48 protein-coding genes, 1 tRNA gene and 1 pseudogene (2 of these 50 cut by a window edge) are annotated in these 57,443 nt (G+C 72.8%); 20 read left to right on the top strand and 30 right to left on the bottom strand.

Features of this window, described 5'->3' with window-relative positions:
• Positions 1-985 carry the 5' portion of a type VII secretion integral membrane protein EccD gene (gene eccD / locus ACTMSW_RS28665; protein ID WP_441183840.1) on the bottom strand. The gene continues 416 nt to the left of window position 1, outside the view, so only the first 985 of its 1,401 coding nucleotides appear in the window; its start codon is at positions 983-985; its stop codon lies off the left edge, out of view.
• 101 nt (positions 986-1,086) lie between these two features.
• Here eccD and eccCa point away from each other — a divergent pair, with 101 nt between their 5' ends.
• The 4 genes from eccCa to ACTMSW_RS28645 all read left to right on the top strand — a co-directional run bounded on the left by eccCa (position 1,087) and on the right by ACTMSW_RS28645 (position 8,112).
• Positions 1,087-5,028: a type VII secretion protein EccCa gene (eccCa, locus tag ACTMSW_RS28660; RefSeq protein WP_441183839.1), complete on the top strand. Its 3,942-nt coding sequence runs from the start codon at positions 1,087-1,089 to the stop codon at positions 5,026-5,028.
• Positions 5,029-5,102: 74 nt separating this feature from the next.
• The gene (mycP, locus tag ACTMSW_RS28655) at positions 5,103-6,485 is read left to right on the top strand and encodes a type VII secretion-associated serine protease mycosin (protein ID WP_441183838.1); all 1,383 of its coding nucleotides are present in this window, start codon (positions 5,103-5,105) and stop codon (positions 6,483-6,485) included.
• A gap of 54 nt (positions 6,486-6,539) precedes the next feature.
• Positions 6,540-7,334, top strand: a complete 795-nt coding sequence (locus ACTMSW_RS28650) for a phosphatase PAP2 family protein (RefSeq protein WP_441183837.1) — start codon at positions 6,540-6,542, stop codon at positions 7,332-7,334.
• Between the two features lie 52 nt (positions 7,335-7,386).
• Complete coding sequence (locus ACTMSW_RS28645) at positions 7,387-8,112, top strand: phosphatase PAP2 family protein (protein WP_441183836.1); 726 nt, start codon at positions 7,387-7,389, stop codon at positions 8,110-8,112.
• A 10-nt stretch (positions 8,113-8,122) separates the two neighbouring features.
• On the opposite strand, the gene ACTMSW_RS28640 is transcribed toward ACTMSW_RS28645, so the two are convergent.
• The 6 genes from ACTMSW_RS28640 to ACTMSW_RS28615 all read right to left on the bottom strand — a co-directional run bounded on the left by ACTMSW_RS28640 (position 8,123) and on the right by ACTMSW_RS28615 (position 13,499).
• Complete coding sequence (locus ACTMSW_RS28640) at positions 8,123-9,301, bottom strand: MarP family serine protease (RefSeq protein ID WP_441183835.1); 1,179 nt, start codon at positions 9,299-9,301, stop codon at positions 8,123-8,125.
• 107 nt (positions 9,302-9,408) lie between these two features.
• Positions 9,409-10,101, bottom strand: coding sequence for an NUDIX hydrolase (locus tag ACTMSW_RS28635; protein ID WP_441183834.1), 693 nt, complete (start codon positions 10,099-10,101; stop codon positions 9,409-9,411).
• Positions 10,098-10,745 (bottom strand): TlpA family protein disulfide reductase, encoded by a 648-nt coding sequence (locus ACTMSW_RS28630; RefSeq protein WP_441183833.1) that lies wholly within the window; start codon positions 10,743-10,745, stop codon positions 10,098-10,100. Before ACTMSW_RS28630 ends, ACTMSW_RS28635 begins: the two co-directional genes overlap by 4 nt.
• A complete protein-coding gene (nth, locus tag ACTMSW_RS28625; protein ID WP_441183832.1) occupies positions 10,742-11,530 on the bottom strand; it encodes an endonuclease III in 789 nt (262 codons plus the stop codon). The genes ACTMSW_RS28630 and nth overlap by 4 nt, the downstream gene beginning before the upstream one ends.
• Before the next feature lie 82 nt (positions 11,531-11,612).
• Positions 11,613-12,779, bottom strand: a complete 1,167-nt coding sequence (locus ACTMSW_RS28620) for a CapA family protein (RefSeq protein WP_441183831.1) — start codon at positions 12,777-12,779, stop codon at positions 11,613-11,615.
• 57 nt (positions 12,780-12,836) lie between these two features.
• Positions 12,837-13,499, bottom strand: a complete 663-nt coding sequence (locus ACTMSW_RS28615) for an adenosylcobinamide amidohydrolase (RefSeq protein WP_441183830.1) — start codon at positions 13,497-13,499, stop codon at positions 12,837-12,839.
• Positions 13,500-13,717: 218 nt separating this feature from the next.
• Between ACTMSW_RS28615 and ACTMSW_RS28610 the strand changes: the two genes are divergently transcribed.
• Positions 13,718-14,395: a Crp/Fnr family transcriptional regulator gene (locus ACTMSW_RS28610; protein WP_007466162.1), complete on the top strand. Its 678-nt coding sequence runs from the start codon at positions 13,718-13,720 to the stop codon at positions 14,393-14,395.
• 65 nt (positions 14,396-14,460) lie between these two features.
• Here ACTMSW_RS28610 and ACTMSW_RS28605 read toward each other — a convergent pair whose 3' ends face one another.
• From ACTMSW_RS28605 to ACTMSW_RS28570, 8 genes are all read right to left on the bottom strand, one after another.
• Entirely contained in the window at positions 14,461-15,315 is an 855-nt protein-coding gene (locus ACTMSW_RS28605) for a M15 family metallopeptidase (protein ID WP_441183829.1), read from the bottom strand.
• A gap of 12 nt (positions 15,316-15,327) precedes the next feature.
• Positions 15,328-16,077 (bottom strand): hypothetical protein, encoded by a 750-nt coding sequence (locus ACTMSW_RS28600; protein WP_441183828.1) that lies wholly within the window; start codon positions 16,075-16,077, stop codon positions 15,328-15,330.
• The gene (locus ACTMSW_RS28595; RefSeq protein WP_441183827.1) at positions 16,077-16,667 is read right to left on the bottom strand and encodes a DUF6114 domain-containing protein; all 591 of its coding nucleotides are present in this window, start codon (positions 16,665-16,667) and stop codon (positions 16,077-16,079) included. Before ACTMSW_RS28595 ends, ACTMSW_RS28600 begins: the two co-directional genes overlap by 1 nt.
• A gap of 18 nt (positions 16,668-16,685) precedes the next feature.
• A complete protein-coding gene (locus ACTMSW_RS28590) occupies positions 16,686-17,297 on the bottom strand; it encodes a DUF6230 family protein (RefSeq protein WP_441183826.1) in 612 nt (203 codons plus the stop codon).
• 466 nt (positions 17,298-17,763) lie between these two features.
• Positions 17,764-18,249, bottom strand: coding sequence for a poly-gamma-glutamate biosynthesis protein PgsC/CapC (locus ACTMSW_RS28585; RefSeq protein ID WP_441183825.1), 486 nt, complete (start codon positions 18,247-18,249; stop codon positions 17,764-17,766).
• On the bottom strand, positions 18,246-19,487 hold the full coding sequence (gene pgsB / locus ACTMSW_RS28580) for a poly-gamma-glutamate synthase PgsB (protein ID WP_441183824.1): 1,242 nt from the start codon (positions 19,485-19,487) through the stop codon (positions 18,246-18,248). The genes ACTMSW_RS28585 and pgsB overlap by 4 nt, the downstream gene beginning before the upstream one ends.
• A gap of 1 nt (position 19,488) precedes the next feature.
• Positions 19,489-21,750 carry a HAMP domain-containing protein gene (locus tag ACTMSW_RS28575; protein WP_441183823.1) on the bottom strand — a complete coding sequence of 754 codons (2,262 nt, stop codon included), beginning with the start codon at positions 21,748-21,750 and terminating at the stop codon, positions 19,489-19,491.
• A gap of 127 nt (positions 21,751-21,877) precedes the next feature.
• A complete protein-coding gene (locus tag ACTMSW_RS28570; RefSeq protein WP_441183822.1) occupies positions 21,878-23,755 on the bottom strand; it encodes a gamma-glutamyltransferase family protein in 1,878 nt (625 codons plus the stop codon).
• 371 nt (positions 23,756-24,126) lie between these two features.
• On the opposite strand from ACTMSW_RS28570, the gene ACTMSW_RS28565 reads away from it, so the two are divergent.
• The 7 genes from ACTMSW_RS28565 to ACTMSW_RS28535 are packed head-to-tail and all read left to right on the top strand — an operon-like array spanning position 24,127 to position 33,194.
• Positions 24,127-24,771, top strand: coding sequence for a TetR/AcrR family transcriptional regulator (locus ACTMSW_RS28565; protein ID WP_441183821.1), 645 nt, complete (start codon positions 24,127-24,129; stop codon positions 24,769-24,771).
• Positions 24,772-24,799: 28 nt separating this feature from the next.
• Positions 24,800-25,594, top strand: coding sequence for a TIGR03084 family metal-binding protein (locus ACTMSW_RS28560; protein ID WP_441183820.1), 795 nt, complete (start codon positions 24,800-24,802; stop codon positions 25,592-25,594).
• Complete coding sequence (locus tag ACTMSW_RS28555) at positions 25,591-27,270, top strand: acyclic terpene utilization AtuA family protein (RefSeq protein WP_441183818.1); 1,680 nt, start codon at positions 25,591-25,593, stop codon at positions 27,268-27,270. Before ACTMSW_RS28560 ends, ACTMSW_RS28555 begins: the two co-directional genes overlap by 4 nt.
• Complete coding sequence (locus tag ACTMSW_RS28550) at positions 27,267-28,394, top strand: acyl-CoA dehydrogenase family protein (protein WP_441183817.1); 1,128 nt, start codon at positions 27,267-27,269, stop codon at positions 28,392-28,394. Before ACTMSW_RS28555 ends, ACTMSW_RS28550 begins: the two co-directional genes overlap by 4 nt.
• Positions 28,391-29,992 carry an acyl-CoA carboxylase subunit beta gene (locus ACTMSW_RS28545; RefSeq protein ID WP_441183816.1) on the top strand — a complete coding sequence of 534 codons (1,602 nt, stop codon included), beginning with the start codon at positions 28,391-28,393 and terminating at the stop codon, positions 29,990-29,992. The genes ACTMSW_RS28550 and ACTMSW_RS28545 overlap by 4 nt, the downstream gene beginning before the upstream one ends.
• An 11-nt stretch (positions 29,993-30,003) precedes the next feature.
• Positions 30,004-32,007 carry an ATP-binding protein gene (locus ACTMSW_RS28540; RefSeq protein ID WP_441183815.1) on the top strand — a complete coding sequence of 668 codons (2,004 nt, stop codon included), beginning with the start codon at positions 30,004-30,006 and terminating at the stop codon, positions 32,005-32,007.
• A complete protein-coding gene (locus tag ACTMSW_RS28535; protein ID WP_441183814.1) occupies positions 32,004-33,194 on the top strand; it encodes an acyl-CoA dehydrogenase family protein in 1,191 nt (396 codons plus the stop codon). The genes ACTMSW_RS28540 and ACTMSW_RS28535 overlap by 4 nt, the downstream gene beginning before the upstream one ends.
• 21 nt (positions 33,195-33,215) lie before the next feature.
• Here the strand turns inward: ACTMSW_RS28535 and ACTMSW_RS28530 are convergent, their stop codons facing one another.
• Both ACTMSW_RS28530 and ACTMSW_RS28525 read right to left on the bottom strand, forming a co-directional pair.
• Entirely contained in the window at positions 33,216-33,734 is a 519-nt protein-coding gene (locus ACTMSW_RS28530; RefSeq protein WP_441183812.1) for a hypothetical protein, read from the bottom strand.
• Between the two features lie 115 nt (positions 33,735-33,849).
• Positions 33,850-35,646, bottom strand: coding sequence for an alpha/beta hydrolase (locus ACTMSW_RS28525; protein ID WP_441183811.1), 1,797 nt, complete (start codon positions 35,644-35,646; stop codon positions 33,850-33,852).
• 231 nt (positions 35,647-35,877) lie between these two features.
• On the opposite strand from ACTMSW_RS28525, the gene ACTMSW_RS28520 reads away from it, so the two are divergent.
• Positions 35,878-36,192, top strand: a complete 315-nt coding sequence (locus ACTMSW_RS28520; protein WP_441183810.1) for a hypothetical protein — start codon at positions 35,878-35,880, stop codon at positions 36,190-36,192.
• A 22-nt stretch (positions 36,193-36,214) separates the two neighbouring features.
• On the opposite strand, the gene ACTMSW_RS28515 is transcribed toward ACTMSW_RS28520, so the two are convergent.
• The 7 genes and pseudogenes from ACTMSW_RS28515 to ACTMSW_RS28485 form a co-directional block, all read right to left on the bottom strand.
• Positions 36,215-37,678, bottom strand: a complete 1,464-nt coding sequence (locus tag ACTMSW_RS28515; protein WP_441183889.1) for a serine/threonine-protein kinase — start codon at positions 37,676-37,678, stop codon at positions 36,215-36,217.
• Positions 37,679-37,871: 193 nt separating this feature from the next.
• A pseudogene (locus ACTMSW_RS28510) lies at positions 37,872-38,306 on the bottom strand (hypothetical protein); the annotation flags it as partial.
• A 257-nt stretch (positions 38,307-38,563) separates the two neighbouring features.
• Positions 38,564-42,130 carry an adenylate/guanylate cyclase domain-containing protein gene (locus ACTMSW_RS28505; protein WP_441183809.1) on the bottom strand — a complete coding sequence of 1,189 codons (3,567 nt, stop codon included), beginning with the start codon at positions 42,128-42,130 and terminating at the stop codon, positions 38,564-38,566.
• Positions 42,127-42,951 carry an MBL fold metallo-hydrolase gene (locus ACTMSW_RS28500; protein WP_441183808.1) on the bottom strand — a complete coding sequence of 275 codons (825 nt, stop codon included), beginning with the start codon at positions 42,949-42,951 and terminating at the stop codon, positions 42,127-42,129. The genes ACTMSW_RS28505 and ACTMSW_RS28500 overlap by 4 nt, the downstream gene beginning before the upstream one ends.
• A gap of 140 nt (positions 42,952-43,091) precedes the next feature.
• On the bottom strand, positions 43,092-43,553 hold the full coding sequence (locus ACTMSW_RS28495) for a RidA family protein (RefSeq protein WP_441183807.1): 462 nt from the start codon (positions 43,551-43,553) through the stop codon (positions 43,092-43,094).
• A 5-nt stretch (positions 43,554-43,558) separates the two neighbouring features.
• On the bottom strand, positions 43,559-43,714 hold the full coding sequence (locus ACTMSW_RS28490; RefSeq protein ID WP_013289021.1) for a DUF4177 domain-containing protein: 156 nt from the start codon (positions 43,712-43,714) through the stop codon (positions 43,559-43,561).
• Positions 43,715-43,760: 46 nt separating this feature from the next.
• On the bottom strand, positions 43,761-44,243 hold the full coding sequence (locus ACTMSW_RS28485; RefSeq protein WP_441183805.1) for a hypothetical protein: 483 nt from the start codon (positions 44,241-44,243) through the stop codon (positions 43,761-43,763).
• Between the two features lie 318 nt (positions 44,244-44,561).
• On the opposite strand from ACTMSW_RS28485, the gene ACTMSW_RS28480 reads away from it, so the two are divergent.
• Genes ACTMSW_RS28480 through ACTMSW_RS28470 form a run of 3 tightly spaced genes read left to right on the top strand, consistent with a single transcriptional unit; the run spans position 44,562 to position 47,386 of the window.
• On the top strand, positions 44,562-45,173 hold the full coding sequence (locus ACTMSW_RS28480; protein WP_441183804.1) for an Rv0361 family membrane protein: 612 nt from the start codon (positions 44,562-44,564) through the stop codon (positions 45,171-45,173).
• A 26-nt stretch (positions 45,174-45,199) separates the two neighbouring features.
• On the top strand, positions 45,200-46,177 hold the full coding sequence (locus ACTMSW_RS28475) for an ArsA-related P-loop ATPase (protein WP_441183803.1): 978 nt from the start codon (positions 45,200-45,202) through the stop codon (positions 46,175-46,177).
• A gap of 54 nt (positions 46,178-46,231) precedes the next feature.
• Complete coding sequence (locus tag ACTMSW_RS28470; protein WP_441183802.1) at positions 46,232-47,386, top strand: ArsA family ATPase; 1,155 nt, start codon at positions 46,232-46,234, stop codon at positions 47,384-47,386.
• 6 nt (positions 47,387-47,392) lie between these two features.
• Here the strand turns inward: ACTMSW_RS28470 and ACTMSW_RS28465 are convergent, their stop codons facing one another.
• Positions 47,393-47,716, bottom strand: a complete 324-nt coding sequence (locus ACTMSW_RS28465) for a WhiB family transcriptional regulator (RefSeq protein ID WP_357028670.1) — start codon at positions 47,714-47,716, stop codon at positions 47,393-47,395.
• Between the two features lie 403 nt (positions 47,717-48,119).
• Between ACTMSW_RS28465 and ACTMSW_RS28460 the strand changes: the two genes are divergently transcribed.
• On the top strand, positions 48,120-50,564 hold the full coding sequence (locus ACTMSW_RS28460) for a penicillin-binding protein (protein WP_441183801.1): 2,445 nt from the start codon (positions 48,120-48,122) through the stop codon (positions 50,562-50,564).
• A gap of 87 nt (positions 50,565-50,651) precedes the next feature.
• Here the strand turns inward: ACTMSW_RS28460 and ACTMSW_RS28455 are convergent, their stop codons facing one another.
• Positions 50,652-51,107, bottom strand: coding sequence for a GatB/YqeY domain-containing protein (locus tag ACTMSW_RS28455; RefSeq protein ID WP_441183800.1), 456 nt, complete (start codon positions 51,105-51,107; stop codon positions 50,652-50,654).
• A 25-nt stretch (positions 51,108-51,132) separates the two neighbouring features.
• On the opposite strand from ACTMSW_RS28455, the gene ACTMSW_RS28450 reads away from it, so the two are divergent.
• From ACTMSW_RS28450 to ACTMSW_RS28440, 3 genes are all read left to right on the top strand, one after another.
• On the top strand, positions 51,133-52,026 hold the full coding sequence (locus tag ACTMSW_RS28450) for a metallophosphoesterase (protein WP_441183799.1): 894 nt from the start codon (positions 51,133-51,135) through the stop codon (positions 52,024-52,026).
• A 70-nt stretch (positions 52,027-52,096) separates the two neighbouring features.
• Positions 52,097-52,173 (top strand) — tRNA-Pro (locus ACTMSW_RS28445).
• Between the two features lie 188 nt (positions 52,174-52,361).
• The gene (locus ACTMSW_RS28440; RefSeq protein WP_441183798.1) at positions 52,362-53,207 is read left to right on the top strand and encodes an META domain-containing protein; all 846 of its coding nucleotides are present in this window, start codon (positions 52,362-52,364) and stop codon (positions 53,205-53,207) included.
• Between the two features lie 26 nt (positions 53,208-53,233).
• On the opposite strand, the gene ACTMSW_RS28435 is transcribed toward ACTMSW_RS28440, so the two are convergent.
• The 4 genes from ACTMSW_RS28435 to ACTMSW_RS28420 all read right to left on the bottom strand — a co-directional run.
• Positions 53,234-54,130: an alpha/beta hydrolase family esterase gene (locus ACTMSW_RS28435; protein ID WP_441183797.1), complete on the bottom strand. Its 897-nt coding sequence runs from the start codon at positions 54,128-54,130 to the stop codon at positions 53,234-53,236.
• Positions 54,131-54,224: 94 nt separating this feature from the next.
• Entirely contained in the window at positions 54,225-54,698 is a 474-nt protein-coding gene (locus ACTMSW_RS28430) for a hypothetical protein (RefSeq protein ID WP_441183796.1), read from the bottom strand.
• An 88-nt stretch (positions 54,699-54,786) separates the two neighbouring features.
• A complete protein-coding gene (locus tag ACTMSW_RS28425; protein WP_441183795.1) occupies positions 54,787-56,493 on the bottom strand; it encodes a bifunctional metallophosphatase/5'-nucleotidase in 1,707 nt (568 codons plus the stop codon).
• A gap of 276 nt (positions 56,494-56,769) precedes the next feature.
• A protein-coding gene (locus tag ACTMSW_RS28420; RefSeq protein WP_441183794.1) for a phosphodiesterase crosses the window boundary here: on the bottom strand, positions 56,770-57,443 show its 3' portion. 106 nt of this gene lie beyond the right edge of the window; 674 of the gene's 780 nt are visible here — the last part of the coding sequence; its start codon lies beyond the right edge, outside the window; the stop codon is at positions 56,770-56,772.

The raw sequence follows: 57,443 nt of genomic DNA, 5'->3' as shown, positions 1-57,443 counted from the left end.
GCATCCCGGTGAGCATCTCCTCGGTCCGGGCGACCGCCGCGTAGACCCGGTCGGAGTCCGGCAGGTCACTGGCGCGGTCCGGGCCGGCGGGCGCACCGCTGGGCAGCGTGATCGGCGGCAGCGGCACCTTGCCCAGCCGGATGGCCAGCAGCGGGATCACCCCCACCGCGAAGACCAGCACGCAGAGCAGGACCGCCGCCGTACCGGCCGGGTCGAGCAGCATCCCGCCGAGCGCCGTCGCCGCGCCGAACAGCCCGGCCACCACGCCGGCCACGAAGACCCGCAGCCGGGTGGCGACACCGACCAGGGTGAGGACCGAGAGCAGCAGCAGCGCCACCGCGCCGGCCAGTAGTTCGGGGGCGCCGAGCCAGCGCAGCCCGGGCAGCGGGCCGACCGGGTCGCCGGAGCTGACCACCAGGGCACCGGCCGCCGCCGCGTACGGCAGGGCGTATCCGCCGAGGGTCGCGGCGGCCGGGCCGTCGCCGTACCCACGGGAGGCCGCCACCGCGGCGAGGGCGAGCAGCAGGGCGACCACGGCGGCGGCCGACGCGCCGGTCGCGTGCGCGGGCCCACCGGCCAGGACGGCGAGCAGCCCGACGCCGAGCGGGACGGAGGCGCCGGCCAGGGCGGCGGTCCGGGTGGCCGTCGGTGACCAGGCCCCGCCACGGCGGCGGGCACCGTCGGCGATGGCCTCGACCACGTCGTCGTACTCCAGCTCCGGCCACTGCGCGCGGGCCGGGACGAGGTGGAGCACCTCGCCGTCGCGGACGCCCTGCGGCAGCAGCGCCTGGGCGGTCGCCAGCACCGCGCCGTCGGTGCGGCGCAGCACCCAGCCGCCGTGCCGCTCACCGTCGTCGGCGAGGCCCTCGCCGGCGTGCCGGAGCACCTCGGGCAGCAGCTCGGCCAGGGGTACCTGCTCCGGCAGGGCGACGTCCACCCGCCGCTGGGGGCCGCTGATGGTGACCCGGGCCAGCCCGATCGTCATCGACTGATCTCCATATCGAGCACGGTGGGTGGGTGTGCGGACGACAGGACTTTACCTACCATGAGCCAGGCTCGAGTTACCGAGCGCTGTCGGGAGGTCGAGTGTCCACTGTCGTCATCAAGCGACCGCCGCGCCGGCCGGCGCCGGAGATTCCGGTCGGTGAGCTGCCCGTGCAGGCACCGCCGGAGATCCCGGCGGTCACCGGTGGGCGCTGGCAGCAGATGCTCATGGTGCTGCCGATGCTCGGCGGCACGGTGGCGATGGCGATGATGTTCGGCCGGGGCGGCGGTGCCTACTCGTACGTCGTCGGCGGAATGTTCGGGTTGTCCTCGCTCGCCATGCTTGTCACCTCGTGGGGCAGCGCCTCCGGCACCCCGAAGAAGTCCGAGATGATGGCGGCCCGCCGGGAGTACCTGCGGCACCTCACCGGGCTGCGCCGACGGGTCCGGCAGACCGCCGGGCAGCAGCGCGCCGGCTTGTACTACCGGCACCCGGACCCGGGCCGGCTCTGGTCGACCGTGGACAGCCACCGCGTCTGGGAACGGCGCCCCGGGGATCCCGACTTCGCGGTGGTCCGTGTCGGCGTCGGCCCGCAGACCCTCGCCACCCCGCTGGTCCCCCCGGTCACCCGCCCGCTCGAGGAGCTGGAGCCGATGACCGCCGGCGCGCTGCGCCGGTTCCTGGACGCGTACTCGGTGGTGCCCGACCTGCCGGTGGCCCTGTCGCTGCGCAGCTTCGCCCGGGTCTTCGTACGGGACGCCACCCCCGGGTCCGGCTCGACCGCCGCCCAGGCGCTCGCCCGGGCGATGCTCACCCAGCTCGCCGTCTTCCACGCACCGGACGAGCTGCTGCTGGCGGTCTGCGCCGGGCCGGAACGGCGGGACGCCTGGGAGTGGGTCAAGTGGCTGCCGCACGCCCACCACCCCGTCCGCACCGACGCCCTCGGCCCGGTACGGCTGGTCACCAGCTCCGCCAGCGAACTGGAGAGGCTGCTGGACGAGGTGCTGGCCAGCCGGTCCCGGTTCAGTCCCGCCGGTCCGGCCACCGACGGCCCGCACGTGGTGGTGGTCCTCGACGGGGGTGACCTCACCGGCGCCGCCGACCTGACCGGGGAGAGCGGCATCGACGCCGTCACGGTCATCGACCTGGACACCCCACCACCACGCCTGCTCGACCGCTTCGCGCTGCTGCTGGAGTTGCGGCACGGCCGGCTGCACTCGTACTCGGCGGAGGGTCACGCCGAGGTCGGTACGCCGGACCGGCTCGACGTGGCCGACACCGAGGCCGTGGCCCGGCGGCTCGCGCCGCTCCGGCTGGCCACCACCGTGCACGGGTCCGACGCGGCCTCGGCGGTCGACCTCGGTCTGCCCGAGCTGCTGGGCATCGGCGACCCGGAGAACTTCACCGCCGAGCAGGGCTGGGCGCCCCGGTCGGCCCGGGAGCGGCTCCGGGTGCCGATCGGGGTGGGCGCCGACGGTGGCGCCATCGAGCTGGACCTCAAGGAGTCCGCGCAGGACGGGATGGGGCCGCACGGCCTGCTGATCGGCGCGACCGGCTCCGGCAAGTCGGAGCTGCTCCGGACGCTGGTGCTCGGGTTGGCCGCCACGCACAGCTCCGAGCAGCTCAACTTCGTGCTGGTCGACTTCAAGGGCGGCGCCACCTTCGCCTCCTTCGACCGGCTGCCGCACACCGCCGCGGTGATCACCAACCTGGCCGACGCGCTCCCACTGGTCGACCGGATGGTGGACGCGATCAACGGGGAGCTGGTGCGCCGCCAGGAACTCCTCCGTCGGGCCGGCAACTTCGCCAGCCTCCGGGACTACGAACGGGCCCGGGCCGCCGGCACTCCGCTCGCACCGCTGCCGTCGCTGCTGCTCGTCTGCGACGAATTCTCCGAGCTGCTGTCCGCCAAGCCGGACTTCATCGACCTGTTCGTCCAGATCGGTCGGCTCGGCCGCTCGCTCGGCGTGCACCTGCTGCTGGCCAGCCAGCGCCTGGAGGAGGGGCGCCTACGGGGACTGGACACCCACCTGTCGTACCGGATCGGATTGCGGACCTTCTCGGCCCTGGAGTCCCGGACGGTGCTCGGGGTGCCCGACGCGCACGACCTGCCCCGCTCCCCGGGGCACGGCTACCTGCGCTTCGGCACGGAGCCGCTGGTGCGGTTCCGGGCGGCGTACGTCTCTCAGACGGTGCGCCGACGCGGCGACGCGGCGGGCCCGGGCGACGCCGGCGCGCCGCGCCTGCTCACCTTCACCACGCACCACGTGCCGGTGCCCGAGCCGGTCGGGCCGCCCGCCCTGCCCCCGGCGGAGGAGGACGGCGGCACGAACCTGCTGGAGCTGATGGTCGGCCGGCTCGCCGGGCAGGGCCCGCCCGCGCACCAGGTGTGGCTCCCGCCGCTCGGCCGGGCTCCGGCGCTGGACGAGATGCTCGGGCCCGTCGGGATCGACCCGGCACGGGGTCTCTGCTTCGGCAACCCGGAGCTGCACGGTGCGCTCGGCGTGCCGGTGGCCGTGGTGGACAAGCCCTTCGAGCAGCGGCGTGACCTGTTCTGGCTGGCCCTCGACGGTGCGGCCGGGCACGTGGCCGTGGTGGGCGGGCCGCAGAGCGGCAAGTCGACCGCGCTGCGGACCCTGGTCTGCGCGCTGGCGCTCACCCACACGCCCGCCGAGGTGCAGGTCTACTGCCTGGACTTCGGCGGCGGTGGTCTCGCCGTACTGCGCGACCTGCCGCACGTCGGCGGAGTGACCGGACGCACCGACCCGACGGCGGTCCGGCGTACGGTCGGAGAGATCGCGACCCTGCTCGCCGAGCGGGAGCAGCGCTTCGCCGACCTGGGTGTGGAGTCGATGGCCGCCTGGCGGCAGCGACGTGCCGCCGGTGCCGGGCAACCGGCCGCCGACCCGTTCGGGGACGTGTTCCTCGTGGTGGACGGCTGGGCCACGCTGCGCGGCGAGTACGACGACCTGGAACCCTTGATCACCGACCTCGCCACCCGGGGCCTGTCGTACGGGGTGCACGTGGTGGCGACGGCGGTGCGCTGGCTGGACTTCCGGCCGGCGATCCGCGACCTGTTCGGCTCCCGGCTGGAGCTACGCCTGGGTGACCCGTCCGACTCGCTGGTCGCCCGCCGGGCCGCGGCGAACGTGCCGGAGAAGACGCCCGGCCGGGGCGTCACGGCCGAGAGCCTGCACTTCCTCACCGCGCTGCCGCAGCTCGCCGGCGCGGACACCGCCGACCTGGTCAAGCAGGTCGCCGGCGCGTGGCAGGGGCCGACCGCGCCCCCGGTGCGCCTGCTCCCACCGGTCCTGCCGTACGCCGACCTGGACCTGACGGCGACCACCGGCCTGCGCTTCCCCGTCGGCATCGCCGAGGCCGACCTGCGCCCGGTCGTGCTGGACTTCGCGGCCGAGCCGCACTTCGTGGTGTTCGGGGACGCGGAGTGCGGCAAGTCGTCGTTCCTGCGCGCGTTGGCGACCTCGATCGTCACGCGATTCGCCCCGGAGCAGGCCCGGGTGATCCTGGTCGACTACCGGCGCAGCCTGATGGACACCATCACCACCGACCACCTCATCGGGTACGGCACGGCGGCCAGCCACACCACGGACCTGATCGAGTCCGCCTCCGGCTACCTCCAGGGCCGGCTGCCCGGTCCGGAGGTCACCCCGGCGCAGTTGCGGGAACGGTCCTGGTGGAGCGGTCCGGAGCTGTTCGTCCTGGTCGACGACTACGACCTGGTCGCCAGCGGCCCGGCCAACCCGTTGCGCGCGCTGGAGGAGCACCTGCCGCACGCCCGGGACGTCGGGCTGCACCTGGTGCTCGCGCGGCGGTCCGGTGGCGCGGGCCGGTCCCAGTACGAGCCGATCGTGCAACGGCTGCGGGAGCTGTCCACCGCGGGGCTCGTGATGGCGGGCAACCCCGACGAGGGCGCGCTGGTCGGTCCGGTCCGGCCCGGTCCGTTGCCTCCGGGGCGTGGTCGACTGGTCACGCGGCGCGAGGGCGTACGGCTCGTGCAGTTGGCTCATCTGCCCCCGATGTGACCCGCGTTCCCGGAACGACCCGCTGGGCGCTCCGGAACCGGTAATCTCCCATCGTCATGTTTGCGTCGCGATGAATGGCTGATGATGTGACCAGGGTGCGGCACAGCGCTCCGCCGGCCGCTCGACGGTTCGCCGTCCGGGCCTTCCTGGGCGTGGCGGCCACCGTCGCGTCCGTCGCCGGCCCGGTCGCTCCGGTGGAGGCCGTACCCCGCCCGGATCGCGCCGAACGGGCCGCCGAGGTCCGTGCGGTTCCCGCCCAGCGGGCCGCGAAGGCCCCAAAGGCCCCGAAGGTCCGTCGGGCACCGGACGGCAAGGAGCGCCCCGACCAGGTCCGCGACGAGCAGTGGCAGCTCGACGAACTGCGGGCGGAGACCGCCTGGCGTACGTCCACCGGGCGTGGCGTCGTCGTCGCGGTCATCGACTCCGGTGTGGACGTCAACCACCCGGACCTGGCCGGCCAGGTGCTGCCCGGGGTCGACCTGGTCACGCCCGACGGCACGGCGGCTCCCGACCCGGTCGGGCACGGCACCACGGTGGCCGGCCTGATCGCCGGGCGCAACGACGACAAACGCGGAGTCGTCGGGCTGGCGCCCGACGCCCGGATCCTGCCGGTCCGGGTCCTCGACGCGGAGAACCGCTACGACGACGCGTTGATCGTCGCCAAGGGGGTGCGCTGGGCCGTCGACCACGGTGCCCGCGTGATCAACCTGTCCCTCGGCGGCAGCAGCGACAGTCCCGCACTGGCCGCCGCGCTGGACTACGCCTTCGCCCGGGACGTCGTGGTGGTGGCCTGCACCGGAAACCTGGCGACCTCGTCGGACAGCAAGGTCTGGTACCCGGCCCGGGAGCCGGGCGTGGTCGCGGTGTCCGGCCTGGAACGCAACAGCGAGAACCTGTGGTCGGGTGCGATCACCGGCCGCGCGACGGTGCTCACCGCGCCCGCGACGGGCCTGGTCGGCGCGCGCCCGGACCGGGGGTACTGGCGGGTGCAGGGCACCAGCTTCGCGGCACCGCTGGTGGCCGCCACCGCCGCGCTGATCCGGGCCCGCTACCCGCAGATGTCCGCCGGGGACGTGGTCAACCGGCTGCTCACCACCGCCCGGGACATCGGTCCCACCGGCCGGGACGACCGCTTCGGGTACGGGATGGTCGACCCGGTCGCCGCACTGGACGCCGAGGTGCCGGCGGTCGGCCGGAACCCGCTCGACGACCAGTCCTCGCCGGGCGTGGTCGGGTTCGGCCCGGCTCCGGGGTCGGCACAGGCAGAGGGGGCCGGAGCCGACCGGGACGGGCTCGGCCTCTCCGCGCCCCGTCAGCAGACCCGGTGGTCGGCGCAGCCGGCCGGCGCGGAGGACGACAGCACCCCGGAACGCTTCTGGACCGGGATCGCCGTACTGGTCGCCCTGCTCACCGGGGCCGCGCTGGTGGTACGCCGGCTCCGCCTGTGGGGTCGCTGAGGGTTTCCGCCGTTCCGGGTCTGACGGAGCCGCGTCCAGGGTAGAACGGCTCCCATGAGCACGTCCGGTCCGCGTACCCTGCCGCCCGACACCCGGCCCTCGTGGCGGCGGCGTCGCCTCGACCCGGACCACTCCCTCGGCCTGCGGCTCACCCTGGCCTCGGCGGCGGCCTTCCTGGTCCTGGTGCCGTTCTCACTGCTGGCCCTGCTCGTCCTGGCGTCCTCGTCGCCCCTGCACCGCTGGGACGCGACGGTGACGGACGCGCTGCACGACTGGGCGCTCGACCGGCCCGGCTGGACCCGGTTCCTGATCGTCTGGACCGACGTGTTCGGCCCGATGCCGCTGCGGGCCGCCGCGCTGGTCCTGGTGATCTGGCTGGTCCGCCGGCAGGCCCGGCGGCTGGCGCTCTGGGTGGCCACCACCATGGTCGTGGGTGGTCTGCTCGGTCCGCTGCTGAAACTGCTCGTCGGGCGGCACCGGCCGGATCTGCTCGACCCGGTGGCCCGGGCCGCCGGCTTCGCGTTTCCCTCCGGGCACGCGCTGAACGCCACCCTCGCCGCCGGCGTCCTGGTGCTGGTCTTCCTGCCGTACGCGCGGCAGCCGGTGCAGCGTGCCGCGCTCTGGGGGACCGGCCTGGTCCTCGTCGTGCTGACCGGCTTCACCCGGGTGGCCCTCGGGGTGCACTGGACCAGCGACGTGGTGGGCGGCTGGCTGCTCGGCGTCGCCGTGGTGGCCGCGACGACCGCCGCGTTCACCACCTGGCGCCACCACGTCGGTCTGCCGGCGGTCCGGGTCACCAGGGACGGTGTCGACCCCGGCGAGGGGGACGAACCGACGCGTGCCGGCTGAGCGGCGGAGCCGTCAGGCGTGGCGAGATCACCGATCGGGTAATGGCCGGCTCATGTCCTCCACTGTGCTCCAGGGTGTACGGCGGGTTCTGCTGCCGGTGACGCTCCTGCTCGCCGTCATGGTGGTGCTCGGGATGCTGGTCACCCGGGTCTTCGCCGGGTCCTGGCCCTTCACCCTGGAACACGGGGTGAACAGCGGCCTGGCGGCGGACCGCACGTCCGGTTGGAACAACGTGTCGCTGGTCTTCAGCACGCTGGCCAGCACCCACATGATCGTGGTCGTGACCGTGCTGGTGGCGCTGTTCCTCCGGCTGCGGCTGCGCCGCTGGCGGGAGCCGATCTTCCTGTGCGCCGCGGTGAGCGCCCAGGCGCTGATCTTCCTGCTGACCACCATGGCGATCGAGCGACGCCGCCCGGCCGTGGAGCACATGGACGTCTCCCCGCCCACGTCGAGCTTCCCCTCCGGGCACACCTCGGCGGCGGTGGCGCTCTACCTCGGTATCGGGCTGCTGCTCGTGCTGCGGGCCCGGAGCACGCGGACCAAGGTGGCCTGGGGTGCCCTGCTCCTGCTGGTGCCGGTGGGGGTCGCGATGACCCGCATGTACCGGGGCATGCACCACCCGAGCGACGTGGTGGGGTCGTTCATCAACGGCGGCACCTGCGTGCTGATCATGGCGCGCGCGATCCTCGACCGGAGCGTGCGGTGGGGCCGGGCCCGGCTGTCGCCCGTCCGCACCGGCGAGGACCGGGCTGTCGCGGGCCAGCCGGCGACGCCCTGACGCCTGCCGGTCAGGTGCACTCGCCGGTGGCGACCGCCCGGGTCCGCTCCGCGCCGGCCAGGGCGACCGACCGGGCCTCGGCGGCGGTCACCGCGAAACCGGTGTTCGGGTCGTCCGCCGCCGCCGCGAAGATCACGCCGAGCACCAGCCCGTTGGAGGAGACCAGCGGGCCGCCGGAGTTGCCGCTCTGCACCAGCGCCCGGATCGTGTAGATCTCCCGGGTCACGTTCCCGCCGGAGTAGATGTCGGGACCGGTGATCCGGTCGACGTCCCGGACGCGTGCCGACTGGGCGTTGTACGGCCCGTCGAGCGGGAACCCGAGGACGATCGCGTCCGCCCCGGTGCCCGCGTTGCCGGCGGCGAACCGCATGGACGGGCCGGGCAGGCCGGGCACGTGCAGCACGGCCAGGTCCCGGTCCGGGTCGTAGACCACGACCTTGCCGTCGTACCGGTCGCCGTTCAGCTCCACGACGGTGGAGCGGGTGCCGGCCACCACGTGCGCGTTGGTCATCACCCGGTCGTCCGCGTACACGAAGCCGGAGCCCTCGATCCGGCGGGAACAGCTCGGTGCCGAGCCGAGCACCTTGACCACCGACCGCTGGCTGTTGACCACCACCTGGGAGCCGGCCAGTGCCGGGTCGGGCGGGGACACCTGCCGGGCACGGGTGGGCGCCAGGTCGCCGAAGACGTCCGGGAAGCCGTTCGTGTCCACCGTGTCGCGCAGCGCGGTGGACAGCTCCTGTGCCTGGTCGGGCAGGACCTGGTCGACCACGGTGAGCAGCGCGCTGTTGCGGACCGAGGAGGCCAGCCACGGCAGCGACGACGAACCGAGCGGCACGGCGACGAGCCAGGCGACCAGGAGCACGGCGAAGAGCGAGACGAAGGCCCCACCGATGTCGTCGGCCTGCCGCCCGACGTCACTGGTGATCGTCTTGCGCAGGTGGGAGCCGAGCCAGCCGGCGAGCGCCTGGCCGACCACCGCCAGCCCGAAGACCGCGACCAGGGAGATCAGCACACGTGTGCCGCTGTCGACGAACTGCTGGGCCATCAGCGGCCCGAGCTGCAACCCGACCAGCGCCCCCAGGAAGAAGCCGGAGAAGGACAACACCCCGATGACGAAGCCCTGGCGATATCCGCTGATGGCGAACACGAGCATGAGCAGCAGCAGTACGAGATCCACGGCGGACACCCGTCAAGCGTACGGGCACACGGCCGGTGAGATGACCATCGCTTGCGGAAGGTGACCGTCCGTTCGGCGCACCGGCATCCCCCGAGCTGGCGGGGGTGACGGCCGGATCAGCGGACGCGCGTCTCGTCGACCACGTCGGTGCCCGCCGACGGCGCCGGATCCGCCCCGGTGGGCGGCAGTTCGACCACCCGGCCACGCGGCCACGGTCGGGCCCAACCGCCCATCTCCAGGAGTGTGGAGATCACCCCGGCGGTGAACCCCCAGACCAGCATGCCCCGGGCGGAGAACGCGGGACCGATCCAGCCACTGGGGTGGCGTACGCGCATCCGGTTCTCCGGGTCCACCAGCTCGGCGACCGGAAGCCGGGCCACGTGCGCCACCTCGGCCGGCTCCCGGGGGTGCACCGGGTGCGGTTCGTGCCACCAGGCGAGGACCGGGGTCACCACGAAGTCGCTGACCGGTATCCAGAGCTTCGGCAGCTCGGCGAGGACGGTGACGCTGGTCGGGTCGAGGTCGACCTCCTCGTTCGCCTCGCGCAGGGCGGTGGCGGCGGCGTCGGCGTCACCGGGGTCGGCCGCGCCGCCGGGGAAGGCCGGCTGGCCGGCGTGATTGCGCAGGGTGGCGGCTCGCTGGAGGACCAGCACGTCCGGGCCGACGCCGGGCTCTTCGCCGAGCAGCACCAGCACCGCGCTCTCCCGACCCCCGGTCTCCGGGGTGGCCAGCCGCGTGAAGTCCTCGGTGCGCGCGCTGCCGAGCCGGGTCAGCAGCGGGTCGAACCAATCGGGCGGCTGCCGCGTCACGCCGGCACCGCCACGTCCAGGTGCCGGCGGACCAGCTCGGCGAGGCGGGTGTCGTCCAGCGCTCCGGAGGCGTCGACGTGCCGGACGGTGCCCCGCCCGTCCACGAAGACGGTCAGGGGGATGGCGTTGCGCTCCAGCGCCCGCTGGAACGCCTCGCCCTGGTCGACCACGACCGGGAAGCGGACGCCGAAGTCCTCACCGATGGACTGCGCGGCCTCACGGCCGTCCCGGCTGTTGACGCCGAGCACCCGCAGCTGGCCGGCGGCGCGTTCGCTCAGGCGCTGGAACGCGGGCAGCTCCTTACGGCACGGCGGGCACCAGGACGCCCACACGTTGATGACCGCCGGGCCGCGTACGTCCCGCAGGGCCACCGGCGTGCCGCCGGTGAAACAGGTCAGGGTCAGGTCGGGCAGCGCCTTCCCCACGCCGGGGCCGGCCGGTGCGCCCTCGGCCGGTGCGGTCGACGCGGCCGGTGCGGCGGAGGGGGGCGGGGTGCCGAGGTCGGCGCAGTCGGCGAACGGCGAGGGTCGGCTGCTCGCTGCCTTCTCCCGGCTGGTGGTCGCCTCCCCGGTGTCGGTGGAGGTCGTGCAGCCCGCGACGGCGAGCAGCGCCGGGACGAGCAGCAGGGCGAGTCGCTTGCTCACGGCACGTCCGCCACGGCGGCCTGGGCGGGCACCAGTTCCGGGTCGACCCCGGCGGCGACCGCCAGGTCCCGGGCGCGGGGGCCCTTGAGCAGCTTCGCCGCCGCGGCGGGCTCGGTCGGGCCGGTGCCGTACGACGGGCAGAGTTTCGCCAGCGTGCAGGCGCCGCAGGCGGGCTTGCGCGCGTGGCAGACCCGTCGCCCGTGGAAGATGATCCGGTGCGACAGCATCGTCCAGTCGCGCTTGGGGAACAGCGCGCCGATCGCGTGCTCGATCTTGACCGGGTCGGTCTCGGAGGTGAGCCGCCACCGCTGCACGAGCCGCTGGAAGTGGGTGTCGACGGTGATCCCGGGGACGTCGAAGGCGTTGCCGAGGATGACGTTGGCGGTCTTGCGGCCGATGCCGGGGAGCGTCACCAGGTCGGCGAGCCGGCCGGGCACCCGGCCGTCGTACCGCTCGACGAGCGCCTGGCCGAGCTTGAGCAGGGAGTCGGTCTTGTTGCGGTAGAAGCCGGTCGGCCGGATCAGCTCCTCCATCTCGCCCCGGTCGGCCCCCGCGTAGTCGGCGGCGCTCGGGTAGCGGGCGAAGAGCTTCGGGGTGACCTCGTTGACCTTCTTGTCCGTGCACTGCGCGGAGAGGATCGTCGCGACGGCGAGCTCCAGGGCGTTGGAGTGGTCGAGTTCACAGTGCGCGTCGGGGTGGGTCTCGGTCAGCACCCGGCCGATGCGCCGGGCACGGCGGGTACGACCGAGGTCGGTCTCGCCGGCGCGAGTGGAGCTGGTGGTCACGCCGGCCAGCCTACGTCGCCGGACCGACCGGTTGCCGCGTCCACGCGGCGGTGCGGGCGGTGGGCGGCGCCGCGTCCGTGGTTCAGCCGCCGGCCGGCGGGGTGATCGTCCCGGAGTCGTCGAACGTCGCCGCGGTCTTCGGGAAGTCGTCGGCGCTCAGGTCCCGTACCAGGTCGAGACCCCGGTCGTCCGGGTCCATCGTCGGCTTGCCGGCGTCATTCATGTACGTCGAGACGAACGAGCCGCCGGCCCACGTCCCGTCCGGCTCCAACGACACCTTGAGCACCCCGCCCCAGCCGAGCCGGCCGTCGTTGTTGAGCGAGTTGCCCCCGCCGGCGAAGTTGCCCAGGCTGTACGCGATCAGCCGGCCCTTGTAGAACTCCATGCCGCGCAGCACGTGCGGTCCGTGCCCGACGATCAGGTCCGCCCCGGCGTCGATCATCGCCTTGGAGAACTTCACCGGGTCGCCCCGGTTCTCGCCGAGGAACATCTCGGTGCCCGGCTCGACCCGCGTCATGGCCGCTCCCTCGGCGCCCATGTGCACCTGTACGACCACCACGTCGGCCATGCCGGCCGCCTCGGCGATCACCTTCCTGGCCGCGGCGATGTCGGTCAGCGGGTTGGACCACACGTACGAGGAGAAGCCGGCCACCGCGACCTTCACGCCCTTGACGTCGACCACGGTGATCTGGCCGGGCGCCCCGGTGTGCGCGAGGTCGTACTTCTCCAGGGCCGCCTGGGTGTTCTCGTAGCCCTTCGGCCCGAAGTCGTAGCCGTGGTTGTTGGCCTGGTTGAGCAGGTCGAACCCGGCGTCCTTGAGGTGCGCCGCGTACTCCGGCGGGGCCCGGAACTGGAAGCAGCGGGTCGAGTTGGGACCGCACTTGCCGGTGCCGGTGTCGACCGTGAGCGGCTCCTCCAGGTTGCCCATGACCAGGTCGGCCGCGAGCGCCTTCTTGACCGAGTCGAAGAAGCCCTTGCCGCCGTTGGCGGGCAGCCGGTTCGGCGCGTTGCCCATGATGATGTCGCCGGTCGCGGAGAGGGAGATCGCCGCCGCGTCGGCCGGTTCGGGGGCGCCGCTCGGGGTGACCGGGGCGCCGGTGTCACCGCCACCCGCCCCGGGCTGCCAGACCGCGCCGCCTTCGGGCTCGCCCCCGGCGCAGCCGGTGGCGAGCAGGACCGACAGCAGCACACCCGCCGCGAGCACCAGGCGGCGACGCGGGCGGGTCGGAAGAGGGGCGGCAGAGTACATCGCCCGCGACCCTACCGGTTGGTCGACGCGCCCACGAGAGCCGATCGGGTCGAGATTTCAGCCCGCCAACCGGTCCGACCACGGGACCACGGTGCCGGCGCCACCGGCGGTGACAGCGGCGTGCACCGCCCGGGCGAGCGGCGCGCCCCAGGTCGAGCGTGGTCCGCCGTACGCCGACTCCGGCCCGTCGGCCGGGCACAGAACGGTGACCGCGTCGGTCGGCGTGCCGGTGCCGGGCAGCCCGAGCTCGGCGATGGCCTGGACCTTCGCCTCGGTCGCCGTCGCCACGGCGTTGACCAGAGCCGCGACGGAGAGCCGGGCCGGGACGTACGCCACGATGTTGACCGTCCCCACCCGCTGGGCCAGCGCCGCCGGCGCGGGCGCGGCCGCCTGAACCGGGGTGCCCAGCCCGACGGTGACCCAGACCCGGACGCCGCCGTCGGCGCGGCCGACCACCTCCGCCACGTCGACGCCGGTGAGCAGGCCGACCCCGGGGCCGCCGAGGCCGAGCTGGTCGGCGAGCCGGGCCAGGTGGTCGGCCGGGTCGTCCCGGTCGTACGACATCGGCACGGTCGCGTTGACCACCCAGTTCCGCGGGCCGAGCCCACCGCCGAGCGGGGCGGAGCTTACGCTGAGTAGCGGATGCGCGAGGCGCCAGACCAGCATCGGCACGTCCCGCCCGTCCTCGTGGCGGGTGGTCAGCAAGGGGTCGCTCAGCACGTGCTGACCCTACGACCTGCGCCTTCGTGCGGGGCTCGGCACCCGGGCGGGCGCGCGATGGTACTGCCCGGAGGCGTCCGGGGGGTTACGTCCAACGATCAAGATTCCAGGGGTGCACCTCTGATTGCCGCTCACGTGCGCCTAGACTGGCGACGCGCGAGGGATCAGCGGACGGCGGACCCGGCCGATAAGACGGCACGCGCAGGCGGAGGTGCGCGATGGACGAGGTACTGGCCCGCAGCGGGATCTTCCAGGGCGTCGACCCGGAGGCTGCCGAGGCGCTCGCCAAGGAGATGGAGACGATCGAGGTCCGCAAGGGCGAGATCGTCTTCAACGAGGGCGAGCCCGGCGACAGTCTCTATATCCTGCTGTCCGGCAAGATCAAGGTCGGCCGCCGGGCGGCGGACGGCCGGCAGAACCTGATCGCGGTCATGGGGCCGTCGGACATGGTCGGTGAGCTGTCGCTCTTCGACCCCGGTCCGCGTACGGCGACCGCCACGGCGGTGACCGACACCCGCCTGGTGCGGCTGCGCAAGCAGGCCCTGCGCCCGTGGCTGAACAACCGGCCGGAGATCGCCGAGCAGTTGCTGCGGGTGCTGGCCCGGCGGCTGCGCCGGACCAACGACTCGCTGGCCGACCTGATCTTCACCGACGTGCCCGGCCGGGTCGCGAAGAACCTGCTCCAGATGGCCGGCCGCTTCGGCACCCGGGACGGGGGCGTCCTGCGCGTCACGCACGACCTCACCCAGGAGGAGATCGCCCAGCTCGTCGGCGCCTCCCGGGAGACCGTCAACAAGGCTCTGGCCGATTTCGCCTCGCGCGGCTGGCTCCGGCTGGACGGCAAGAGCATCATCATCCTCGACCCGGAGCGCCTGGCCCGCCGAGCTCGCGTCTGACCCGTACGACACCTTCCCGGCCCGGACCGCTCCACGGTCCGGGCCGGACGTGCCGACGCCACCGGTCAGCGCGTCGAGGACCGGGCCACCGGCAGGTCGAAGTACCGGCCCGGCCATGGCTCGTCGCGGTACCGGAAGTGCCACCACTCGCTGTCGTAGTTGACGAAACCGGCGTCGGACATCAGCCGCCCGAGCATGCGGCGGTTGTCCCGCGCCGCGCCGGTCACCTCCTTCGACCCGGTGTGCGCGAGAGGGTCGAAGCAGTCGAAGCCGGTGCCCATGTCGACGCTGTTGTCGGCGAACCGTTGCTGTGGTGGCGCGATGCAGGACACCAGCGGCTGTCCCGGGTCGAACGCCGGTTGGCTGCGGGGCGGCACGTCGACCAGGGTGAGGTCGACGGTGCTGCCTCCGCTGTGGGACGTCGGCGCACCGATGTAGCCCTTGGCGAAGAGGTCCGATTTCGCCACCCGGGGATGGAACTCGGCCCGCATCCGGCCCGGCCCGGGTTGCCGGGCCCACTCCACGAACTCGTCGACGGCCCGCTGCGGGCGGTAGCAGTCGTACACCTTGAGGCTGCGCCCGTGGGCGAGCGCGGCGTCCTGCGCGCGCCGCAGCGCCTCGGCCGCCGTACGGGTGAGCAGGCAGAGCGGTTCGGAGTAGCCGGCGATCGGCCGGCCCACGAAGTTGTGCGCCGTCGCGTACCTGATGTCGGTGAGGATCCGCGGGTCGACGTCGGAGAGGACGACGAGACGGGCCTCACGGTGCGCCGTCGCGGACGGTGTGGCCCCGGTGGCCGAGCGGTCGAGGCCGACGGCGGCCACCACGACGAGCAGAAGCGCGAGCGCCGTCCGGCAGGAGCGCCGACCGGCCGGCTCGCCGGACCCGGCGTACCGACGACGGCCATGTCCCGGTCGCCACATACCTCCTGTCTATCAGCCACCACCACGCCTTCGTGGGGGTATCGCGGTCGCGCCCGCGCGGTCGAGGGTCGCACCGGTACGGACCACGCCACCCTTGATGAAGGCCACGTCGATGGCCGGCTCGGTCAGCGTCGCCGAGGCGTACCGCCGCGCGCCGAGGGGATCGGGCACGGGCAGGTCGGGCCGGAGGGTGATCTCGATGTCCAGCAGACGGCCGACGAGACGCGTGGCGTAGAAGGCGGCCCCGTCCTGCACGGTCAACCGGCCCGCCGGCGCCGGGGACCGGCGCGTCGGCCCTGCCGGGCTGGACGCGTCCAGGCGGAAGTCGTCGACCACCGCGCGCTGCACGGTGAACTTGAAGACGGTCAGGGGGCCGTCAGCGGTGGGCAGGTCGACGACGCCCTCGAGTCGGAGGTCGGTCATCGTCATTCGGGATCCGCTCAGCCGCCGGGGATCGGCCGCCACCAGCGGCTGCCCCGGATCGAGGGCGATCCGCGGCCACGGCGTCGGCTCGGGGCCACCGGTGGAGGGGGCGGGGGAAGCCGTGGCGCAGTCCGCCGACGGAGTTCTCGGCGGAGAAGCGGACGTGCCGGCCGACGGCGGAGTCGGGGCGCAGGCCCGGGCGGATCCGGGTGCGGTCAGCGTCGCCGCGGCGGAGAGGCCGAGGAGTCCCAGGAGCACGGCGACGATCGGCAGGTCCCGTTGCCAGGGCGCCGAGGACACCGTCGGCTGAGCCACCCGCCGGCTGTCCTTGCTCGCCATCAGCTGTCACGCGGAGGCCGGTTGCCCGCGCCCGGTCCCCTGACGGCGGTGTCACCGTGGGCCGGGGCGTCCCGGCCCGGGTCGACGCCCTGGTCAGGATGCGCCCGATCGTCGGTGGACGGGTCCGGGTCCGGCTCGCCGTCGGCGTCCGCGCCGTCGTCGGCCGCCACACCCTCGGACGGCGCTTCCCCGACCGACCGCACACCCGGCATCCAGGCGAACCCGAGGCCGCCGCCGATGGTGCCGAGCACCGTACCGAGGAGGAATCCGCCGAGGTTGACCCCGATCAGGCTGTAGACCGCAGCCACCACGGCGACCACCGCGTAGAAGGTCCGCTGCTGCGGAGTGATCCACATCAGGAGCCCGCACGCGAACAGGATGACGGGTATGAGCCAGGACAGGAAGCCGGTCGGTCGGAGTTGGAGAGTGATGGTGCTGAACGACATCTGGGTCGTAGTGAAGATCTCCAGACCGGCGAGACCCGTCAGGAGCCCACCCCAGAACGGCCGGCTCCGTCGCCAGCGACGGAAGGTGTCCCCGGGACCGAGGTACCGGTTGAACCGGACCCGAGGCGGTCTGTCACCTGCCACGTGCACCTCCTGCCAGGCTCAGAAGCATTCCTTCGCGGCTTCCCCGACGTCGACCTTCAACTTGAGCCCGCGGAGATTGAACCTCTCCGCCTCGATCGCCCGGGCCACCTGGCGGAGATTCGTGATGGTGACCCCCTCGGCCTGCTGGCCGAAAGCCCCCGGTTCGCCCCTCGCGCCCGGGGGGCCGCCCTCCAGCGTCGATGCGTCCTGCCCGATGTTGATGTCCCGGAACACCACGTCTCCCTCCAGCGACACCACGTCGATCACCAGATCGCTGGCGGTGGCCGGTCTGCCGTCGCCACCGGCCGTGATCTTCAGGACCACGGGAGCGCCGGGCGTCTTGACCGACTGGCAGAGATCCACGATCTCCGCCTCGCGGATGCCCGTCACCGCCACCGGGTTCCCCGTGCCGTCCACCTCCTGGGCGATCCCCCCGTACTGGACGAAGCCCTCGCCGCGCAGTTCGGTGGCCGAGACCTTGAAGGTCTGGTTGGACACCGCGAACGAGGCCGCCACCGCGCCGTTCCCGATGCCGAAGACGACGGCGGTCGCCACGGCGGCGACCGGCACCGTCATCGCGGCGAAGCGCCGCCACCGGGTGCCACCTGAGTTCTCGTATTTGTCCTGCACGATTCCTCCTCGGTGTTACTGCGCGGAGTGATCGGACAGGGTGGCTTACCCACATCCAACTCTTCTACCGCTGGCTGCGGGAGGCCGTTGCGCTGCCCGCGCAGCCTGTCGACCGCGACGGAGGCTCACCTTCGGACGCTACCAGCGCTCACCGAGTTGTCACTCGGAGTGACGAATGTCGGCGGTCACCTCCGCTCGGAGGTGGCCCACGGGAAGCGGGGGGCCATTCTGCTCCTTCACCCGCCGCGGCGAGGCGTTTTCGGAATTCCGCCCCGGGTAACCGCTCGGCGAGGGCCGGGGAACTGATCTGATCCCTACGACCCTGAAGCGCACTACTGGATGCGTGACGACGACATGGCCGACTGGATCGCCGAGCGCGGCTACTCCAGCTGACCTCGCGACGTTCGTCGGCCGGGCGCCCACCGGGCACCCGGCCGACCGCTGTCGACACTCGCGGAGGCCGGGATCACGTCACCGGCACGAAGCCCGCCACGACCCCGCTGTACGCCAGGCCGAACGTGATGCCGGTGACCACGACGGTCGCCAGGACGGTCGCCTTCGGCGGTTGGCGAACCAGCTGGTAGGCGATCAGGCCCGGAATGACGAAGCCCAGCGTCTGGTGGGCGAACAGCAGCGGCAGGTCCCGTTGCACGATGACGAACAGGGTGAGCTGCAACAGCACGCTGAGCAGCACGATCGCGGCGAAGAGCCGTTTGCCGTAGAGGATGACCACCCGCTGGAGCACGAGAGTGAGCAGGTAGGTCAGGATCGTCATCCCGAAGATGATCACCGCTTGCAGCTGGTCCTCGATCAGGGTCAGGGCGATCCAGCCCGGTGTGATCATGCCACCGGGCGAGAGGTTCGTGGCCAGGTAGCAGAGCAGCGCGAACACCAGGCCGATACCGAGGCTCGCGGTCGCGAGTTGAGCGCTGAGTTCACCACCGAAGTTCATCGTTCGATCCTTTCCCCGGTCGGGTTCTGGAGCATGGAGGCGGATGGTGACCCGTCCTCGCAGGTCCAACCCGGCAGACCCGCCAGTTCGTGGATCAGCACTTCGCCCTGTCCGTGGATGTTGCCGACGGCGACGATCGAGGAGTCGGCCGGTGTGGCCTCCGTGACGGCCGCCAGCAGGGAATCGGGAGCCAGCTTGCCCCCGATGTCGACGATGCGGTCCTGAAGCTCCGCCGGCACGCGCATTCGCGCGCTCTTGGTGACCTCGCCGATGAGGACGATCCTCTCCGGCTGCACCCGCCCGCTCATGTCGCCCATCTGCCCGTTGCGTTCGATTCGGTCCGGCCGGCAGTTGATGACCATCGTCAGGGGACGGGTGATGAGCCGCTGGTCCTGCAACTGCTGGATGTTCATCAGGGTGGACTCCGGGTCGTTGGCGGCGAAGATGTTCGCGAACCGGAGCTTCTTCCCACCGCTCATGACCCGCGCCACGGACAGCGCGCCGGGGTCGGGAGGCGCCTCCCACATGCCCTTGAGGGCGCTGTGCCGATCGACGCCCAACTGATCGGCCACGGCCAGGGCGATCGCGACGTTCTCCTTGAAGGTGATCCACCCGAAGCCGTCCATCTCCTTGTCGGTGACCGACTCGGGGTCGATGGCGATGAGGTGGCAGTCGCGTCGGTCCGCCTCCTCCTGCAGGATGTCCAGCCGGTCGCGCTCGGCGGTGATGCAGATCCCGCCCACCGGCATGGACCTGCTCAATGATCGCGCGACGTCGTCCAGCGTGGGTCCCATCTCGGCGAGGTGATCCTCGCGGACGTTGCAGAGCACCCCGATGTTCGAGCGGATCAGCTTGCTCTGGTTGGTCTCCTGCAGTGCCGGCATCACGGCCATGCACTCGATCACCAGGGCGTCCGGGTGGTAGACGGCTGCCCGGCGGACGATGCCGATCTGCTCGACCACGTTCGCGATGCCGAACTTGCGGTGGACCGGCTCCTCGCTGGCGTCCGGAAAGATGAACCGTGCGGCGGTGCCGGTGGTCTTGGCCACCACCGTGCGACCACCGCCGCGGAGGGCGCCCGCGCACAACCGGGTGATCGAGCTCTTGCCCCGGATGCCGTTGATCAGGACCCGGTTCGGGATCCTGCTCAGGTTGCGGTAGTGGTTACGTTGCTCGACGATCCCCCCGACGAGCAGAGCCAGGCAGCAGAGAACGAGTACGAGGTAGAGGTACGCCACGTCAGCTCCTCTCCTTTCGGTCGGCGTGCTCAGGTCGAGGCGGAACCTCCGGAAGCACGGCGGTGGCGTCGTGCTCCGGGCCTCGCAACCGGGTGGCACCGCCCAGCCGCGACGAGCCGGCCTGGCGTACCTGCCGGCAGACCTCCAGACAGACGGCCAGAGCGCCGATGTCGTCATGCCGTTGCGGCGGGATGGGTGTGTCGAGCGACCCGGCATCGATCCTGTCGGCCGAAGCGGCCAGCCGGCGCAGTGGACGGGCGAACACGAAGTACTGCCACACCTGCGTGAGCACCACGACACCGGTCGCCGCGGCGGCCACGAGCAGCGTCCACCGTCGGCCGTCACTCTGCGGGAGTCGTAGTCCGTTCAGGTCCTGCTCCACGACGAGAGACCACTTGAGACCGCTGACCGTGTTGGGTGTGTTCAGGCCGGCGGCAGCGATCAGGGCCGGAGTTCCGTCCGGTTTCGTGGCCCGGCCGACCGTTCCGCCCTCCAGCGACCTGGCCGCCGCACCGCGGGCGCTGCCCTCCAGCTCCTCGAAGGCCCGGAACCCCTCCGAGTCGAACACGGTCCGCAGATCCTCGTCGACGACCCGCACCTGTCCGTCGACCGCACGCAGCATCTCCAGCAGGTAGTCGATGTTGAACTCACCGACGGTCGCGACGCCGTTGGCCCCGACCTGGAACGCGTACACCACCGGCAGCCGCGCGACCTTGTCGTCGAGGTCGATGCCCGCCGCGCCCTTCAGCGGCTCCTTGCGGAGCGGCTCCCGTCCGGCGGACGCCACCGTCCTGCCGTCCGCCCCGATCAGGTACAGGCTGCGGAACCGCTGCCGGTCGGCGAGTTCGTGCTCGAGCATGGGCTTCACCTGCTCGGGGCTGCCGGCCTCGGCGGCCTGGGACGTACGGATGACGGTCTGCAGACCGTTGTTCAGCGCCTTGCCCAGCAGGGTGCTGGCCGCCTCCGCGCGGCTCTCCTCGTCCCGGACGAGCTGCTGAGGCAGTGACGGCTCCGGCTCACGCAGCGTGGCCGCCGCAGCGGCCGCCGGCCACAGGAGCGCCACCACGGTGGCCAGGGCAAGGCCCTGGGTCACCGTCGGCCGCCACCGCCGCCACCGTCGCCCGCTGCCTCCGGACGGGTCGCCCGGCGAAGGACCGAGCACCCGGCCGATGCGATGGGCCTCGGCCACGAACAGCCGCCTCCGCTTCTCGGGGACGGATCCGCACGCTATGTCCTTCGCCTGGGCGAGCAGCGACCGTACGGGAACGACCAGGGCCAGCCGCATCAGGAGAAAGCTCGGTACGGCCATGAGCAGCAGCGTCACGCCGACGAGCACCCCGCGCGGGAGCGAGGTGCCGCTCATCTCGTCGGCAACGATCATCGTCGCCAACGTCACGCCGGTCTCGCCGACGGGTGCCGAGGACACCACCAACTGCTTGTCGGGCCATTCGGTCACCCGGACCGGGCGCCCCTCGCTCGACGTCGAACCCGCCAGACCACGGAAGACCACCGGATGGTGGACCTGGTCGACGGCGCTGACGCCCTGCATCAGGGTGCTCTTGCCGTCCGGCGTGAGCACGAAGACGCCCTGCCGAGCGCTGGGGTTGAGCCGCAGCTCGTCCACGTCGAGCGGTTGGACCGCGAGCAGGGTCCGGGAGCCGTCGAGCGCGAGCCCGCGCACCAGTGCGGGGCCGTCAGCGGTGGTGACGGGGAAGGTGCCGCTGGGCGGCAACACCGGCGGGAGGAGTTCGAGCGGCAACCCCGGACCGTGGGTCGCCAGCGGGCGGCGGGAGGCCGTCTCGACGATCGCGGCCCCGTTCCAGGTCGATCCGTCACCCACCACCTGCTTGAGCAGCTCCGGGTCGGGAATGGCCGGATCCCTCGCCGCGATCCGTTGGTCGAGTTCGTCGATGGAGTGCTGGATGCTCAGCCGCGTACTGGCGGCCACCTTCGCCACGTTGTCGCGCTGCGAGTCCACCACCGCCGGCGGCACCGCCCGCTGGCTGTGGACCGCGAACCCCAGCACGATCGCCGCGGACAGGACCATGGTCGCCCACAGGTAGAGCAGGGACGGCCTGGCGGAGCCGGCGGGAAACCCGGCGGAGGGCAACTGTTGGTCGAGCGCCCGTCTCCGCCACGCGAACATCTGCTGCTGCGGCAGCGCGCTGGCGCCAGGTGTCGCGACCGGAGCCTGGCCGCGATACCTGTCCTGGTCAGTCCGCCGGTCCGGCGCGGACTGATCACCTCCGCCCGTGCTGCTCATGGCGAATTCCTCCCTGACGCGATCTCGGAACCAACGCCAATCTCGATCGTGGCGTCCGGTGGGGTGAGGAGCCCTCACCCCACCGAGGTGAATCCGTGCCGTTCGGAGTGCGACACTCCCGGACGGGTCACCCGCCGACCGCAGCCCCGTCGCGCCGTTGGTCCGCCGCACCCAGTAGCTGGTCCCCGCGCACCTGGATGGCGGTGAGGCCGCTGTCCAGCGCGATCAGTCGGGGACACGGGTGCTCCCGCTCCACGAGGGTGCTGAGTCGCACGGCGACCCGTCTGCCGGCCTCGAGCTCCGAGGGAGCCCCTCTGACCCCGTCACAGTCGCGGGTGAGGTCCTGCCCGCTGTAGTGCCCCTGGTCGATCGCCTCGGCGGGAGACTGGCCGTCGACGAGCACCCCGACCAGGGTCTGTACCACGTAGTCGGGAATGTGCGAACCGCCGGCAGCACCCACCACGAGACGGAGTTCCCGGCCGTCCTCGTCGAGGACCAGCGTCGGCGCCATCGAGGCCGTGGGGCGCTTGTTCGGCTGGAGGACGTTGACCGGTTTGCCGGGTGAGACCGACGAGGTGTCGGTGAAGTTGTTCAGGGCGTTGTTGAGGATGATGCCGCGCGCCTCGAGGTGCGACCCGAAATGGCTGTTGTTGGTCGTCGTCATCGAGATCGCGTTGCCCTGCGCGTCGACGATACTGACGTTGCTCGTCGGGTCGCCGACGTCGATGGTGGTGGGCTCGTCACCGACCTGAGGCGCCGGCGGCGGTATGCCCGGGGGGTCCCCGGGTTCCACGGGGTTGACCGCGCGTTCCGGGTCGATGAGGCCGAATCGCGAGTCGAGATAGCGGCCCTCCAGCATTCCCTCCACCGGCACCCCGTGGAACTCCGGATCACCGACATAGGCGCGACGGTCGAGGTTGGAGAGCCGGCTGGCCTCGACCGACAGGTGGATGCGATCCGGGGATCCGGGCTTCGTCCTGCCCACCTGACCGCGTTCGAGCAGCCCGAGCTGTTGCAGGACCGAGATTCCCCCGAACGCCGCAGGCGGCGAGGTGCACACCGTCGCGCCGAACGCATCGCGGCACACCTCGGTCCGCTCCACCGGCGTGTAGTCGCCGAAGTCCTCCGCCGTCATGAGGCTGGGGATCACGACGGGCCCAGCCGTGTTGCCTTTGAGCTTGATCTCACCGCCGGTCACGTGCTGCACGATGGCCGGTGCGATGGTGCCGTCCGGATCGTAGAAGGCGGTGGCACCCCCGTCCCGCACCTCACGCAGGACCTCGGCGATCTCCGGATTGCGGATGGTCGTCCCCACCGGTTTCGGCTCGTCACCGTTGCAGTACCGAGGGCGGAGGTCCGGATAGTTGCACCTTTTCCGACCGTTGAACCGTTCCTCGAAGCCACTGTGCAGGTTCGCGGACATCGGAAAGCCTTCGGCGGCGAGCCGGATGGCGTCGTCGAAGAGTTCGTCCCACGGAAGTTCACCGAACTCCCCGTGCACGGTCGCCAGCACCCGAAGCGTGCCCGGAACCGCGAACGACCGCCCGGTTGCGGACGCCGCGGTGGGGAAACGGTCGGTCCGCAGAGCCCTGCGCTCCTCCTCCGTCGGCGTTCTCAGATTTTCCGTCACCTTCTGCGGTGCCCGAGCCATGCCGTCGAAGAACCTGATGTCGCGATCGTCCGCGTCCCAGTGGTTGATGAGGGTGCCCCCGGCGAGCCCCGAGGCGTGCGGCTCGACCACGGCCAGGACGGCCTGCACGGCCACCGCGGCATCGGCGGCCCGGCCGCCCTTGGCGAGGATGCGGCACCCCGCCTGCGCGGCGAGCGGGTGGGCGGCGGCCACCATGAAGGCGCCTCCGGTCGCGTCCGCCTGCCGTCCGGCAGGGTTCGCGCACACGTCGGCGGGCACGGCCGGCGCACGCGCTCCCGCGGGCCCGGCCACCAGAGCCACGTTGAGAGCGAGCGCCACGGCGAAGACCGAGTGGAACACCTTGCGAGCGGTCACAGGAGATCCTTTCGACATCTCACCCTGGGGACATCACGTGCGACATGCCGGACGGTTCTCCACGGAGTGACTGACGCGTCGGGAAACGGGCGATGCCTCTGATGTCGCCGGGTGGGCGTTGCGGGTATCCGCGTGTTCGTCCGGTACGAAGCGATTGGTCCCGAGGAACTGCCGGTCCGCGTTGTCGTCGGCTTCCATAGACGGGAGCAGGCATATAGCAGCATCATGGGCGGCGGCCGGGTGAGGGCGCTGGTAATCACCGGAAGTCGTTCGCTGCGGGGTGCGAGTGCCCGGAGTGAGGCCCGGTGGTGCCGTGGCGGAAGAAAAAAATCAGTCTTGACTGTTTGTTTGGCCCACGGCACGCTGTCCCCGTGCCCACCGCATCGACCCGTGTCCCTCAACAGGAACGCAGCCGCGCCACCCAGGCCCGGCTGCTGGAGGCGACCGTCGAGTGCCTGGTGGAGCACGGCTGGTCGGGCACCACGACGACCGTGGTCGCGGCCCGGGCCGGCGTCTCCCGCGGCGCCCAACTGCACCACTACCCCACCAAGGCCGCACTGGTGACCGCGGCGGTCGCACACCTGGCCGAGCGGCGGGCCGACGAGCTGCGCACCGAGGCGGAGACCCTGCCGGCGGGCCCGCAGCGGCTGGACCGGGTCATCGACCTGCTCGGTGCGGCCTTCACCGGGCCGCTCTTCGTCGCCGCCCTGGAGCTGTGGGTCGCCGCCCGCACCGACCGGGAGCTGCGCGAGGCCCTGGTACCGCTGGAAGCCCGGGTCGGCCGCGAGATGCACCGGCTGACCGTCGGCCTGCTCGGCGTCGACGAGCGCCGGCCCGGCGTACGGGAGGCGGTCCAGGCGACCCTCGACCTGCTGCGCGGGCTCGGCGTGGCCAACCTGCTGAGTGACGACTCGTCCCGCCGTGCCGCGCTGCTGCACACCTGGAAGCGCCAGCTCGCCATCGTGCTGACCCCCGGGGACCTCACCACCGAGGACCTCCCGCCCCACCCTCGCTGACCGGCCGCCCGCAACCCCCGGAGGCACCATGGTCGACCTGAAGGACCTGCTCACGGACCTGACCGACGAGTCCGAGCACCTGGACGCCCTGGTCGCCGGCAGACCACCGGGGGACTGGGCGCGACCCACGCCGGCTCCCGGATGGACGGTGGGGCACCAGATCGCGCACCTCGCCTGGACCGATCACGTCGCGCTACTGGCCGCCTCCGACGTGGAGTCGTTCTTCGCTTCGGTGACCGCCACGCCCGACCCGAGCCGCCTGGTCGACGCCGGCGCGGAGGAGTTCCTGGCCCCGCCCGCCGACCTGCTGCCCCGGTGGCGGGCCGGCCGCGCCACGCTGGCCGCCGCGCTCGCCGCCGCGCCGCCCGACGAGAAGATCCCGTGGTACGGCACCCGCATGTCGCCCGCCTCCATGGTCACCGCCCGGATCATGGAGACCTGGGCGCACGGCGAGGACGTCGCCGACGCGCTCGGCGTCACCCGCCCGGCCACCGCCCGCCTGCGACACGTCGCGCACCTCGGCGTCCGTACGCTCGGGCACGGCTTCGCCGCCCACGGCCGTCCGGTGCCGACGGCGCCGGTGCGGGTCGAACTCTCCGCCCCCGACGGCGACACCTGGGCGTACGGCCCGGCCGACGCCACCGACCGGGTCACCGGTCCGGTGCGGGACTTCTGCCTGCTGGTCACCCAGCGACGGCACCGCGCCGACCTGGCTCTCGTCGCCACCGGCCCGGTCGCCGACGCGTGGCTCGACGTGGCGCAGGCCTTCGCTGGTCCACCCGGTGCCGGCCGCGAACCGCGGGGCAGCGGAGTGCCGGCATGAGCGGCGTGCTGCGCGTCGGCAACGCCTCCGGCTTCTACGGCGACCGGTCGACCGCCTGGCGGGAGATGCTCGACGGCGGCGAGCTGGACGTGCTCACCGGGGACTACCTGGCCGAGTTGACCATGCTGATCCTCGGCCGCGACCGGATGCGCGACCCGTCACTCGGGTACGCGAAGACCTTCCTCCGGCAGCTTGAGGGCACCCTCGGGACCGCGCTGGACCGGGGCGTGCGGCTGGTGACCAACGCAGGCGGCCTGAACCCCGCCGGGCTGGCCGCCGCGATCGGGTCGCTCGCGGAGCGACTCGGGCTGGACGCGCGGGTCGCGTACGTCGAGGGGGACGCTCTCCAGCGGCCGGACGCGCTGACCGCGAACGCGTACCTGGGCGCGTTCGGCATCGCCGCCTGCCTGGACGCCGGGGCGGACGTCGTGGTGACCGGCCGGGTGACCGACGCGTCCCTGGTGGTGGGTCCGGGGATCGCCCGGTTCGGGTGGGGGCGCGACGACCTCGACGCGCTGGCCGGGGCGACGGTCGCCGGGCACCTGCTGGAGTGCGGCGCCCAGGTGACCGGGGGCAACTTCAGCTTCTTCACGGAGCTGCCCGACGGTGGTCACCGGCCCGGGTTCCCGGTCGCCGAGCTGCACCCGGACGGCTCCTCGGTCATCACCAAGCACGTCGGTACCGGCGGCGCGGTCACCGTCGAGACGGTCACCGCCCAACTGCTGTACGAGGTGGGTGCGCCCGCGTACCTCGGGCCGGACGTGGTGACGCACCTCGACACCGTGCGGCTGAGCCAGGACGGGCCGGACCGGGTACGCGTCGACGGCGTCCGGGGCACTCCCCCGCCGGGCACCCTCAAGGTCGGTGTCAACAACCTCGGTGGCTTCCGCAACTCGATGACGTTCGTCCTGTGCGGGCTGGACATCCCCGCGAAGGCGGCCCTGGTGCGGGGACAGATCGAGGAGGCGGTCGGCAAGGACGGGCTGGAGTTCACGCTCGCCCGTACCGACCACGTGGACGCGACCGACACCGAGTCGGCGAGCGCGCTGCTGCACGTACACCTGCGGGACGGCGACCGGGCGCGGGCCGGGCGGGCGTTCTCGGCCGCCGCGGTGGAACTGGCCCTGGCCTCGTACCCCGGTTGCACGCTGACCACGCTGCCCGGCGACGCGACGCCGTACGGGGTGTTCACGGCGGACGTCGTGCCACAGGCGGAGGTGGCGCACGTCGCGGTGCTGCCCGACGGGGTACGGGTGCCGATCGCCCCGCCGACGGTGACCTGTTTGGAAGGGCCCCCGGTACAACACGAGGCGTTAAGCGGGGCCCCGTCCTTTCAACCCACCCGGCGGGGGCCGCTCGGCGAGGTGGTCGGGGCACGCTCCGGCGACAAGGGCGGCGACGCGAACCTCGGCGTCTGGGCGCGGACCGACGCGACCTGGGACTGGCTGCGCGGCTGGCTGACCGTCGAGCGGCTGGCCGAGCTGCTGCCGGAGACCGCCTCGTTGCGCGTGGAGCGGTACGAGCTGCCGAACCTGCGTGCGGTCAACTTCGTGATCCGGGGGCTGCTCGGGCAGGGGGTGGCCGCCTCCACCCGGTTCGACCCGCAGGCCAAGGCGCTCGGTGAGCTGCTCCGCGCCCGGATCGTCGACCTGCCGGCTCCGGAGCTGGCCCGATGACCCTCGTGGACACACCGGAACGACGGCAGCTGCGCGAGCTCACCCGCGCCTTCGTGACCCGCGAGGTGCTGCCGCACCTGGACGACTGGGAGCGGGCCGGCGAGGTCCCCCGCACGCTGCACGCCACCGCGGCGAAGGTCGGCCTGCTCGGCGTCGGCTTCGGAGAGTCGGTCGGCGGCAGCGGCGGCGACCTGCTGGACTCGATCATCGTGACCGAGGAGATCATCCGCTCCGGCGGGTCGTCCGGCCTGGTCGCGGCCCTGTTCACGCACGGGATCGCACTGCCGCACATCCTCTCCTCCGGCAACGACGACCTGATCGATCGGTACGTCCGGCCCACCCTCGCCGGGACGACGATCGGCGCTCTGGCGGTCACCGAGCCGGACGGTGGCTCCGACGTGGCCGGCATCCGCACCAGGGCCCGCCGCGACGGTGACCACTACGTGGTGAACGGGTCGAAGACCTACATCACCAGCGGGATCCGGGCGGACTTCGTGACCACCGCCGTCTCCACCGGCAGCGGGCTCTCCCTGCTGGTGATCGACAAGGGGACGCCCGGCTTCACCGTCGGGCGCCGGCTGGAGAAGCTCGGCTGGCACTGCTCGGATACCGCCGAGCTGTCGTTCGTCGACGTCCGCGTGCCGGTGGGGAACCGGATCGGCGAGGAGCACACCGGCTTCCTGGCGATCATGCAGCACTTCGCCGCCGAACGGCTCTCGCTGGCGACGCAGGCGTCCGCGACCGCGCAGCGCTGCGTCGAGCTGGCCACCCGCTGGTGCCGGGACCGGTCGACCTTCGGGCGTCCGCTGGCCAGCCGGCAGCTCGTCCGGCACCGGCTCGCGGTGATGCACACGCGCGCCGAGGCCGCCCGGGCGTACGTGCACGAGGTGGCCGCCCGGGTGGCGGCGGGCGAGCCGGTGGTGACCGAGGTGGCGATGGCGAAGAACGTGGCGGTCGCGGCGTGCGCCGAGGTGGTCGACGCGGCACTGCAACTGCACGGCGGCTTCGGCTACCTGCGCGACGCCGAGGTGGAACGGCACTACCGGGACTCCCGGATCCTCGGCATCGGCGGCGGCACCACCGAGATCATGAACGAGATCATCGCGAAGGGCATGGGCCTGTGAGTGCATTGGACAGCGGAATCGACCCGTCGGCGCCGACCTTCGCGGCCAACCGCGAGGCCCTGCTCGAACGCCTGGCGGAGCTGGACGCCGCGCTCGACCAGGCCCGTGCCGGCGGCGGCGAGAAGTACGTGACCCGGCATCACAAGCGCGGCAAGCTGCTCCCCCGCGAGCGGATCGAGCTGCTGGTGGACGCGGACAGCCCGTTCCTGGAGCTGTCCCCGGTGGCGGCGTACGGCACCGACTTCCCGGTCGGTGCCAGCGTGGTGACCGGGATCGGCGTGGTCGAGGGCGTGGAGTGCCTGATCGTGGCCAACGACCCGACCGTACGGGGCGGCGCGGTCAACCCGTGGTCGCTCGCGAAGACCCGGCGGGCGGGCGAGATCGCCCTGGCCAACCGGCTGCCGATGGTCAACCTGGTCGAGTCGGCCGGCGCGGACCTGCCGACCCAGGCGGAGATCTTCATCCCGGGCGGGCGGGTGTTCCGCGACCTGACCCGGCTCTCGGCCGAGAAGATCCCCACGGTCAGCGTGGTCTTCGGCAACGCCACGGCCGGCGGCGCGTACGTGCCGGGCATGTCGGACTTCACGATCATGATTCGGGAGCGGTCGCAGGTGTACCTGGCCGGGCCGCCGCTGGTGAAGATGGCCACCGGGGAGGACGCCGACGACGAGTCCCTGGGTGGCGCGGCGATGCACGCCACGACGTCGGGCCTGGCGGACTTCCTCGCCGAGGACGAGCGGGACGGCATCCGGCTGGCCCGGCAGTGCGTCCGCCGGCTGAACTGGCGCAAGCAGGGCCCGCCGCCACGCAACCCGGTGCCGCAGCCTCCGAAGTACGACCCGGAGGAGCTGCTGGGGATCGCCAGCGGCGACCTCAAGGTGCCGTTCGACCCGCGTGAGGTCTTGGCCCGGGTTCTGGACGGCAGCGAGTTCGACGAGTTCAAGCCGGCGTACGGCACCGCGCTGGTCACCGGCTGGGGTGAGCTGCACGGGTACCCGGTCGGTGTCCTGGCCAACGCCCGGGGCGTGCTGTTCAGCCAGGAGGCGCAGAAGGCGGCCCAGTTCATCCAGCTCGCCAACGCCGCCGACACACCGCTGGTCTTCCTCCAGAACACCACCGGCTACATGGTCGGCACCGAGTACGAGCAGCGGGGCATCATCAAGCACGGCGCCTTGATGATCAACGCGGTGTCGAACTCGCGGGTGCCCCACCTGACGGTCAACCTGGGCGCCTCCTACGGTGCCGGCAACTACGGCATGTGTGGCCGGGCGTACGAGCCGAGGTTCCTGTTCACCTGGCCGAACGCGAAGTCGGCCGTGATGGGCCCGGCGCAGCTGGCCGGGGTGCTGTCGATCGTCGCCCGGCAGGCCGCCGCCGCGCGGGGCCGCGACTACGACGAGGACTCCGACGCCGCGATGCGGATGATGGTCGAGCAGCAGATCGAGTCCCAGTCCGGGGCGCTCTTCCTCTCCGGCCGGCTCTACGACGACGGGGTGATCGACCCCCGGGACACCCGTACCGTCCTCGGGCTCTGCCTGTCGGCGATCCACAACGGACCGGTGAAGGGCGCCGACGGCTTCGGCGTCTTTCGGATGTGAGGGGCGCACCTGTGATCAGCAGACTCCTGGTAGCCAACCGGGGCGAGATCGCCCGCCGGATCTTCGCCACCTGCCGGGCGCTCGGCATCGAGACCGTCGCCGTGCACTCCGACGCCGATGCCGACGCGCCCTTCGTCGCCGAGGCCGACCAGGCCGTCCACCTGCCGGGGAACACGCCCGCCGAGACGTACCTCCGGATCGACCTCGTCCTGGACGCGGCCCGCAAGGCCGGCGCGGACGCCGTCCACCCGGGCTACGGCTTCCTCGCGGAGAACGCCGAGTTCGCCACGGCGGTCACCGACGCCGGCCTGACCTGGGTCGGACCGCCGGCCAAGGCGATCGCCGCGATGGGCGACAAGATGGCGGCGAAGGCGCTGCTCGCCGAGGCCGGCGTGCCGATGCTCCCCACCTGGACCGACCCCGACCAGGTCACCGGCTTCCCGGTGCTGGTGAAGGCGTCCGCCGGGGGCGGCGGGCGCGGCATGCGCGTGGTCCGCGACGCCGCCGGGCTGGCCGAGGCCATCGCCAGCGCCCGCCGCGAGGCGGCGTCGGCGTTCGGCGACGGCACGGTCTTCATCGAGCGGTACGTCGAACGCGGCCGGCACGTCGAGGTGCAGATCTTCGGCGACCGGTCCGGGGCCGTGGTGGCCCTGGGCGCCCGGGACTGCTCGATCCAGCGCCGCCACCAGAAGATCGTCGAGGAGGGCCCGGGTGTCCTGCCCGGCGAGATACGGGACCGGCTGTACGAGGCGGCGGTCGCCGCCGGCCGGGCAGTCGACTACGTGGGGGCCGGCACTGTCGAGTTCCTGCTCGCTCCCGACGGCGACGTCCACTTCCTGGAGATGAACACCCGCCTCCAGGTGGAGCACCCGGTCACCGAACTGACCACCGGCTTGGACCTGGTCCGGCTGCAACTGCTGGTCGCCGAGGGCGAGCCGCTGCCCGAGCACCTCCACGGTCTGGTCGCGGCACGGGGCTACGCGATCGAGGTACGCCTCTGCGCCGAGGAGCCGGCGCAGGGCTTCCGCCCCGCGACGGGCACCCTGCACCGCTTCGCGATCCCCGGCGTCGACCGCGAGTTCGCCAACCTCGACCGGGCGGGACTGCGGCTGGACTCCGGCGTCGTCGACGGCTCGGTGGTGGGGATCCACTACGACTCGATGCTCGCCAAGGTGGTGGCGTGGGCGGCCACCCGTACCGAGGCGGCCCGCGCCCTGGCCGGGGCGCTGGCGCGGGCCGAGCTGCACGGCGTGGCGACCAACCGGGACCTGCTGGTCCGCATCCTGCGCAGCGCGGAATTCCGGGCCGTCGACATCGACACCGGTTTCCTGGACCGGCACCCCGAGGTCTTCGCGCCGCTGCTGCCCGCCGACCAGCTCCCCCTGGTCGCGTTGGCGGCGGCCCTCGCCTCGGCCGCCGGCCGCCGCGCCGCGGCGCCGGTGCTGGCCGGGCTGCCCTCGGGCTGGCGCAACGTGCCGGCGTTTCCGCAGGTCACCCGCTTCACGGGAGCGGACGGCGAGATCGAGGTCCACTACCGCCTGGACCGGACCGGCGCGCTCGCCGAGTGGTCGGTGCGGTCGACCGACGACGACGCGACCGGCGACCGGCCGACCGTGTCGCTGGTCGAGGCCGCGCCGGACCGGGTGGTGCTCGACGTCGACGGCGTCCGGCAAGCGTTCCGCGTACGCCGGGTGGGGTCGGAGGTCTTCGTGGACGGCCCGGTGGGGGCGACGAGCCTCACCGCGCTGCCGCGCCTCCCCCTGCCCACCGCGGAGCTGGCCGCCGGGTCGCTGGTCGCGCCGCTGCCCGGCGCGGTGACCCGGGTGCACGTCGCGGTCGGCCAGCGGGTCGCCGCCGGTGACCTGCTGCTGACCCTCGAAGCGATGAAGCTCGAACACCCCGTGCTCGCCCCGACCGACGGCGTGGTCGCCGACCTGCCGGTGCCCGCCGGCGGCCAGGTCGAGACCGGCGCCGTGCTGGCCGTGGTCAACCCCCTTGAGGAGGCTCAGGCATGAACTTCGATCTCACCCCCGAGCAGGACCAGCTCCGCGACGCCGTCCGGGCGCTGGGCCGCAAGTACGGTCACGGCTACTTCGTCGATAAGGCGAAGAGCGGCGGACACACCACCGAGCTGTGGCACGAGGCCGGCCGGCTCGGCTACCTCGGCGTCAACATCCCGAGCGAGTACGGCGGCGGGGGCGGCGGCATCACCGAGCTGGCCATCGTCTGCGAGGAGCTGGCCGCCGCCGGCTGCCCGCTGCTGCTGCTCGTGGTCTCCCCGGCCATCGCCGCCACGGTGATCAACAAGCACGGCACCGAGGAGCAGCGCAAACGTCACCTGCCCGGCCTGGCGGACGGCACCCAGAAGATCGTCTTCGCGATCACCGAGCCGGACGCCGGCTCGAACTTCCACCGGCTCGCCACGGTGGCCCGCCGCGACGGCGACGACTGGCTGCTCTCCGGCCGCAAGTGCTACATCTCCGGCGTCGACGAGGCGCAGTACGTGCTGGTCGTGGCCCGCGTCGCTGTCGGAGACGGCGTTACCGGCTCAGCGGACGCGTCTCCTCAGAAGCTGAAGCCGGCGCTGTTCATCGTGCCCACGGACGCGCCCGGCCTGGAAAAGTCCAAGCTGGACATGGAGATCCTGTCCCCGGAGAACCAGTTCCTGCTCTACCTGGACGACGTCCGGCTGCCCGGCGACGCGCTGGTCGGCGAGTCCCTGGACGCCGGGCTGCCGGCCCTGTTCGCCGGGCTCAACCCCGAACGCATCACCGTCGCCGCGATGGGCGCCGGCACCGGCCGCTACGCGATCGAACGCGCCTCGGACTACACGGCGACCCGCAAGGTGTGGGGTGGCCGGTCGATCGGCTCCCACCAGGGAGTCGCGCACCCGCTGGCGCACGCGGCGGTGCAGGTGGAACTCGCCCGGTTGATGATCGCCAAGGCGGCGGCACTCTACGACGCCGGGCGTGACCTGGAGGCGGGAGTGGCCGGCAACATGGCCAAGTACGCCTCCGGCGAGGCCGCGGCGCTGGCGGTGGACACGGCGGTGCAGGCGCTCGGCGGGGCCGGCATGACCACCGAGTACGGGGTGGCGACGCTGCTCGGCGCCGTCCGGGCGGGGCGGATCGCCCCGGTCAGCCGGGAGATGATCCTCAACTTCGTCGCCCAGCACGTCCTCGGCCAGGACAAGTCGTACTGAGCCATCCCGACCCCGGGGCCGTCAGAGGCGTTGGATCCGGTACGACACCATCGCCTCGGTGGTGCCGGTCGGCGTGATCGACACGGCCGAACCGGTGGCCGACGACGCGAGCCGCACGTCCACGGTCACCGTTCCCCCGCTCGGGTCGCAGGTGAGGCTCTCCTCGCCCGTCGCGGTGCCACCCAGCCTCAGCCGGGCCACGACCACGCCCTGACCGGCGCAGCGCACGACCAGCCGGTAGTCACCCGCCGGCCACTCCTCGGCGCTCTCGTCCCGGATCGCCTGTGGTGCCGTGCCGACGTCCGACCCCGACAGCGCGACACGCGCGCCGGAGACGAACACGACGTCGTCCGCCGCGAGGCCGGCCGGGTCTCCTGTGCCCACCTGCGGGGGTGTCCCCTCGTCCGGCCGTACGGCAGCGCCGGTCGTGGGGACGGGGGTCGGGACGGCCGGGAGGGAACGCTCTGCGCCGCAGGCCACCGTCCCGAGGGACACCAGCAGCACGGCGCAGCCGACCCCGAGACGTCGGTGCGAAATCACCAGGGTCCTCCTCCGGCGTGGTGTGTTCCCCGGACCGGCAGTTGCACGGCCCGGCCAATCGGACAGGACCGGGGTGCGGCGGGACGCCCGATCGTCCCGCCGCACCCCGGCGTCCTCAGCGGACGGTCAGCGTGCCGACCGCCGGCAGCGGCGCGACCACCGGCGGGAGCCGCTTCGGCTCACCCCGGCCCGGCGCGTCCTGCGCGACACGGGCGCTCTTCGACACGTCCGCCCGTTGGGTCGCCGCCGACTCCGGCAGCGGCACGAACGGCTGGACGTCACCGACGCAGACCTTGCCCTTCGCCGGCAACGCGAGCCGCAGCAGGTACGCGTCGACCGCCCCGTCGACGCACTTCGACGTCCCGTACGCGGTGTGTCCCCAGCTGTCGCTGCTCAGCAGGCGGCTGTTCGGCAGGAGCTTCGCCGTGCTGACCGCACCCTGGTAGTTCGTGGCCGGGTCCCAGTAGTTACCCACCACGAGCACCGGTGAGCTGGTGCGCCGGTTCCACGGGCCGGTGTACCAGTCCTCGTCACGGACCGTCCAGGTGTCCCGGGCACAGGGCGCGGTGCCCCAGGTCCAGAGCCGCCCGAAGTACGGGTCCCGCTTGTCGGCCTTCGCGGCGAGCGCCGGGAACGACGCGGCGTCCTTCGGGTGGTACGCGTCGGTGCAGTCCACCCCGAGGAAGGTCTCCAGCCCGTTGTTGTACGGGAAGTCGTACCCCCGCTTCTGGCGGGCCTGCGCGGCGAGCCGGCTGATCGCGGCCCGGGCGTCGCTCCGAGCGGCCGTCGACGACGCCGGGTCGGTCGCCGCGAGCATCTGCTCCGTCAGGTAGACGATCTGGTCGTAGCCGAACGGGTCGTAGAGCGCTCCGAGCGTGAACGCCACGAAGTCGGCGTAGGTGACGGTGAACGGGCCGAAGTCCGGGTCGTCGATCACGGCCGGCTTGGCCCGCAGCCGCTTCGCGACCAGGTCGAAGGTGGCGACCGGGTCACCGGCGGCAAGGGAGCACAGGTCCTCGCCGGCCTTCTCGCACCGCACCAGGATCTCCCGCAGCGCCTTGTACGCGCCCTGCGCGCTGCGCAGCCGGTCCTCCTGCGAACGGTTGTCACCCTTGCGGCCGACCCAGGCGGTCGGGTCCAGGACGCCGTCGATCACCAGCGCGCGCACCCGGTCGGGGAACATGTTCGCGTAATACTGCCCGAGCGCGCTGCCGTAGCTGAAGCCCAGGAAGGTGAGCTTCTCGTCGCCGACGGCGCGGCGCAGCACGTCCATGTCGCGGGCGACCTCGGCCGTGGACATCGCGCCGGTGAGCGGACGACCGGTCGTGGAGCAGGCGCGGCCGACGGCCTTGGACGAGGCGATGTACGCCTTCTCCTCCGCCTTGGTCCACGGGAACGCCACGTTCAGCCCGGCGTACGCCTTCGTCTGCTCCTTGACCGACGGGAAGCACTTCACCTGCTCGCTCGCGCCGACGCCGCGTGGGTCGACACCGACCACGTCGAACCGGTCGAGCACCTCGTCGCCGAGGAAGTACGGCGCGGCGAGGGCGATGTCGGTGCCCGCTCCGCCCGGCCCACCGGGATTGAGGAAGAGGCTGCCGATCTTGTTCTTCTGGTCGCGGGCCTTGACCCGCAGCACGGCGATCTCGGTCGTCGCGCCCTTCGGCTGGTCGTAGTCGAGCGGTAGCCGCACGGTGGCGCACTCGGCGTAGTCGTAGCAGGCATACCAGTCCAGTTTGGGCGTGGGGACCCGATCGACCCGGCGTGCCTCGGCGGGACTGGTCCGGTCGGAGACGACCGGGCGGCCCCACCCGGAGGGGGTGGGGGCGGCGGTGGCGGGTGCGACCGCCAGGCCGGCGAGGAGGACGCCGGCGGTTCCTGCTGCGGCCAGGAACCGGGTTGGTCGTGGCATGTGGACGCCTTCCGGTGGACGACGGGACTCGTCGAGTCGACGCTCGACCCCCGTCACTCTAGGGATCGCATGCAATGAATGTCGCGTGGAGAAGAGCCGCATCTCCGACAAAACGTCGAGCGATGTAACGATTTTTTCGCGGACGACGCTGTTAGTTCTCGATTCGGGGCGCCGGCCGTCCCCACCATCGTCCATGGTTGACAGGCGGGCCGGCATCGCCATGCTGGACGGGTGAGGTTACTGAAGCCCGGCGCGCAACAGGTGGCGGTCGTCGCGGCACTGGCGGCGACGACGCTTCTGGTGACGCTTCTGGTATGGCGTCGGCAGGACTTCCTCGGCGTCGTTCTCGCGCTGGTGACCGTGCTGCTGGCCGCCGTCGCGGGGGTGGCCGGGGCCGCCCACCGGGACCGGCGCGGCGCGCTGCCGCCGCCCATGCCCAGCCTGCCCGCGCCCGACGGGCTCTATGGCATCGACGCCGACACCCTGGAAACACTCGACAACCGGGAGGCGCTGCGCGCGGTGCGGGAGCGCCACCGCGGACGGTGACGACCCTGCCGGCCCCGGGCAGTCAGCTCGCGGTCAGGGTCGGCGTGACGAGCCCGTCCACGCCCCGCCCGGCCAGGCAGCGGTACGTCCGATCGGTGTCCGCGCCACTCGGCGGCAGCACCTCCAGGTTCCAGCCGTCGACGTACGTGATGCCGCTGGTGAGCCGGAAGGTGCTCGGGTTGCACACCCGGCGGACCATCGGGTCCGCGCTGACCTCGTCGTAGCCGGCACCGACCAGGGCCACCGGGAGTTCACCCTCCGCGTAGCTCTCCCAGGTGTGCTCGCTCACGCAGGACACCCGCTCCGCGCTGGCCCGCACGCCGCGCACCTGCATCGGCCCGAAGCACTCCAGCTCGTCCGCACAACCGGCGCCGGACGGCAGCTCGGCCGTCCCCGCGCAGGCCGGCCGCAGCCCGCTGGTCGCCGCCACGCCGGCCGTCGGCGTCGACGTCGGGCCGGGCAGCCCGTCGGCGAGCAGGGCACCGGCACCGACCGCGGCGGCCAGGGCGACCACCCCGGCCCCGCCGAGGAACCAACGCCGTCGCCACCGCCGGTCGGAGGTCGGCACGGTCGGGTGCGGGTCCTCCACCGGCGGACGAGGCGCGGGCCGCGTGGACTGGCGGCCGTCGTACGGGTCGGCCGGGCCGGAACTCCGGACCGGTCGGTGCGGCGCCGACAGCGCCCGGTCCTCCGAGTCGGGGTGGAGCGTCAGGCCGGCCAGCAGGTCGCGCAGTTCGGTGGCGGTGGGCCGCTCACCCGGGTCGTTGGACATCCCGGCACGCAGCACGTCGATCATCGCCTCCGGCACGCCGGGCAGGCCGGGCACCGGCTGGTGGAACATCTCCAGCACGGTCACCAGGCTCGGGTTGCGCTCCGAGCGCCAGCGGGGCGGACGGCCGTGCATCACCGCGTAGAGCGTGGCGCACAGCGCGTACACGTCGACCGCCGGTGACGGCGGGCTGTGGTTGAACATCTCCGGTGGCGCGTACGCCGGGGTGAGCACCTCCAGCGCGACCGACGAGTCGCGCATCTCGGCGAGCACGGCCAGCCCGAAGTCGGCCAGCACCGCCGGGTTGAAGTGCGAGTGGAGGATGTTGGCCGGCTTCACGTCCCGGTGCAGCACCCCGGCCGCGTGCGAGTGGGCGATCGCGTCGGCGATCTTCACCCCGAGGTCCCGGGCCTCCGCCGGGCCGAGCGGCGAGGTCCGCATCCGTTCGGCGTACGACCCGTCGCACAGCTCCATGATCAGGTACGGGTGCTGGTCGACGGTGACCCCGACGTCGAAGAGGTCGACCACGTGCGGGTGGGAGGACATCCTCCCGGCGGCACGCGCCTCCCGCAGGAAGCGGGCCTGGTCGCGCTCGCTGTCGAGCGTGCGGTTCTCGACCTTGACCGCCACCTCGCGCCCCACCGAGATCTGGGTGGCCCGGTAGATGGTGGCGTAGCCGCCTCGGGCAAAAACGTTCAGATCAGTCAGACCGGGCACGATGGGCATCGGCAGGCCGCCGGACGGGGTGTCGGTCACAGCTTCGAAAATACCCAACCGGGCCGGTCGCTCAGCGAGCCGCACCCGGTGCGGGGGCCTCAGCAGGCCCGGCACCGGATCCGGCGTCCCCGGCACCAGCATCGACGTCCACGCCATCGGTCGTCCCCGATCGCGTGGCGGGCATCTCGGCTCGGCCGGCGGTCCCGGCGTCGTCGGCCGACGTACCGGCGGACCGGCGGGCGTCCCACCGGAGACCGGCGGCGGTCGCCAGCGCGCCCAGGCCCTCCCAGGCCGCCACGCCGAAGAACCGGTCCGGTGCGACGTCGGAGAGCACCGCGATGGTGAAGACAGTGAACGTGACCAGCCGGAACCAGACGGTGAACCGGTAGAAGGGACGCCACTCGGTGGCGGTCGCGAGCAGGTAGTAGACGCCCATGTTGAACGAGGCCATCGACGACGCCGTCAAAAAGGTGCCGGTGTGGTCACCGACCGCACGGGTCACCGGTATCTCGAACCCGAGCAGACGCAGCAACGCCTCCGGCCAGACCAGCCCGACCGCGCCCATCAGCAGCGCCAGCAGGCCGAAGACGGCGATCGTCCAGCCGGCAGCGGAACGCGGCAGCCTCATCACGGCCCTCCCCTGGCCGGGCGGTCGCCACAGTGGACCGCACCCGGACCTGACACGCTAGCGGCCACCCCCGACGCACCACATCCCCGAAACCGCCAAACCTCCCCCACCCTCACCCCCCACCCCCCACCCACCGCGGCCGGCAGTTTCAGGGAAAGAGTGGCCATTCCACGCCGAGTAACCACTCTTTCCCCGAAACTGCGGGCGGGGCAGGGCGGCGGGGGCGGGGCGGGGCGGGGGGGCGGGGGGTTAGGGGGTTAGGGGGAGGTCAGGCGGGCGCGGAGGGCGTCGGCGGCGCGGCGTTCGCTGCGCTGCTCGGTGGCGTACGCCAGGCGGACCGCCTCCTCGGCGCTGGCCGACGCCTCCTCCGGTCGACCGCACGCGGCCAGCGCCTCGGCCAGCGCGCTGGCGGCGACGACCTGGCTACGGACGTCCTCGGCGGGGGCGTCGACCGCCCGGCGGGCCCAGTCCAGCGCCTGCTCGCGCTGCCCGTGGGCGAGCAGGGCGGAGGAGTACCGGGCCATGGTCTGCCGGCGGGAGAAGAGCAGCGACGGCGAGTTGGCGGCGGCGGTGGCGACCGGGGCGAGCAGCCCGACGGCGGTCGCCGAGTCGCCCGCCGCCAACCGGGCGGTGGCCAGCAGCACGCGGGGACCCACCTGGGCGGGTGCCTGCGGATTGTGCGGTTCCACCGCGGTCAGCACCGCACGGGCGGCCCGTTCCGCCGTTTCGCAGTCGCCCATGTCCAGTGCCACGAAGCCGCGCAGCGTGCCGGCCATCCCGGTGAGCAGCGGGTGGGAGGTGCGCTCGGCGTACGACATGGCGTCGGTGAGCAGGTCGGCGGCGTGCTCCGGCTCGCCCAGACCGCGCGCCACCACCCCGCGTACGACCAGCGCGAACCCGCGTCCCCAGTCGTCGGAGGCAGCGGCGAACTCCCGGTACGCGCGCCGGGCGCGCCGGTCCGCCTCGGCCAGCTCGCCCAGTTCGGCGGTGGCGAACGCCTCGACCGCCCGCAGGGTGCCCACCGCCCACGCCTCACCGACCCGTTCGCCGAAGGGCAGGAAGACCTGCGCCATCCGGCAGGCCTCCCGGAGCCGGCCGGCGAGTAGCCGCGCGAACGCGGTGGTGCCACGCAGCCACGCCCGCCCGTACGGGTCCTTCAACTCGGCGAAGAGCCGGGCAGCCCGGCCGAGCACAGCGTCGGTGCCGGCGAAGTCGCCCCGGGTGGTGGTGACCCAGGCCAGGTTCTGCAACGACCACGCCTGGCCCCGCCGGTCCTGCACCTGAACGCTGACCTGGTACGACGCGGCGAGCCGGCTGCTCGCCTTCCCGAGCCGTCCGGCGATGAAGTCGGCCATCCCGAGCCGGCGCATCGCCGAGGCGCGCAGCGTGGGCAGGTTCCCGTCGGTGGCCACCTGGAGGGCCTCCTGCCAGCAGGCGATCGCGCGGCCCTGGTCCCCCATCGTCTGGTGGGCCTGACCGGCGAGCAGGAGCGCGCTGGCCCGGGTGGCGGCCTCGTCACCGGCGTTCGCGGCGATCTTCTCGGCGAAGGCGAGCGCGTCGGCCGGGCGTCCGACCTGGAGCAGGGCCCGGGCGTGCACCACCCGGTCCGCCGCCGGGACGGCGCCCCGGGCGAGTTCGGCGGCGCGCTCGGCGTACTCGACGGCCAGTGCCGGCTCGCCGGCCTGGAGCGACCGGCGGGCGGAGCGACCGAGGGCGCCGACCCCGAGCGGGACGACCGCCCGCGCCGGTGTGTCGGGCCGCAGCCCGACGGCGTCGGCCAGCGCGGCGGCCCGCTCCACGTGGGCGGCGACGAAGTCGTCCCGGGCCGGCTCGGTGAAGCCACCGACCGCGGCGGACCCGGCGGGTGGATCGGCGGCCCAGCGCGCCAGAGCGGCGTGCCGTTCGGCCAGCTCGGCCTTGCTGACCCCGGCGTACGCGGCCTCCCGCATGAGCGGCGTGGCGAAGGCGAATCCGGTACGGGTGCGATGGAGCATCCGCCGTTGCAGCAGCTCCTCGACGGCCCGCTCCAGCTCGACGGCGGCCACCGCCGCCGGGCGGCTGTCCCGGCCGGTGCGCTGGTCGCGCAGCGCCTCCAGGGCGCCGTCCGGCACGGTGTCGCCGACCACCGCCGCGTCCCGCAGCACCGACCGCGCGCCGTTGGGCAGCGCGTCGATGCGGGCGGCGAGCACCGCGGCGAGGTCACGGGAGAGCAGTCGGCTGCCCAGCGAGCCCGGTGCGAGCCGCCACCCGTTGCCGCTGCCGGCGGTGAGCGCGCCCCGCTCCATCAGCAGCGTGACCAGTTCGGCGAGGTAGAAGGGGTTGCCCTGCGCGGTGGCGAGCAGCCGGTCGGCGTCGACCTGCGGCAGTTTCCCCCCGCTCAGGTAGCTGGTGAGCAGCCGAGCCGCGTCGGCACCCCGCAGTGGCGGCAGGGCGTGCACCTCCGCGTCCGCCACCCGGGTCAACGCGCCGGCGGTACGCACCAGCTCGGGCCGGCCGAGCAGCAGCACCAGCACCGGCCCGGACAGGCGGGACAGGGTCCCCCCGAGTGCGCGGATCGTCTCCGGCGTGGCGTCGTGCAGGTCGTCGACGACGATCACCAGGGGCGCCTCCCGCGCGAGGGCGCTGAGCAGGTCGGCGACCGCGTTGGGTACGGCCTCGGCGTCGGCGGCCGGGTGGGTGGCGCCCCACTCCGCCTGGTCGGTGGGACCGCCGTTGGGCAGTTCGGCGTACCCGAGCAGGGCCAGGAGCTGGTCGCTGGCGATCGGGGCGGGGTCACCGGTCCGGCCGAGCCGCTGCCCGAGGCGGCGCAGCCGCTCCTCGACGGCGGGCCGGGTGAGCGCGGTGGCGGCGTCGCTGGGCAGGCCGGTGGCCGCGCGTACCAGGTCGGCCAACGGCGCGAGTCGGCGCCGCTCACCGAAGGCGGCGCAGTGGACCGAGAGCACCCGCGCGCCGGTGTGCGCGGCGTACCGACCGGCACCGACGTCGTAGCCGGCGGCCAGGCGTTCCACCTCGGCGGCGAACCGGGACTTGCCGATGCCCGCCTCGGCGGTCATCAGCAGCACGCGGGGTTCGCCCCGGTCGATCACCTCGGCCAGCCGACCGGCGACCCGGCCGATCTCCGTCTCGCGGCCCACGTACGGCGCCTCGTCGCCGAGGCCCGACCGGGTACCCGGCGCGTCCAGGAGGCCCAGCAGCTCGTACGCCTCGACGGGCTCGCGCTTGCCCTTGAGCCGCAGCGGGCGCAGCGCCCGCCAGGAGGCGACGTGCCGGGTGGCGGCGGAGGTCCGCGCCCCGGCGTAGACCGCGCCCACGGCGGCGGCGTCGGCCAGCCGGGCGGCGGTGTTGACCGTGTCGCCGATGACCGTGTACTCGATGGCGGCCTGGATGCCGGCGATCACGTCGCCGGTGTTCAGCCCGACGCGGAGGCCGAGCGGCGCACCGCCGCCCCGCTCGTCGTCGAGGACCCGGCGGACGGCCCGCTGCATGGAGAGTGCGGCACGGACGGCTCGTTCGGCGTCGTCCTCATGCGCGACCGGCGCCCCGAAGACGGCCATGATCCCGTCGCCGGTCAGCTTGTCGACGTGTCCGCCGAAGGTCTTCACCGCCCCGGCCAGCGCGGCGAGGACCCGGTCGGTCACCGCGCCGACCCGTTCCGGGTCGAGGTCCTCCGACCAGGAGGTGAAGTCCGACAGGTCACCGAAGAGCACGGTGACGACCCGGCGCTCGGCCGCCGGCAACGTCGCGGCGGCCGGCAGCGCGGCCCCGCAGTTGTGGCAGAACCGGGCGCCGGGGACGGCGACGGTTCCGCACACCGGGCAGGTCACGCTTGCTCCAACCTCGGGCCACCGTCGTGGGATTCCCGGCCCAGGTATTCCAGTTGGGCCCGGACCGACCACTCCGCCGCCCACCAGAGCGAACGGTCCACGTCCGCGTAGACGGCCGCGACCACCTCGGCCGCGGTGGTCGCCCCCGCGTCGAGCGCGGCCCGGACCTGGTCCAGGCGGGCCCGCCGGTGGGCGAGGTAGAAGTCCGCGGCGGCACCGCAGTCGGCCAGCGCCGGGCCGTGGCCCGGCAGGGCCGGGACGCCGGTGTACGTCGAGAGCAGTTCCAGGCTGGCGAGGTAGTCCCCGAGATGGCCGTCCGGGTGGGCGACGACGGTGGTGCCCCGGCCGAGGATGGTGTCACCGGTGAGGACCACCCGCTCACCACCGTGCTCGACGAGGAAGCAGACCGAGTCGCCGGTGTGTCCGGGGGTCGGCACCAGCCGCAGGTCGAGACCGGGAACCTCAGGTGGCGCGCCGACGCCGAGCGGGTCGGCGGCGACGGTGTGCGTCGGGTGGGCGGCGCGGACGGGCACCCCGCCGAGCAGTTCGTGCAGGCGGGTCGAGCCCTCGGTGTGGTCCGGGTGCCCGTGGGTGATCAGGACCAGACCGACCGGCCCCTGCGCGGCGATGGCCGCCAGGTGCGCCTCGTCGGCCGGCCCGGGGTCGACCACGACGGCGTGCCCCGCGCCGGGTGCCCGCAGCACCCAGGTGTTGGTGCCGTCGAGCGTCATCGGTCCCGGGTTGGGTGCCCGCAGCAGCGAAACCCACTCCGGGAGCCCGTCGGCGAGGGCCGCCGCCGGGGCCGTCACATGCCCGCCCATGGCTGCGATCGTACGGCCCCGTCCGCCGCCCCCCGCGATCTTGCACTTCCGGTCGCCGGTTCGTGCCCTTTCAGGGGCTTTGTCTCGACGGAAAGTGCAAGATCGCGGACGCGGTGCGGCGGGGGGTGGGGTGGGGTGGGTTAGGCGACCTCGACGATGACCTCTACCTCGACGGGGGCGTCCAGGGGCAGTTCGGATACGCCCACCGCGCTTCTCGCGTGGCGGCCGGCCTCGCCGAAGACCGCCCCGAACAGGTCCGAGGCGCCGTTGATGACGCCGGGCTGGCCGGTGAAGCCGGGGGCGCTCGCCACGAAGCCGGTCAGCTTGACGATCTTGACGACGTTCTCCAGGCCGACCAGCGAGTCGACGGCGGCCAGCGCGTTCAGCGCGCACCGCTGCGCCAGGTCCTTGGCCTGGTCGGCGGAGACACCGGCGCCCACCTTGCCGGTGGCCAGCAGCTTCCCCTCGGCGATCGGCAGCTGCCCGGAGACGTACACGTGCTGCCCGGACTGCACCGCCGGCACGTAGCTGGCCACCGGCGGCACGACCTCGGGCAGCGCGAAGCCCAGCTCGGCGAGCTTCGCGTGGGGTCCGTTGCTCACGCCCGTCAGCCCTTCGGACGCTTGAGGTAGGCGACGAGCTGCTCCGGGTTCGGCCCGGGAACCACGGAGACCAGCTCCCAGCCGTCCTCGCCCCAGTTGTCGAGGATCTGCTTGGTCGCGTGGACCAGCAGCGGGACCGTGGCGTATTCCCACTTCTGCATCGGTGGAGGGCTCCCTTGGGTAAAGGTGACTCTTTCCTCCGACAGCCTACGGTCCGGTCGACGGCGGGGGCGCGGGACGCTGTTCCGGGGCGGCCGGGGGTTCGCCGCAGGGGCCACCGTGCTCGAACGGCTGGGGGCAGCGGGACCGGTCCGGCAGCAGCAGGTCGCAGAAGACCCGGTGCCGGTTGTTCTGGTCGTCGACGGTGGACACGGTCGTCTCCCCCGCGTCCAGCTCGCCGAGGAAGCTGAGCGAGGTCGCCACGGTGTTGGCCAGGGCGGTGGCCGCGGCCAGGTCGGCGACCCGGATCGGCAGGTGGATCACGTACCCGGGACTCTCGTCGTCCCGGCCGCGCTCCCCCCGCCGGTCCCGTACCTGCAGGACCTCCACCGGCTCGGCGAGCCGCCGGTAGGACCGCTCGTTGATCGGCAGGCCGGCGGACGCGCCGTCCCCGCCGGCACCGCTACCGGACCGGCGGCCCCAATCGGCCGCCGGAGCCTCAGGTCGGGGGATGTTGTTCGCGTCGCGCATGCCGCTGCCTCCGGGCGTCGTACCTGTCACTCATCGCCGCCGGGCCCGGTGTCCGCCCGGCCCGTCCCCCCGCACCGAGCGACGGTAGGTCCGGGCCCCGAGTCCCGCCAACAGGACGCGCACGGCAGCAACCAGAAGTCACATATGCGACACAGCCCTGGTAAGAAAAGCGATCGCGCACTTTGCTCCGGTCGGTGCCGCGCCCGTCCGCCGGACCGGCCCCCTTCGCGGGACGGATAGACCGCTACCCTTCCGGTCGGAACGGGCGTTCACGGCTCGACCCACCTCGTCGCCGACGTCGCACCCAGTGGGGGAGAGATGACCGAACCACCCCGCGGCGGCCCGACCGGATCACCGGCCGGCCAGCCGGGCACCCCGATCCCCTCCGGCCCCGGCGCAGCCGTCCCACCGGTGCCGCGCCAGGACCCCTCCGCGATCCCGTCGCCGCCCGCCCCCTACCCGCCCTACCAGGACGCCCAGCCGCCCAAGCGGAAGCGTGGCGTGGTCATCGCGTCCGTCGCGCTGGCGGCCATCCTGCTGCTCTGCGCCGGTGGCGGCGTCGTCACGTTCCTGACCCTGCGCAACGCCGAGGAGGGCGAGGGCGCCAAGGAGCCGACCGCCGCCGTGGAGCAGTTCCTGACCGCCGTGTACAAGGACCGCGACGCCGCCAGGGCGGCCAAGCTGGTCTGCGCCGACTCCCGGGACGACGAGAAGGTCGCCGCGAAGATCGCCGAGGTGGAGACGTACGTCTCCGGCAACCAGAACCCCCGGTTCCGGTGGAGCAACCCGAAGGTCGACAACCAGACCGGCGACCGCGCCACCGTCTCCACCCGGCTCACCGTGACCACCGCCGACGAGAAGATCGCCGACCAGCAGCTGCGGTTCACCGTGGTGAAGAAGACGGGTTGGTGGGTCTGCGAGGTGGCCTGACCGCCGCCGGTGGATAGGCTCGACGGGTGCGAGCAGCTGAACGGCCGTCCGACCCGGCCGGTACGGAGTGGCCGGCCCGCCTCCACGTGGTCACCGGCAAGGGAGGCACCGGCAAGACCAGCGTGGCCGCGGCCCTGGCCCTGGCGCTGGCCGCCGACGGTCGACGCACCCTGCTGGTGGAGGTCGAGGGGCGACAGGGCATCGCGCAGCTCTTCGGCACCGAGCCGCTGCCGTACGAGGAGCGGCACCTGACCGACGCGCCGGGCGGCGGCGAGGTACGGGCCCTGGCGGTGGACGCCGAACAGGCCCTGCTGGAGTACCTCGACATGTTCTACAAGCTGGGCGCCGCCGGTCGGGCGCTGCGCAAGCTGGGCGCGATCGACTTCGCCACCACCATCGCCCCGGGTCTGCGGGACGTGCTGCTGACCGGCAAGGTGAAGGAGGCGACCACCCGCACGTCCGGCCAGCGGCGGGCGTACGACGCGGTGGTGCTGGACGCGCCGCCGACCGGGCGGATCGGCCGCTTCCTCAACGTCACCGCCGAGACGGCCCGGCTGGCCAAGGTCGGGCCGATCAAGACGCAGAGCGAGGGGGTCTCCGCGCTGCTGCGCTCCCCGATGACGGCGGTGCACGTGGTCACCCTGCTGGAGGAGATGCCGGTCCAGGAGACCGTCGACGCGATCGCCGAGCTGACCTCGCTCGGCTTCGGAGTGGGCCGGGTCATCGTGAACGGCACCCGTCCACCGCTTCCGGCCGGCCGCGTGGTGGGGCCCGCCGAGCTGCGCGAGGGCCTGCTCGCGGCGGGGCTGCCGGCCGACGAGCGCACGGTGGCGGGGCTCGCCTCCGAGGCCAGGGACCAGGCGGTCCGGCGGGAACTGGAGGAGTCGCTCCGCACCGACCTGGTGGAGCTGGGGCTGCCCCTGATCGAGCTGCCGCTGCTGCCCGACGGGGTGGACCGGGCGGGTCTGGACCGGCTGGCGGAGACGCTCGTCCGAGCCGATTGACTCACACCTGCGGTCGGCACGGGCGCGCGGACCCGACCGGCCCGATACGCTCGATTGGTGCCTGCCGAGAACGTGGCGCCGCCGCCGCTGGACGTCGACCGGATCCTCGCCGATCCCGGCGTACGCATCGTGGTGTGCTGCGGAGCGGGCGGGGTGGGCAAGACGACCACGGCCGCCGCGCTCGCACTGCGGGCCGCCGAGCAGCACGGCCGGCGGACGGTGGTGCTGACGATCGACCCGGCCCGCCGGCTGGCGCAGTCGCTCGGGCTGACCGAGCTGGACAACACGCCACGCCAGGTCAAGGGCATCGACATCGAGGCCAGCGGCGGCGAGCTGCACGCCATGATGCTGGACATGAAGCGCACCTTCGACGACGTGGTGCTCCAGCACACCGACCCGACGAAGGCGGCGGAGATCTTCGCCAACCCCTTCTACCAGGCCATGAGCTCCACCTTCGCCGGCACGCAGGAGTACATGGCGATGGAGAAGCTGGGCCAGTTGCACGCGCGGGGTGAGTGGGACCTGATCGTGGTGGACACCCCGCCGTCCCGGTCGGCGCTGGACTTCCTCGACGCACCGGCGCGGCTGTCCCGGTTCCTCGACGGGCGGATGCTGCGGCTGCTGCTGGCGCCGGCCCGCACCGGCGGTCGGAGCATGTTCAGCCTGGTGACCGCCTCGTTCGGCATGTTCTCCAAGGTCGTCCAGAAGGTGCTCGGGGCCCAACTGCTGACCGACCTGTCCGGTTTCGTCGCCGCGCTCGACTCGATGTTCGGCGGCTTCCGGCAGCGCGCGGAGCAGACGTACCGCATCCTCCAGGCCCGGGAGACGGCGTTCCTGCTGGTCGCGGCGCCGGAGCCGGACGCCGTCCGGGAGGCCGCCTACTTCGCCGGCCGGCTGGGCGAGGAGCAGATGCCGCTGGCCGGCCTGGTGCTCAACCGGGTGCACCGGCCGGCGGTACCGGACCTGGGACCGGCGGAGAGCCTGGCCGCCGCGGAGCGGCTGGCCGGGGCCGGGGGGCACGAGGGCACCGTCGACGTGCTGCGCGCCCACGCCGCCCTGGCCCAGCAGGCGATCCGCGAGCAGCAGGTGGCCACGCGGTTCACCGAGGCGTTCCCGGCCGTCCCGACGGTGTCGGTGACGGCGCAGCCCGCCGACGTCCACGACGTCGACGGGCTGCGGACGATCGGTACGGCGATCAGCCGACCGTGACCGGCGTCAGCCGGCGGTGGTGACCAGGATCTTGTCCTTGCCGCCGGCCTTGTCCTTGGCGTTCTTCTTCATCGCGGCCTCGAACATCTTGCGCCAGCTCGTCACCTGCGGGTGCCGGCGCAGGAGCGCCCGACGTTCCCGCTCGGTCATGCCGCCCCACACACCGAACTCGATCCGGTTGTCCAACGCGTCGGCCAGGCACTCGTACCGAACGGGGCAGCTACGGCAGATCCGCTTCGCCACGTTCTGTTCGGCGCCCTGTACGAACAACGCGTCCGGGTCCCCGTTCTGACACGCCGCCAGCGACGGCCAGTCAGTGATCATGCCCATGTGTACACGTCCCCCCTTGCAGTACTACCGACCCCGTCGCGGACCAGCCGGCAATTCCCCCCGGTCGTCCTGCCTGCCTTCCCCAAGGCGGCACGGACGACATGTGGCGCTGTCGCCGCCACCATCATGCTCTGTAGTCGCCTGATTACGCAACGTTGTCGGCTAAATCCATCATTCCGGACACTCCCGGCTTCCCGGGCAGTCGCCCCCCGCTTACCCGGCCCGGGTGACTGAAAACGCTGCGCGTCCACCCCGGCACGGGGGAGACTCGGTGCCGCATCCACGCAACCTCGGACCGGGGGTCGTGCGTTTAGCACAACGAGGTCGGCGCGCGCAGGAAATGGGGAAAAGACGCCCCGGCGCCCCTCAATCCCTGCTCGCGTACTCTGTCGAGGTGACCTGGATGCGGAAACGTGACCACAATGTGCTGACCAACGCCGCATCGCTGCTCATCTGTGGCCTGCTGGCCGGCGTGGTGGTCGCGGCGGCGGCCTTCCCCGCAGTAGCGATGTCCGGACTGGCCGCCAAGGCGGGTGCCGAGACGTTCGGCGCGCTGCCGAAGGAACTGACCGTCGCCCGCGCGCCGCAGATCACCTACCTGTACGCCGCCGACGGCAAGACGCTGCTGGCGTCGCTGTACGACGAGAACCGGCGCGACGTCAAGCTCAAGGACATCGCCCCGATCATGCAGAAGGCGATCATCGCGGCCGAGGACCACGACTTCTACAAGCACAACGGCGTCGACCTCAACGGTGTCGCCCGCGCCTTCGTGAACAACAGCGCCGGCGCCGACCGGCAGGGCGCCTCGACGCTCACCATGCAGTACGTCCGGCTCGCCATCGCGTACTCGGCGACCCACCCGGCCGACGTGGTCGCGGCCACCGAGGACACCAGCGCCCGCAAGCTGCGCGAGATGCGGTACGCCATCCAGATCGACAAGGAGCTCTCCAAGGACGAGATCCTGGAGCGCTACCTGAACATCGCCGCCTTCGGCAACGGCGCGTACGGCATCTTCGCCGCCAGCCAGGTCTACTTCAACAAGAAGCCGAAGGACCTCAAGATCGAGGAAGCGGCCATGCTCGCCGGCATGGTGAAGGCACCGAGCGCGTTCGACCCCACCACGAAGGGCGGCTACCCGCAGGCGGTGGACCGGCGCGACTACGTCATCGACAACATGGTCGAGACCGGCGCCATCACCCGGGAGCAGGCCGAGGCGGCCAAGAAGGTCGCGCTCGTGGTCAAGGGCAAGCGCGCCCCGAACGGCTGCGTCCAGGCCACCGACAACAAGTGGGGCTTCTTCTGCGACTACGTCTACCGCTGGTGGATGTCGCAGGAGACCTTCGGCTCGACCTCGTACGACCGGGAGCGGCGGCTGAAGAGCGGCGGCTACACCATCGTCACCACCCTCGACGTGCAGGCGCAGCGCGGGGCGGACAAGGCGGTCCGCAAGGCGAAGAAGGAGTCCGCGAAGGAAGCCGCCATGGTGGCCGTGGTCGAGCCGGGCACCGGCCGGGTCCGGGCGCTCTCGGTCAACCGCACGTTCAAGCTGGACGACCCCAAGAACCCGAAGAACCTGCCGCACAGCGACCCCGCGCAGCGCAAGAAGACCAAGAACGCCCGCGGCAACTACCCGGCGACGGTGAACCCGCTGCTCACCGGTGGCGACGGGATCACCGGTTACCAGGCCGGCTCGACCTTCAAGATCTTCACGATCGTCGCGGCGCTGGAGAAGGGCATCCCGCTCAGCTACACGATCAACGCTCCGCAACAGTTCCAGTCGGAGTACATCGTCGAGCGGGGCAGCCCCGCCGCGTGTACGGGGACGAACTTCTACTGCCCGACCAACTCCGGCAAGAAGGCCGGTGGCGTACAGAACATGTGGAGCGCCTTCGCTCAGTCGATCAACACCTACTTCGTCCCGCTGCAGCAGCAGGTGGGCGCGGAGAACGTGGTGGACGTGGCGAAGCGGCTCGGCATCCAGTTCCGGGAGAGTCAGGACGCCACGTACGCCAACAACAAGGAGGCCGCGCACGACTGGGGCGCGTTCACCCTGGGCGTCTCCTCGGCCACCCCGCTGGAGCTGGCCAACGCGTACGCGACGCTCGCCGCCGACGGCAAGTACTGCGACCCGATCCCGGTGCAGGAGATCCGCGACCCGGAGGGCAAGAAGCTCGACATCGCCAACCCCACCTGCGAGAAGCGGATCGACCCCGACGTCGCCCGCGCGGCCGTGGACGCCGCCCGCTGCCCGGTCGGTGACAACTCCGCGACCAGCAAGTGTGGCGGCAGCCGCACCGCCGCCCAGGTGAAGCAGGCGGTCGATGCTCCGGTCGCTGGCAAGTCCGGCACCACCGACTCCGAGAAGACCGCCTCCCTGGTCGCCATGACCAAGCAGTACGCGGTCGCCGGCATCATGGCCGACCCGGACTGGCCGCAGACCAACGTGAAGATGAAGCACAACCAGAAGGACGGCATCAACCCGCCCGTCTACGAGACGCTCCGCGAAGCCATGAAGGGCAAGGAGCGGATCAACTTCACGCCACCGGGCCGCAAGATCTCCGAGGGTGACCAGCGCCCCATCCCCGGGGTCAAGTGCGTGTCGCTCGACACCGCGAAGAACCGGATCAAGGGTGCCGGCTTCGACGCGGTGGTCTCCGACGTGAAGGTCGCGTCGAGCTGCCCGGCCGGCACCGCCGCCGGCACCAGCCCGGACGGCCGGACCATCAAGGGCGGCGTGGTGACCATCCAGATCAGTCAGGGTGGCGGCGCGGAGCCGGGCACCAACCCGGGCCGGCCCGGCGGTCAGCCGACCAACCCGGGCCGTCCGCCAGGCCGCCCCGGCGGCTGAGCCGGTCCGTGACGTGACGAACGGGCGGGCACCCCACCACGGGGTGCCCGCCCGTTCCGCGTACGGCGGAGGGTGGATCGGGGACGGTCAGAGGCCGAGCTGACGGCGTACCTCGGCGGCGACCCGACCGCCCTCGGCCTGACCGGCCACCGCGGCCTGGCCCGCCTTCATGGCCGGGCCCATCTGTGCCTTGCCGGTGAAGCCGCCCGCGGCGAGCGCCCCCGCGACCAGCTCCGCCAACTCGTCGTCGGAGAGCTGCTTCGGCAGGTACCGCTCCAGCACCGCACCCTCGGCGGTCTCCTTGGTGGCCTGCTCGGTGCGGCCGGCGTCGGCGAAGGCGGTCGCGGCCTCGCGCCGCTTCTTCGCCTCCTTGGTCAGCACCGAGAGCACCTCGTCGTCGGTCAGCTCGCGCTTGGCCTTGCCGGCGACCTCCGCGTTGCCGACGGCCGCGAGGGCCATCCGCAGGGTGGAGGTGGTCAGCTCGTCGCGCGCCTTGAGGGCGGCGCGCATGTCGGCGGTGAGGCGGTCCTTCAGCGTGCTCATGGACGGTCAAACTACCCTGAACGCCATGCGAAAGCGCACACTATTCCGACTCGCGGCCTCGACCGCCGCGGTCGGCGCGGCCACCCTGGCGTACGCGTCCCTCGTCGAGCGCAACATGTTCACCCTGCGGCGGTACGACGTGCCGGTGCTGCCGGCCGACGCCGAGCCGCTGCGCGTGCTGCACCTGTCGGACCTGCACATGATGCCGGACCAGCGGCGCAAGCAGGACTGGGTGGCGTCGCTGGCCGCCCTCGACCCCGACCTGGTGGTGGTGACCGGCGACAACATGGCCCACCCCGCCGCCGTTCCCGGGGTGCTGCGCGCCCTGCAACCCCTGCTCGACCACCCCGGCGCGTTCGTGTTCGGCTCGAACGACTACACCGGCCCGGTGTGGAAGAACCCGTTCACCTACTTCCTTCCTGACCGGGAGTACACCGAGGGCGTCGCGCTGCCGTTCGAGGAGCTGCGCGAGGTCTTCACCGGCGCCGGCTGGGCCGACCTGAACAACGCCCGCACCACGCTGAAGGCCGGCGGCCGGCTGATCGAGCTGGCCGGTGTCGACGACCCGCACATCGAACGGGACGACTGGTCCTCCGTCGCCGGGGCGGTGTCCCCCGCCGCCGACCTGTCGATCGCGCTCAGCCACTCCCCCGAGCCGGCGGTGCTCGACCAGATGGCCGCCGACGGATTCGGCCTGATGCTGGCCGGTCACACCCACGGGGGCCAGGTGTGCGTGCCCGGCGTCGGGGCGCTGGTGACCAACTGCGGGCTGCCCCGCTCGATGGCGCGGGGCCTGCACCGCTGGCCCGGCTCGGACTCCTGGCTGCACGTCTCCGCCGGCCTGGGCACGCACCCGACGGCGCCGGTCCGGTTCGCCTGCCCGCCCGAGGCGAGCGTGCTGACGTTGATCCCGCGCTGACCCCTCGCTCCCGGCGGGGGTACCGAGTTTGACCCGCAGACCCGGTGGGCTACTATTTGTCGGCACGCCTCGGGGTGTGGCGCAGCTTGGTAGCGCGCTTCGTTCGGGACGAAGAGGTCGTCGGTTCGAATCCGGCCACCCCGACCAGAGGTAAGTAGAGGTCAAGGCCCCTCCACGGAGGGGCCTTGACTCGTCTGGTCACTCGACTGCGGCGCAGGCGTCGACACCAGCACGATCGGAGACGGAACCGGTCACGTCGCCACCCCGTCCTAGATCCCGAAGCCGAAACGGGTACGGGAGGACACATGCGACGCGGTCGGTACACCTTCGGGCTCATGGCACTGACGCTCCTGCTCACCGCGTGCGCCGGTCAGGAGGCGGCATCCCCACCGAGCACGTCGTTTCCCGCGGCCCCGGTCACCGCCGGGGATCCGACCAGGCTGATCGGCTCGTGGACGGCGAGCGGCACCGGCGTCGAGAAGGGCACCGTCCTGCGGCTGGCAGACGACGGGTTGACGGTGTTCAGCGGGTGCCGGGTGCTCTTCGGGGAGTGGATCGCCGAGCCGTCCGGCCTCTTCCTTGCCGACGTCAACGGCATCTCGTCGGCCGGCGGCCCCGGGTGCGCCGCCCCTGACCGGCCCGAGTTGCCCGCGTGGTTGGCGCGGGCGAGCGGCTTCCGGACCGAGGGCTCGGTGCCCGTACTCCAGGACGACGCCGGGGCGGAGGTGGCCCGGCTGCGGCCCGGGGCCCGGCCCACCGCGTCGCCGGACCTGGATCCCTCGCAGGTGGTGCCGCCGACGGTGACCGACGAGGCGCGGCGGCGGCTCGCGCCGCCCGCGCCGCTGCCGGCGACGCTCACCCCGCCCGCCCGGGAGTCGCTGGTCGGGCGGTGGGTACCGGCCGCCGGGCCCGCCGGCGGACCACGGCCCGCGCACGTCACCCTGGCCGCCGACGGGACGTGGCAGGGGTCCGACGGATGCAACGGTACGCAGGGACGCTGGGCGACCGGTCCCGATGGCGCACTGCTGGCCACCGGCGGCGTGAGCACGCTCATCGGGTGCGACAACGTGCCGGTGGGCACGTGGCTCGTCACCGCCCGGCGGGTCGGCCTGGACGGTGAGGTGCTGGTGCTGCTCGACGCGAAGGGCGCGGAGGCCGGTCGGCTGCGCCGCGATGGCTGACCGTTCCGCCGGCCTGCTTCGGGCCGTCAGGCCGGTCGTCGGGGGTGCGCGGCGAAGAAGTCCCAGATCAGGTCCGTCGCGACGATCGCGGTGTCCGGCGCGCCGAGCCCCACCTCGGCGCCGCCCGGCCACCGGTGTCCCATCCCGTTGACGGTGTAGCCGACGACCTCGGTGCCGCCCGGGCAGGTCGAGACGACCCGGTTGACGGTCTTCGCCCGGTCCACCCACGTCACCGGCCGCTCCACGCAGCCGTACTCCCGCCGCCACTGACCCAGGCGGATCTCCAGCGCGTCGGCCATGCGGTCGTCGGCACCGATGAACGACACCACCGACACCGACCGGGCCGGCCGCTGCGCTGCGACCGAGGCGGGCTGACCGCCGGTGAGCCCGCCGCTGACCGGGGCGATCGCCGCGAACAGGTCGGGGGCCTCCATCGCCAGTCGGTACGCCATCGTCGCCCCGGCCGACATGCCGGTGGCGTAGATCCGGTCCGGGTCGACGTCCCAGGTCCGGACCAGGTGCTCCACCATCGTCCGCACGAAGCCGACGTCCTCGCTGCCTCCGCAGCAGGGGTACGCGACCAGGAACCCTTCCTGGTCCGCCTTGGCGTCCAGCCGGGTCACCGCCCGCATCATCGCCGCGTCGGCGCCCCGGTAGTGGATCGCCACCACCAGCGGCACCTTCCGTCCCGGCCGGTAGCCGGGTGGCGCGTGCAGCTCGTACGCGCCGGTCCGTCCCTCGATCGTCAGGCGGTGGTCACCCGGAGCCGGCTCCGGCACGACCGGTTGGCTCGGGCTCGCCGACGCGTCGGCCCTGCCGTCCCGGCGGGGCGGGTCGTCCCCGCCGCAGGCGGCGGCACCGAGCAGAAGGGTCAGCGCGGCGGTCACGGCCGCGCATCTGGTGGCTGTCGTCGTGGTTCCCATCGATCTCCCCCGTGGTCGGTTTTCCGCAACCTAACGCCGACCAGGGCGAGCCCGCCGTCCCCCTCGGCAACGATCGGGGAACGATCCACAGTGCTCAGTCGTGCAGTTCCGTGCGGTGGATCTCGGCGAACGCCGACGTCAGGTGCGCCTCGAACGGCTGGCCGGTGGCCGCGAGGAGGTCGGCGACGAGCAGCGGCCCGTGCGCGGCGACCGCCGCCGGGCCCGGTGGCGCCTCGTCGGCCTCCGGGTCGTACAGGCCGAGGGAGCCGGCGAGCAGCACCAGCACCACGTGCGGGTCGACGTCCGGCCGCCACGCCGCGGCGCCGCGCACGCACCGCTCCAGCACCGCGCGGACGTCGTCGCCGGCCAACCCGTCGGGATGCCCCACCTCGAGCAACGACCGGACCACCGCGCCGAGGACCAACCCGGACCGGTCGGCCGTCGCGAGCCGGCCGACCGCCAGGTCGTACGCCTCGACGTCCTGCTCCCGGGCGGCGGCGACGGCGTCGGTGGCGGCCACCGCGATCTCACGGGCGGGTGCGGGCAGGTGTCGCCAGGTCGTGCTCACCGGGCCAGCATGGCAGACACGACCGACGCGAAAACGAGGGCGGGCCCCGGAGCGTGGTGCTCCGGGGCCCGCCCTTCAGCGGTGCCGATCAGGCCACGGGGACCTCGGCGGTGGTGCGGATGCGGTCCAGCGCCGGCGCGGAGACCGGGGAGGTCGCGCCCAGGTACGCCACGAACGCGTCCAGGTCGATCATGCCCGTGACCGCGTTGGTGCCGCCCCGCAGGACGGTGAAGCCGTCACCGCCACCGGCCAGGAAGTTGTTCACCGTGACCCGGTAGGTGGCGTCGGCGGTGACCGTGGTCCCGCCCAGAGTCAGGCTGCCCCGGACCACGCGGGTGCCGGCGCACGGGTCGGCCGCGGTGGCGGTCGTGCCGTTGACGTCCACGGTGTACCGGACGGTGGACGACGGGTACAGGGTGCGACCGGTGACGAACTGCTGCTCCAGCATGCAGTACAGCTGCGCGCCGGTGAGGTCGAGCGTCACCAGGTTGTTGGCGAACGGCTGGACCGTGAACGCCTCCTCGTAGGTGACCGGGCCGGCGTCGAGGTCGGCGCGGACACCACCGGGGTTCATGAAGGCGGCCACCGCGTTCTGCTCGTCGTCGGTGGCCGCGAGCTGCGCGTCCGCGATCAGGTTACCCAGCGGCGACTCGCCCCGGGCCGTACCGAACAGGGTCTCCTGGGTCCGGTCGATCACCTGGGCGGTCGTGCCGACCTGGCGGCCGGCGACCGGGCCGAGGACCTCCTTGTAGCGGTTGATCAGCTCGGTCTGCGCCGGGTCCTTGGCGACGTCCCGGGTGACCACCACGTTCTCGGCGGTGGCGGTGAGCACGTCACCGGTCCGCCGGTCGATCTTCAGGTCGATGTCGGTGATCAGGCGGCCGAACGAGCTGGCGCTGGTGACCAGCTTGTTGTTGACCTCACAGTTGTACGCCTGGTGGGTGTGCCCGCTGACGACGACGTCGATCGACGGGTCCATCCGGTTGACGACGTCCACGACCGGGCCGGTGAAGTCGACGCAGTCGTTGATGCCGCCCGCGCCGGCCTGGGTGCCGCCCTCGTGCAGCAGCACGACGATGGTCTCCACGCCCTTGGCCCGCAGCTCGGCCGCGTACCGGTTGGCGGTGACCGCCTCGTCGGCGAAGGTCAGCCCGGCGACGCCCTCCTGGCTGACGATCTGCGGCGTGCCCTCCAGGGTCATGCCGATGAAGCCGACCTTGACGCCCTGCACCTTGTGGATGGCGTACGGGGCGAGCAGCGGCTCACCGGTCGCGGTCGTGAAGGCGTTCGCGGAGAGGTACTGGAAGCCGGCGCCCTCGTACGGGGTGCCGTCGCCGCAGCCGTCGACCGGGTGGCAGCCGCCGTTCTGGATGCGCAGCAGCTCGTCGGCGCCCTCGTCGAACTCGTGGTTGCCGACGCTGGCGTAGTCGAGCCCGGCGAGGGTGAGCGCCTCGATGGTCGGCTCGTCGTGGAACGCCGCGGACAGCAGCGGGGACGCGCCGATCAGGTCGCCGGCGGCGACGGTGATGGTGTTCTTCTTCCGGCTGGCCGCGGCAAGCTCGGCCAGGTGGGTGGCGAGGTACTCGGCGCCACCGGCCGGCTGCCCGGCGATGGTGCCGCTCGACCCGCTCGGCGGTTCGAGGTTGCCGTGGAAGTCGTTGAGGGCGAGCAGCTTGACGTCGACCGGCTTCGGCCGAGCGTCCGCCGTGTCGGGGGTGGTCGCGAGCGCGCCGAAGGCGGCCACGGCGAGCACGGTCAGGCCGATGGTGGCCCGACGCGTCCCGGTGATGGACATGGATCTCCTCGTGGGACTTCGGCGCGGGGTGGCCAGGCGATGTTCGCGCCGGGCCGGGCCGCGCCGTCGACAGGGTCGGTACGGGGTGGCGACAGTGGGGGACCGTCGCCCACGTCGGTGACAGCTTCTCATCGCAGCCGCCGTCCGTCGACCTGAGCAGACCATCAGACCTGCGGATATGGACGGTGGCGGTTATGCGTCAGCCGAATGAGTCGGACGTGACTGATTCGTGCCGCCGGTCGCCGACGGTCGGTCCTCAGGGGACCGGCCGTACGGTCAGTAGCCGCAGGTCATGCCGGCCGCGTGGCTGACCTGGACCAGGTGGGTGACGCAGCCGTCGCCGTCGATCCGGTGCAGCAGCAGCGCGGTCGGCTCGGCCACCCAGCCGATCCGCTCGTCCTCCGTCATGGTCAGCGAGGCCTGCTTCCAGGTGCTCGGCGCGACGGTCAGCACCGTGCCACCGAAGGCCGTGGTCACCGCCCGGTGCAGGTGGCCGGCGGCGACGCGTACGACATGGGGGTGCCGGCCGATCACCGCGGCGAGCCCGTCGGAGTCGGCGAGCCGAACGGCGTCGGCGGCCGGGATGCCGACCGCGACCGGCGGGTGGTGCAGGAACACGACGGCGGGCAGGTCAGGACGGCCGGCCAGCACCCCGTCGAGCCAGGCGAGCTGCTCCTCGCCGAGCCGCCCACCGCCGGACGCGGGTACCAGCGAGTCGAGCACCACGACGGTCACCCCGGGGTGGTCGACGTGGTAGTACGCGGAGAAGCCGCCGCCGAGCCAGGGCGTCCCGCCGAACGCGTCCAGCAGCGACTCCCGGTCGTCGTGGTTGCCGGTGACCAGGTGCACGGGCAGCGGGAACCGGCCGATGATCTCGCGCAGCGCCGCGTACTCGTCGGGGCGCCCGTGCTCGACCAGGTCGCCGGTGACGACGACGCAGTCCGGGCGGG

Source organism: Micromonospora sp. BQ11 (assembly GCF_052068135.1).
Taxonomy (GTDB): domain Bacteria; phylum Actinomycetota; class Actinomycetes; order Mycobacteriales; family Micromonosporaceae; genus Micromonospora.
The sequence above is the reverse complement of the archived record's forward strand: the minus strand, read 5'-3'. Positions and strand labels throughout refer to the sequence as shown.

Bases quoted from the DNA above. Each gene is read 5' to 3' on its own strand.
- ACTMSW_RS28575 (WP_441183823.1), bottom strand. From the start codon at position 21,750: ATGAGCAGCACGGGCGGAGGTGATCAGTCCGCGCCGGACCGGCGGACT.
- ACTMSW_RS28585 (WP_441183825.1), bottom strand. From the start codon at position 18,249: ATGAACTTCGGTGGTGAACTCAGCGCTCAACTCGCGACCGCGAGCCTC.
- ACTMSW_RS28645 (WP_441183836.1), top strand. From the start codon at position 7,387: ATGTCCTCCACTGTGCTCCAGGGTGTACGGCGGGTTCTGCTGCCGGTG.
- mycP (WP_441183838.1), top strand. From the start codon at position 5,103: ATGGCTGATGATGTGACCAGGGTGCGGCACAGCGCTCCGCCGGCCGCT.
- ACTMSW_RS28525 (WP_441183811.1), bottom strand. From the start codon at position 35,646: ATGCCACGACCAACCCGGTTCCTGGCCGCAGCAGGAACCGCCGGCGTC.
- ACTMSW_RS28490 (WP_013289021.1), bottom strand. From the start codon at position 43,714: ATGCAGAAGTGGGAATACGCCACGGTCCCGCTGCTGGTCCACGCGACC.
- ACTMSW_RS28480 (WP_441183804.1), top strand. From the start codon at position 44,562: ATGACCGAACCACCCCGCGGCGGCCCGACCGGATCACCGGCCGGCCAG.
- ACTMSW_RS28460 (WP_441183801.1), top strand. From the start codon at position 48,120: ATGCGGAAACGTGACCACAATGTGCTGACCAACGCCGCATCGCTGCTC.
- ACTMSW_RS28535 (WP_441183814.1), top strand. From the start codon at position 32,004: ATGAACTTCGATCTCACCCCCGAGCAGGACCAGCTCCGCGACGCCGTC.
- ACTMSW_RS28485 (WP_441183805.1), bottom strand. From the start codon at position 44,243: ATGCGCGACGCGAACAACATCCCCCGACCTGAGGCTCCGGCGGCCGAT.
- ACTMSW_RS28455 (WP_441183800.1), bottom strand. From the start codon at position 51,107: ATGAGCACGCTGAAGGACCGCCTCACCGCCGACATGCGCGCCGCCCTC.
- ACTMSW_RS28600 (WP_441183828.1), bottom strand. From the start codon at position 16,077: ATGGCGAGCAAGGACAGCCGGCGGGTGGCTCAGCCGACGGTGTCCTCG.
- ACTMSW_RS28605 (WP_441183829.1), bottom strand. From the start codon at position 15,315: ATGTGGCGACCGGGACATGGCCGTCGTCGGTACGCCGGGTCCGGCGAG.
- ACTMSW_RS28500 (WP_441183808.1), bottom strand. From the start codon at position 42,951: ATGGGCGGGCATGTGACGGCCCCGGCGGCGGCCCTCGCCGACGGGCTC.
- ACTMSW_RS28440 (WP_441183798.1), top strand. From the start codon at position 52,362: ATGGCACTGACGCTCCTGCTCACCGCGTGCGCCGGTCAGGAGGCGGCA.
- ACTMSW_RS28450 (WP_441183799.1), top strand. From the start codon at position 51,133: ATGCGAAAGCGCACACTATTCCGACTCGCGGCCTCGACCGCCGCGGTC.
- ACTMSW_RS28465 (WP_357028670.1), bottom strand. From the start codon at position 47,716: ATGGGCATGATCACTGACTGGCCGTCGCTGGCGGCGTGTCAGAACGGG.
- ACTMSW_RS28610 (WP_007466162.1), top strand. From the start codon at position 13,718: ATGGACGAGGTACTGGCCCGCAGCGGGATCTTCCAGGGCGTCGACCCG.
- ACTMSW_RS28550 (WP_441183817.1), top strand. From the start codon at position 27,267: ATGACCCTCGTGGACACACCGGAACGACGGCAGCTGCGCGAGCTCACC.
- ACTMSW_RS28560 (WP_441183820.1), top strand. From the start codon at position 24,800: ATGGTCGACCTGAAGGACCTGCTCACGGACCTGACCGACGAGTCCGAG.
- ACTMSW_RS28650 (WP_441183837.1), top strand. From the start codon at position 6,540: ATGAGCACGTCCGGTCCGCGTACCCTGCCGCCCGACACCCGGCCCTCG.
- ACTMSW_RS28620 (WP_441183831.1), bottom strand. From the start codon at position 12,779: ATGTACTCTGCCGCCCCTCTTCCGACCCGCCCGCGTCGCCGCCTGGTG.
- ACTMSW_RS28555 (WP_441183818.1), top strand. From the start codon at position 25,591: ATGAGCGGCGTGCTGCGCGTCGGCAACGCCTCCGGCTTCTACGGCGAC.
- ACTMSW_RS28425 (WP_441183795.1), bottom strand. From the start codon at position 56,493: ATGTCCATCACCGGGACGCGTCGGGCCACCATCGGCCTGACCGTGCTC.
- ACTMSW_RS28435 (WP_441183797.1), bottom strand. From the start codon at position 54,130: ATGGGAACCACGACGACAGCCACCAGATGCGCGGCCGTGACCGCCGCG.